The 51,459-nt window shown below is 69.4% G+C and carries 45 protein-coding genes and 1 pseudogene (1 of these 46 cut by a window edge); 25 read left to right on the top strand and 21 right to left on the bottom strand.

All coding sequences use genetic code 11. The annotated features are described in order from the left end of the window. Positions 1-705: pseudogene (locus tag ACFQ4G_RS13855) on the bottom strand (DNA translocase FtsK); the annotation flags it as partial. A 288-nt stretch (positions 706-993) separates the two neighbouring features. Here ACFQ4G_RS13855 and ACFQ4G_RS13850 point away from each other — a divergent pair. The 3 genes from ACFQ4G_RS13850 to ACFQ4G_RS13840 all read left to right on the top strand — a co-directional run bounded on the left by ACFQ4G_RS13850 (position 994) and on the right by ACFQ4G_RS13840 (position 3,898). Further along, positions 994-3,051, top strand: a complete 2,058-nt coding sequence (locus tag ACFQ4G_RS13850; RefSeq protein ID WP_238207470.1) for an NAD(+) synthase — start codon at positions 994-996, stop codon at positions 3,049-3,051. A 66-nt stretch (positions 3,052-3,117) separates the two neighbouring features. Next, positions 3,118-3,345, top strand: a complete 228-nt coding sequence (locus ACFQ4G_RS13845; RefSeq protein ID WP_238207468.1) for a hypothetical protein — start codon at positions 3,118-3,120, stop codon at positions 3,343-3,345. Between the two features lie 142 nt (positions 3,346-3,487). Beyond that, entirely contained in the window at positions 3,488-3,898 is a 411-nt protein-coding gene (locus ACFQ4G_RS13840; RefSeq protein WP_238207466.1) for a PilZ domain-containing protein, read from the top strand. Positions 3,899-3,903: 5 nt separating this feature from the next. Here ACFQ4G_RS13840 and ACFQ4G_RS13835 read toward each other — a convergent pair whose 3' ends face one another. Continuing rightward, entirely contained in the window at positions 3,904-4,350 is a 447-nt protein-coding gene (locus ACFQ4G_RS13835) for an HIT family protein (RefSeq protein WP_238207464.1), read from the bottom strand. Between the two features lie 111 nt (positions 4,351-4,461). Between ACFQ4G_RS13835 and ACFQ4G_RS13830 the strand changes: the two genes are divergently transcribed. After that, positions 4,462-5,409 (top strand): cation diffusion facilitator family transporter, encoded by a 948-nt coding sequence (locus ACFQ4G_RS13830; RefSeq protein WP_238207462.1) that lies wholly within the window; start codon positions 4,462-4,464, stop codon positions 5,407-5,409. A 2-nt stretch (positions 5,410-5,411) separates the two neighbouring features. On the opposite strand, the gene ACFQ4G_RS13825 is transcribed toward ACFQ4G_RS13830, so the two are convergent. From ACFQ4G_RS13825 to ACFQ4G_RS13815, 3 genes are read right to left on the bottom strand one after another with little or no spacing between them, the layout of a single operon-like run. Beyond that, on the bottom strand, positions 5,412-5,915 hold the full coding sequence (locus ACFQ4G_RS13825; RefSeq protein ID WP_238207460.1) for a glutathione peroxidase: 504 nt from the start codon (positions 5,913-5,915) through the stop codon (positions 5,412-5,414). Next, positions 5,912-7,072 carry a M20 aminoacylase family protein gene (locus ACFQ4G_RS13820; RefSeq protein WP_238207458.1) on the bottom strand — a complete coding sequence of 387 codons (1,161 nt, stop codon included), beginning with the start codon at positions 7,070-7,072 and terminating at the stop codon, positions 5,912-5,914. The genes ACFQ4G_RS13825 and ACFQ4G_RS13820 overlap by 4 nt, the downstream gene beginning before the upstream one ends. Then, the gene (locus ACFQ4G_RS13815) at positions 7,069-8,340 is read right to left on the bottom strand and encodes a GNAT family N-acetyltransferase (RefSeq protein WP_238207457.1); all 1,272 of its coding nucleotides are present in this window, start codon (positions 8,338-8,340) and stop codon (positions 7,069-7,071) included. Before ACFQ4G_RS13815 ends, ACFQ4G_RS13820 begins: the two co-directional genes overlap by 4 nt. Before the next feature lie 155 nt (positions 8,341-8,495). On the opposite strand from ACFQ4G_RS13815, the gene ACFQ4G_RS13810 reads away from it, so the two are divergent. Next, the gene (locus ACFQ4G_RS13810; protein ID WP_238207454.1) at positions 8,496-8,903 is read left to right on the top strand and encodes a hypothetical protein; all 408 of its coding nucleotides are present in this window, start codon (positions 8,496-8,498) and stop codon (positions 8,901-8,903) included. A 90-nt stretch (positions 8,904-8,993) separates the two neighbouring features. Here ACFQ4G_RS13810 and ACFQ4G_RS13805 read toward each other — a convergent pair whose 3' ends face one another. Together ACFQ4G_RS13805 and ACFQ4G_RS13800 are read right to left on the bottom strand one after the other, a co-directional pair. Then, positions 8,994-9,752, bottom strand: coding sequence for a glycerophosphodiester phosphodiesterase family protein (locus ACFQ4G_RS13805; protein ID WP_238207452.1), 759 nt, complete (start codon positions 9,750-9,752; stop codon positions 8,994-8,996). Continuing rightward, on the bottom strand, positions 9,749-10,222 hold the full coding sequence (locus ACFQ4G_RS13800) for a RidA family protein (protein ID WP_238207450.1): 474 nt from the start codon (positions 10,220-10,222) through the stop codon (positions 9,749-9,751). The genes ACFQ4G_RS13805 and ACFQ4G_RS13800 overlap by 4 nt, the downstream gene beginning before the upstream one ends. 338 nt (positions 10,223-10,560) lie before the next feature. On the opposite strand from ACFQ4G_RS13800, the gene ACFQ4G_RS13795 reads away from it, so the two are divergent. The 3 genes from ACFQ4G_RS13795 to ACFQ4G_RS13785 all read left to right on the top strand — a co-directional run bounded on the left by ACFQ4G_RS13795 (position 10,561) and on the right by ACFQ4G_RS13785 (position 14,157). Then, positions 10,561-11,754, top strand: coding sequence for an aspartate aminotransferase family protein (locus tag ACFQ4G_RS13795; RefSeq protein ID WP_238207448.1), 1,194 nt, complete (start codon positions 10,561-10,563; stop codon positions 11,752-11,754). A gap of 59 nt (positions 11,755-11,813) precedes the next feature. After that, the gene (gene argF / locus ACFQ4G_RS13790) at positions 11,814-12,758 is read left to right on the top strand and encodes an ornithine carbamoyltransferase (RefSeq protein WP_238207446.1); all 945 of its coding nucleotides are present in this window, start codon (positions 11,814-11,816) and stop codon (positions 12,756-12,758) included. 400 nt (positions 12,759-13,158) lie between these two features. Then, positions 13,159-14,157, top strand: a complete 999-nt coding sequence (locus tag ACFQ4G_RS13785; protein ID WP_238207444.1) for an Hsp33 family molecular chaperone — start codon at positions 13,159-13,161, stop codon at positions 14,155-14,157. A 52-nt stretch (positions 14,158-14,209) separates the two neighbouring features. Here ACFQ4G_RS13785 and ACFQ4G_RS13780 read toward each other — a convergent pair whose 3' ends face one another. Next, complete coding sequence (locus ACFQ4G_RS13780) at positions 14,210-15,340, bottom strand: 2'-deoxycytidine 5'-triphosphate deaminase (protein ID WP_379040417.1); 1,131 nt, start codon at positions 15,338-15,340, stop codon at positions 14,210-14,212. A gap of 101 nt (positions 15,341-15,441) precedes the next feature. Next, entirely contained in the window at positions 15,442-15,858 is a 417-nt protein-coding gene (locus tag ACFQ4G_RS13775) for a hypothetical protein (RefSeq protein ID WP_238207442.1), read from the bottom strand. A 131-nt stretch (positions 15,859-15,989) separates the two neighbouring features. Here ACFQ4G_RS13775 and apaG point away from each other — a divergent pair, with 131 nt between their 5' ends. From apaG to speG, 3 genes are read left to right on the top strand one after another with little or no spacing between them, the layout of a single operon-like run. Further along, positions 15,990-16,382, top strand: a complete 393-nt coding sequence (apaG, locus tag ACFQ4G_RS13770) for a Co2+/Mg2+ efflux protein ApaG (RefSeq protein ID WP_018044100.1) — start codon at positions 15,990-15,992, stop codon at positions 16,380-16,382. 4 nt (positions 16,383-16,386) lie between these two features. Beyond that, entirely contained in the window at positions 16,387-17,559 is a 1,173-nt protein-coding gene (gene argE / locus ACFQ4G_RS13765; protein ID WP_238207440.1) for an acetylornithine deacetylase, read from the top strand. Further along, a complete protein-coding gene (gene speG / locus ACFQ4G_RS13760; RefSeq protein ID WP_238207438.1) occupies positions 17,556-18,140 on the top strand; it encodes a spermidine N1-acetyltransferase in 585 nt (194 codons plus the stop codon). Before argE ends, speG begins: the two co-directional genes overlap by 4 nt. 60 nt (positions 18,141-18,200) lie before the next feature. Here the strand turns inward: speG and ACFQ4G_RS13755 are convergent, their stop codons facing one another. The 8 genes from ACFQ4G_RS13755 to ACFQ4G_RS13720 form a co-directional block, all read right to left on the bottom strand. Next, positions 18,201-18,524, bottom strand: a complete 324-nt coding sequence (locus ACFQ4G_RS13755; protein ID WP_238207436.1) for a type II toxin-antitoxin system PemK/MazF family toxin — start codon at positions 18,522-18,524, stop codon at positions 18,201-18,203. Beyond that, the gene (locus ACFQ4G_RS13750) at positions 18,521-18,745 is read right to left on the bottom strand and encodes an antitoxin MazE family protein (protein ID WP_238207434.1); all 225 of its coding nucleotides are present in this window, start codon (positions 18,743-18,745) and stop codon (positions 18,521-18,523) included. The genes ACFQ4G_RS13755 and ACFQ4G_RS13750 overlap by 4 nt, the downstream gene beginning before the upstream one ends. A gap of 94 nt (positions 18,746-18,839) precedes the next feature. Then, the gene (pgl, locus tag ACFQ4G_RS13745) at positions 18,840-19,571 is read right to left on the bottom strand and encodes a 6-phosphogluconolactonase (protein WP_238207432.1); all 732 of its coding nucleotides are present in this window, start codon (positions 19,569-19,571) and stop codon (positions 18,840-18,842) included. Positions 19,572-19,585: 14 nt separating this feature from the next. Further along, a complete protein-coding gene (gene gnd, locus ACFQ4G_RS13740; RefSeq protein WP_238207430.1) occupies positions 19,586-20,560 on the bottom strand; it encodes a phosphogluconate dehydrogenase (NAD(+)-dependent, decarboxylating) in 975 nt (324 codons plus the stop codon). 237 nt (positions 20,561-20,797) lie between these two features. Next, entirely contained in the window at positions 20,798-23,650 is a 2,853-nt protein-coding gene (locus ACFQ4G_RS13735; protein ID WP_238207427.1) for a bifunctional transaldolase/phosoglucose isomerase, read from the bottom strand. Between the two features lie 232 nt (positions 23,651-23,882). Continuing rightward, positions 23,883-25,958, bottom strand: coding sequence for a transketolase (gene tkt, locus ACFQ4G_RS13730; protein ID WP_238207425.1), 2,076 nt, complete (start codon positions 25,956-25,958; stop codon positions 23,883-23,885). Positions 25,959-25,994: 36 nt separating this feature from the next. Then, positions 25,995-27,881, bottom strand: coding sequence for a glycoside hydrolase family 15 protein (locus ACFQ4G_RS13725; RefSeq protein ID WP_238207423.1), 1,887 nt, complete (start codon positions 27,879-27,881; stop codon positions 25,995-25,997). Positions 27,882-28,054: 173 nt separating this feature from the next. Next, positions 28,055-28,687 (bottom strand): hypothetical protein, encoded by a 633-nt coding sequence (locus tag ACFQ4G_RS13720; protein ID WP_238207421.1) that lies wholly within the window; start codon positions 28,685-28,687, stop codon positions 28,055-28,057. 350 nt (positions 28,688-29,037) lie between these two features. Between ACFQ4G_RS13720 and ACFQ4G_RS13715 the strand changes: the two genes are divergently transcribed. From ACFQ4G_RS13715 to ACFQ4G_RS13665, 11 genes are all read left to right on the top strand, one after another. Further along, positions 29,038-29,625: an ANTAR domain-containing response regulator gene (locus tag ACFQ4G_RS13715; protein ID WP_019904333.1), complete on the top strand. Its 588-nt coding sequence runs from the start codon at positions 29,038-29,040 to the stop codon at positions 29,623-29,625. Beyond that, a complete protein-coding gene (locus tag ACFQ4G_RS13710) occupies positions 29,622-30,638 on the top strand; it encodes a CmpA/NrtA family ABC transporter substrate-binding protein (RefSeq protein WP_238207419.1) in 1,017 nt (338 codons plus the stop codon). Before ACFQ4G_RS13715 ends, ACFQ4G_RS13710 begins: the two co-directional genes overlap by 4 nt. A 318-nt stretch (positions 30,639-30,956) precedes the next feature. Then, positions 30,957-32,246: a CmpA/NrtA family ABC transporter substrate-binding protein gene (locus ACFQ4G_RS13705; protein ID WP_238207417.1), complete on the top strand. Its 1,290-nt coding sequence runs from the start codon at positions 30,957-30,959 to the stop codon at positions 32,244-32,246. After that, entirely contained in the window at positions 32,246-33,130 is an 885-nt protein-coding gene (gene ntrB, locus ACFQ4G_RS13700) for a nitrate ABC transporter permease (RefSeq protein ID WP_238207415.1), read from the top strand. The genes ACFQ4G_RS13705 and ntrB overlap by 1 nt, the downstream gene beginning before the upstream one ends. Before the next feature lie 91 nt (positions 33,131-33,221). Continuing rightward, positions 33,222-34,016, top strand: a complete 795-nt coding sequence (locus ACFQ4G_RS13695; RefSeq protein ID WP_238207413.1) for an ABC transporter ATP-binding protein — start codon at positions 33,222-33,224, stop codon at positions 34,014-34,016. A gap of 16 nt (positions 34,017-34,032) precedes the next feature. Continuing rightward, the gene (locus ACFQ4G_RS13690) at positions 34,033-35,256 is read left to right on the top strand and encodes an NAD(P)/FAD-dependent oxidoreductase (protein ID WP_238207411.1); all 1,224 of its coding nucleotides are present in this window, start codon (positions 34,033-34,035) and stop codon (positions 35,254-35,256) included. Between the two features lie 11 nt (positions 35,257-35,267). Continuing rightward, positions 35,268-37,055 carry a NirA family protein gene (locus ACFQ4G_RS13685; RefSeq protein ID WP_238207409.1) on the top strand — a complete coding sequence of 596 codons (1,788 nt, stop codon included), beginning with the start codon at positions 35,268-35,270 and terminating at the stop codon, positions 37,053-37,055. Further along, complete coding sequence (locus tag ACFQ4G_RS13680) at positions 37,052-38,656, top strand: sulfite reductase subunit alpha (RefSeq protein WP_238207407.1); 1,605 nt, start codon at positions 37,052-37,054, stop codon at positions 38,654-38,656. Before ACFQ4G_RS13685 ends, ACFQ4G_RS13680 begins: the two co-directional genes overlap by 4 nt. Before the next feature lie 235 nt (positions 38,657-38,891). After that, entirely contained in the window at positions 38,892-41,570 is a 2,679-nt protein-coding gene (locus ACFQ4G_RS13675) for a nitrate reductase (RefSeq protein WP_238207406.1), read from the top strand. A 15-nt stretch (positions 41,571-41,585) separates the two neighbouring features. Further along, positions 41,586-43,076: a siroheme synthase CysG gene (cysG, locus tag ACFQ4G_RS13670; RefSeq protein WP_238207404.1), complete on the top strand. Its 1,491-nt coding sequence runs from the start codon at positions 41,586-41,588 to the stop codon at positions 43,074-43,076. A gap of 96 nt (positions 43,077-43,172) precedes the next feature. Next, on the top strand, positions 43,173-43,751 hold the full coding sequence (locus ACFQ4G_RS13665) for an SCO family protein (RefSeq protein ID WP_238207402.1): 579 nt from the start codon (positions 43,173-43,175) through the stop codon (positions 43,749-43,751). A gap of 4 nt (positions 43,752-43,755) precedes the next feature. Here the strand turns inward: ACFQ4G_RS13665 and ACFQ4G_RS13660 are convergent, their stop codons facing one another. Further along, entirely contained in the window at positions 43,756-45,624 is a 1,869-nt protein-coding gene (locus ACFQ4G_RS13660; RefSeq protein ID WP_238207400.1) for a glycosyltransferase family 2 protein, read from the bottom strand. A gap of 150 nt (positions 45,625-45,774) precedes the next feature. On the opposite strand from ACFQ4G_RS13660, the gene ACFQ4G_RS13655 reads away from it, so the two are divergent. Continuing rightward, positions 45,775-46,593, top strand: a complete 819-nt coding sequence (locus tag ACFQ4G_RS13655; RefSeq protein ID WP_238207505.1) for a transporter substrate-binding domain-containing protein — start codon at positions 45,775-45,777, stop codon at positions 46,591-46,593. 33 nt (positions 46,594-46,626) lie between these two features. Here the strand turns inward: ACFQ4G_RS13655 and ACFQ4G_RS13650 are convergent, their stop codons facing one another. The 3 genes from ACFQ4G_RS13650 to ACFQ4G_RS13640 all read right to left on the bottom strand — a co-directional run bounded on the left by ACFQ4G_RS13650 (position 46,627) and on the right by ACFQ4G_RS13640 (position 49,985). Further along, positions 46,627-47,697 (bottom strand): NAD(P)H-dependent flavin oxidoreductase, encoded by a 1,071-nt coding sequence (locus ACFQ4G_RS13650; protein WP_238207398.1) that lies wholly within the window; start codon positions 47,695-47,697, stop codon positions 46,627-46,629. Between the two features lie 61 nt (positions 47,698-47,758). Continuing rightward, the gene (locus ACFQ4G_RS13645; RefSeq protein ID WP_238207397.1) at positions 47,759-48,922 is read right to left on the bottom strand and encodes an MFS transporter; all 1,164 of its coding nucleotides are present in this window, start codon (positions 48,920-48,922) and stop codon (positions 47,759-47,761) included. Positions 48,923-49,076: 154 nt separating this feature from the next. Then, positions 49,077-49,985 (bottom strand): LysR family transcriptional regulator, encoded by a 909-nt coding sequence (locus ACFQ4G_RS13640; RefSeq protein ID WP_238207396.1) that lies wholly within the window; start codon positions 49,983-49,985, stop codon positions 49,077-49,079. 139 nt (positions 49,986-50,124) lie between these two features. Between ACFQ4G_RS13640 and ACFQ4G_RS13635 the strand changes: the two genes are divergently transcribed. Both ACFQ4G_RS13635 and ACFQ4G_RS13630 read left to right on the top strand, forming a co-directional pair. Then, complete coding sequence (locus tag ACFQ4G_RS13635) at positions 50,125-50,739, top strand: glutathione S-transferase family protein (RefSeq protein ID WP_238207395.1); 615 nt, start codon at positions 50,125-50,127, stop codon at positions 50,737-50,739. A 27-nt stretch (positions 50,740-50,766) separates the two neighbouring features. Beyond that, positions 50,767-51,459 carry the 5' portion of a pyridoxamine 5'-phosphate oxidase family protein gene (locus tag ACFQ4G_RS13630; protein ID WP_238207394.1) on the top strand. The gene runs 270 nt beyond the window's last position, so only the first 693 of its 963 coding nucleotides appear in the window; it begins with the start codon at positions 50,767-50,769; the stop codon falls past the right edge of the window.

Raw genomic sequence — 51,459 nt, 5'->3', positions numbered from 1 at the left:
GGGCGGGATCGCGGCGAGAAGCGCGGCTTCCGCCGCCTCCGCGGCGGCACGCTCGGCCTCTTCGGCGGCGAGGCCGGCGAGTTCGGCGGCGCGGCGTGCCTCTTCCTGCGCCTGCAGCGCGGCACGGACCTGCTCTTCCTGGGCCAGCCGTTCGGCGTCGAGCGCCCGCTGACGACGCTCCTGCAGCACCGGATCGGGCGTGCGGGTATAGCGGACCGCCGGCGCGGCCGGCTCGGCGGCGACCGGGTAGGCCACACCCTCGTAGCCTTCCGGCGTGATCGAGGCAGGGCGCCGCGGCGAGCGGATCAGCACGCGCGGGCTCGATGCGTCATGGTCGATCCGGCTCTCGCCGGCCATGTCCAGGGCCGCGATGCCGGAGGAACGGGAGAGATCGGGCGTGGCCCGGTCGTCGAAGACGTGGTCCGGCCAGCCCTGAGGCTCGGCCCATTCGGCGCGCTCGGACCAGGGAGGCGGGGCACCGGCATCGTGCACCATGTCGCGCGGCGCCTTCAGCCAGGATTGCGCGGGACGCGGCGAGACCAGGCTCGGGCGCTGCGGCGGTCCGGCGAGACGCCGGGTCAGGCTTGCACGCAGGCTGATCAGCCTGTGCGCGAGGGCGCCCAAGGTCAGGCCGGGGCGGTCGCCGCCGCGGCCGGGCCTGGAGGGATCACGGTGGGAATAGGGAGGCCGTCCCGATGCGCGCATGATGCTCTGGATTGACTCGATAAGGTACTGGCCCGCGTCCCCGACGGGAGCGGTTCTTCCCCAAGCTAGGGCCAACGTCGTTAACAGACGCTTGCCCCGGCGCGTCGAAACGTCGGATGTCCGGCAGTGGAGGAGGCCACCTGCCCCTGGAGCCTCGGAGCGCGACAGGTTAGGTTAGGGAACCCGATGAAGGGCTTCCGATCACACGGGTTTCCACCGTGGAGCCTCGACGGTCCGTCGCCCCGCGATGCATCGCCCGCCCGACCCTTGCGAGAGGCACCCCGCCCCTTGGCCGAAACCGAACGAGCCGACGCCTTCAAGTCCCTGTATCGCCACGGCTTTGCCCGCGTGGCGGCCTGTGCCGGGCGAAGCCATCCGGCCGACCCCGAGAGAAACGCCGACGAGATCCTGAACCTCGCCGGTGCGTGCCATCGCGCCGGAGCGGCGCTGGCGGTGTTCCCGGAACTCTGCGTCTCGTCCTACGCCATCGAGGACCTGTTCCTGCAGGTCACCCTCCTCGACGCCGTGGAGGCGGCGATCCTCCGCATCGTCGCGGCGTCGGCCGACCTGACGCCCGTCCTCGTCGTCGGCGCGCCGCTGCGCTGGCGTCACCGGATCTACAATTGCGCGCTCGCGATCCACCGGGGCCGGCTGCTCGGAGTGGTGCCCAAGAGCTATCTGCCGAACTACCGGGAATTCTACGAGAAGCGCCATTTCGCCTCCGGCGCCGGCCTCCTCGGCGAGGCCGTCACCGTGGCGGGGATCGAAGCGCCGTTCGGCACCGACCTGCTGTTCGCGGCGGAAGACCTGCCCGGCTTCACCCTCGGCATCGAGATCTGCGAGGACCTCTGGGTCCCCGCCTCCCCCGGCGCCGATGCGGCGCTCGCCGGTGCCACGATCCTCGCCAACCTCTCGGGCAGCCCGATCACCGTTGGCCGCGCCGAGTCCAGGGCGATGCTCACGCGCGCGGCGTCGATGCGCTGCGCCTGCGCCTATGTCTACGCCGCCGCGGGTCTGGGCGAATCCACCACCGACCTGTCCTGGGACGGGCAGACCAGCATCGACGAGAACGGCGTGCGCCTCGCCGAGGGCGAGCGCTTCGCCGCCGGGCCGGTGACGACCTTGGCCGATATCGATCTCGATCTCCTGGCGCAGGAGCGGCGGCAGGCGGGAAGCTTCGACGACGCTGCGCGCGGGCGCGGCCTCTCCTACCGCACAATCCGCTTCCGCCTCGATCCGCCATCGGGCGATCTCGGACTGATGCGGACAGTGGAGCGCTTCCCGTTCGTCCCGGCCGACGTCGCCCGCCTCGCCCAGGATTGCTACGAGGCCTACAACATCCAGGTGGCGGGCCTCGCCCAGCGCCTGTCGGCCACCGGCACGAAAAAGGCCGTCATCGGCATCTCGGGCGGCCTCGATTCCACCCATGCGCTCATCGTCGTCGCCAGGGCCTTCGACCGGCTCGGCCTGCCGCGCTCGGACATCCTCGCCTACACGCTGCCGGGATTCGCCACATCGGACGCCACCAAGGCCAATGCCCACGCGCTGATGGCGGCGCTCGGCAGCACGTCCGGGGAGATCGACATCCGGCCGGCGGCGCGGCAGATGCTCGCCGATATGGGCCACCCGTTCGGGCGCGGCGAGCCCGTCTACGACGTCACTTTCGAGAACGTGCAGGCCGGCCTGCGGACCGACTACCTGTTCCGGCTGGCCAACCAGAATGGCGCCATCGTCATCGGCACCGGCGACCTCTCGGAACTGGCGCTCGGCTGGTGCACCTACGGCGTCGGCGACCAGATGAGCCATTACGGCGTCAATTCCGGGGTCCCCAAGACCCTGATCCAGCACCTGATCCGCTGGGTCATCGCCAGCGGCCAGATCGGGCATGAAGCCGACGCGACCCTGCGGGCGATCCTCGCCACGGAGATCTCGCCGGAACTCGTCCCGGCGGAGGAGGGTGGGTCGCCCCAGAGCACGGAGGCCAAGATCGGCCCCTACGCGCTGCAGGATTTCAACCTGTACTACACGCTGCGCCACGGCTTCGCGCCCTCGAAGATCGCTTTCCTCGCGATGCATGCCTGGGGCGACGCGGAACGCGGCGCATGGCCGCCGGATTTTCCCCCGGCGAAGCGCCGGGCCTATGCTCTGCCGGAGATCCGCTCCTGGCTCGCCGTGTTCCTGCAGCGCTTCTTCGGCTTCAGCCAGTTCAAGCGCTCGGCGATGCCCAACGGGCCGAAGGTCGTCGCCGGCGGCGCCCTCTCCCCGCGCGGCGACTGGCGCGCGCCGTCCGACGGCAACGCCCGGATCTGGCTCGACGAGCTCACGCGAAACGTCCCCGAAAACTGAGCGACACAGTCCCGTCCGATTATGCCGCTATCCGATGAGTCGGGGTGGCCAGTCGGAGACCGACCGATGCAAAGCTACAACGTGTTCTGCCTGAAGACCGTCAGCGGCCTGTGCTGCGCGGTGCCCGAGAGCCGTGCGGTTCCGAGCTTCCTCAGCGGCCGGAACTGGGCGTTCTCCGGACGACTCGGCGACGAGGCCGAGGCGCCGGCCGATTTCGACGAACGGGCCGCGACCACGGCCGTGCGGTTCAACGGCTTCTATCTCTTCGAGACGATGGATCGGCGCTTCAACTAGAGGATGCGGCCGGCAGCGACGATCGGGGCGGGCCGTCCGATCGAGATAGAGGCACCTTCCGCTCGCCGTGGCGATCATTCCTTAAGGGACGCCATGCGAGGATGCACATGGTCGCACGAAGCGGAGCCGGAGACCGACCCTCATGTCGGAAAATCGTAGGGAAGCGCGGCAGAGGACCTTCCTCAAGGGCCGCATCATCTTCAATAACGGCGCAGCGAGCATGGATTGCCTCGTGCGGGACATGTCGTCGACCGGTGCGCGCCTCGCTCTCACGGAAACCGCGACCCTTCCGGACGTGTTCGACCTGTTCATTCCGCAGAAGGAGCGAACCTACAAGGCGAGCCTCCGCTGGCGCCGCAGCGACGGCATCGGCATCGCCTTCGTGGACGAGGCGGCGGCTTCGCCTGCGCCGGCCGCCGCGCCATCCGCTCCCGTCGCGGCAGCGCAGGACCAATCGGCGGCGATGCTCGCCCTGGTGCGGCGTATCGGGGAACTCGAAGCCGAGAACGCAGCCCTGCGCCGGCTGATCGCGGCGGTTCCTGCGGTCGCCTGACCGCCTCAGGCCGCGGCGAGGGCGGCCCGGATCTGGGCCGCATGCACGCCGAGGAGGTCGCTGTCGGCCATCCCGCCCGTATGCCGCGACAGCGCCACATCGTCGAAGCGCGGCACGATATGGACATGGAGGTGGAACACCGTCTGTCCGCCCGCCGGCTCGTTGTACTGGAAGATCGTCAGGCCGTCGGCGGCGAAGGCCGTCTTCACCGCGCGGGCGACGCGCTGCACGGTGCGGATCGTCGCGGCCAGGGATGCGGGATCGGCATCGAGCAGGCCGCGGGCCGGCGCCTTGGGGATCACCAGGGTATGGCCGGGGCCCTGGGGCATCACGTCCATGAAGGCCAGGGTGTGCTCGTCCTCGTAGACCTTCTGAGCGGGAATCTCGCCCCGCAGGATCTTGGCGAAGACATTCTGCGGATCGTACTGCGCAGCTTCGACGTTTGAGGACATGGATGCCGGCTCCATCGCGGATTTCGTCTGCTGGTGTCGGCCGGACCTTGCACAGACTGACCCCCGGCGTCCACGGCGCGCGGCGGGACCTATCGGGAGCGACCCGCCGGCATGGCGCATGAGAGCAACGGCGCGATCTACACCGCCGCGGGAGCCAACCTCGCCATCGCTGCGGCGAAGTTCGTCGGCGCCTTCTTCACCGGGTCGTCGGCGATGCTGGCGGAAGGCGTGCATTCCCTGGTGGACACGGCCAACCAGATCCTCCTCCTCGTCGGCCTGTCGCGGGCGAAGAAGCCGGCCGATGCGCGGTTCCCCTTCGGCTACGGCCGAGAGGTGTATTTCTACGCCTTCATCGTCGCGCTGTTCATCTTCCTCGGCGGCGGCGCCTTCGCGGTCTACGAGGGCATCCACAAGATCCACTATCCGGAAGCCTCCGCCGACGCGGTGATCTTCGGCCGCACCATTCCGGGCTTCTGGGTCAATCTCGGCATCCTCGGCTTCGCCGTCCTGGCCGAGGGCTATTCCTGCGCCGTCGCCCTCAAGGCGTTCTGGGCCGAGAAGGGCGACCGCGAAGCCATCACGGCGATCCGGCGCAGCAAGGACCCGGCCCTGTTCACGGTGCTCGTCGAGGACGTCGCAGCCCTCCTCGGGCTGATGGTGGCCCTGGCCGGCGTGATCCTCGCCGAATGGCTGCAGATGCCCGCCCTCGACGGCTGGGCCTCCATCGGCATCGGCACGATCCTGATCGGGATGGCGATCTTCCTGATGATCGAGACCCACGGCCTCCTCGTCGGGGAAGCGGCGGCCCCGGAGACCGTGGCGGAGATCGAGCGGATCGTGCGAAGCGAGCCGGGCATCCGGCACGTGAACGCGGTGCTGACCCAGCATCTCGGGCCTTCCGACATCCTCGTGAACATCAGCCTCGACATGGAGGACAGCCTGAATGCCGGCGAGGTCGAGGCCATCGTCGGCCGCCTCGACACCCGGCTGAAGGCGCAGAACCCGGCGGTGAAGCGGGTGTTCATCGAGATCCAGGCGAAGGAACTCGTGACCGCGTGAGGTCAGCCCGCCGTCGACTCCTTCGCGGCGAGGGCGGAGGCGATGTCGGCCTCCAGGCCCGCGGGCTTGATGATGGGCGAGTAGCGGCGGATGGCCCGGCCGCTCCGGCCGATCAGGAACTTGGTGAAGTTCCACTTGATCCGGGACGTGCCGAACAGCCCCGGCTTCTCCCGCTTCAGATGGACGAAGACCGGATCGGCCTGCTCGCCGTTCACATCGACCTTGGCGAGGACCGGGAAGGTGACGTCGTAGGTCAGGCTGCAGAACCGGGCGATCTCGGCGGCATCCCCCGGCTCCTGCCGGCCGAACTGGTTGCAGGGAAAGCCCAGCACGACGAATCCCTCGTCCCGGTGCCGCCGCCAGAGCCGCTCCAGATCCTCGTATTGCCGCGTGAAGCCGCATTTCGAGGCGGTGTTGACCACGAGCACGACCCTGCCGCGATGCTGAGCCAACGGGTGGGGCGTCCCGTCGGCGGCTCTTGGAGCGAGGTCGTAGAGGCTGGTCATGCGGCGGTGCGCTTCTCCACCAGCCGTGCGAGGTAGGAGCTGCCCAGCGGGATGATGCTGTCGTCGAAATCGAAGGCGGCGTTGTGCAGGCCCGGCCCCGGCGTCGCGCCGATCCAGGCATAGGCACCCGGCACCGCCATCAGCATGTCGGCGAAATCCTCGCTGCCCATGCGCGGCACGGTGTCGTCGTCGACGCCGTCCGCACCGAAGATCTCGCGCGCGATCTCGGCCGCCGCGGCAGCGTGCTCGGCGCTGTTCTCGAGGACGGAGAACACGTCGCGGATGTCCACATGGACCTCGACGCCATGGGCGGCGGCGACGCCCCCGGCCACCTCGCGGATGCGGGCGGAGACGAGCTTTCGCACCTCCGCGTCGAAGGTCCGCACGGTGCCGGCGAGATGCGCGCCCTCCGGGATGACGTTGTAGGCGGCGCCCGCATGGATCTGGGTGATCGAGACGACGGCGCTCTTCAGCGGGTCGACGTTGCGCGAGACGATCGACTGCATCGCCTGGACCAGGGCGGCGGCGGCCACGATGGAATCGAGGCCGCGATGCGGCTCGGCCCCGTGCGCGCCGCGCCCGGTGATGCGGATGTCGAAGAAATCCGCCGCCGCCATCATCGGGCCGGGGCGGATCTTGAGCTTGCCGTGCGGGCCGTTCGGGGCGTTGTGGAGCCCGTAGATCTCGTCGCAGGGGAAGCGCTCGAACAAACCGTCGGCGAGCATGGCGCGAGCACCGCCGAGACCCTCCTCCGCCGGCTGGAACACGAACAGGGCGGTGCCGTCGAAGTCGCGGGTCTCGGCGAGGTAGCGCGCCGCACCGAGCAGCATGGTGGTGTGGCCGTCATGGCCGCAGGCGTGCATCTTGCCCGGAATGGTGGAGCGGTGGGGGAGGTTGGTCTCCTCCTCGATCGGCAGGGCGTCGAGTTCGGCGCGCAGGCCGATGCGGCGGCCCTTGGCCGAGCGCCCTTCGAGCACGCCGACCACCCCCGTCCCGCCGAGCCCGCGATGGACCTCGATGCCGTAGCGTTCCAGCTGCTCGGCCACGAGGTTCGAGGTCCGCACCTCCTCGAAACCGATCTCGGGATGGGCGTGGATGTCCCGGCGGATCGCCGTGAGGTCGTCGGCGAAGGCCTTGATACGGTCGATCGGGCTCATGAACGTTCCTTGTCCTCGGGGGCTCGCTCGGGCGTCTCGGGATCGGCGATCGGACCGTCCCGGCGAAACGGGGTCATCTCGCCGAGGACCGAGGCTGCCTCGATCACGTGGTCGCGCTCGCGGCGCAGATAGTCGGCGATGGCCCGGCGCAGGCCGGGATCGGCGATGTCGTGGGCGGAATGCATCAGCACCGGAGCGTAGCCGCGGGCGAGCTTGTGCTCCCCCTGCGCCCCCGCCTCGACCCGCTTGAGACCATGCCGAATCGCGAAATCGATGGCCTGATAGTAGCAGACCTCAAAATGCAGGAACGGGTGGTCCTCGGTGCAACCCCAGTTGCGGCCGTAGAGCGCCACGTCGCCGATGAGGTTGATGGCGCCGGCGACGTAGCGGCCCTCGCGCTTGGCCATGATCAGCAGGACGCGCTCGGGCATGCGCTCGCCGATGAGGCCGAAGAACGCGCGGTTGAGATAGGGCCGGCCCCATTTGCGCGCGCCGGTATCGGCATAGAACTCGTAGAACGCGTCCCAATGCGCCGGCGTCAGGTCGGCGCCGGTGACGTGCTCGATGGTGATGCCGTTGGCCAGGGCGTCGCGGCGCTCGCGCCGGATCGCCTTGCGCTTGCGCGAGGAGAGCGCCCCGAGGAAATCCTCGAACCCGGCATAGCCCGCGTTGGCCCAGTGGAATTGCTGGTCGACCCGCTGGAGTAGCCCGAGTTCGCCGGCCTGCTCCCATTCGCGCTCCTGCATGAAGGTCACGTGGATCGAGGAGGCCTTCGTCTCCGATCGCAGGGCGCGCAGGCCCGCGATCAGCGCGGAGGCGGCTTCGGCCACGTCCTGCCCCGGCGCGATGAGGAAGCGCGGGCCGGTGACGGGCGTGAACGGCACGCTGACCTGGAGCTTGGGGTAGTAGCTGCCCCCGGCCCGCTCGTAGGCATCGGCCCAGCCATGGTCGAACACGTATTCGCCCTGGCTGTGCGATTTGAGGTAGCACGGCGCCACGCCGACGAGGCGCCCCTCCCGCTCCACCGCCACGTGCAGGGGCAGCCACCCGGTCCTGCGCGAGACGCAGCCGGATTCCTCGAGTGCCGAGAGGAAGGCGTGGGAGACGAAGGGATTGTGGGTCTCGTCCCCGGCCGAGAGGGTCTCCGCCGAGGTGGCGCAGGCATCCCACTGGTCCGCCGGGATCTGAGCGAGGCCGGTGACCGCGCGAACCTGCAGGGTCGCGGCGGAATCCAGCTCAGGCTCGGCTACCGGTCCGGTCTTTTCCATGCCCGCAATCTAGCCCTGTCGGCCGAGGGGACAAGCGCGGGATGTCCGTGTCGCGGTCGCAGGCAACTCTCGAGGCGATCCCGGAGGCCACCCTGCTTGCGGCCCGAATGGCCCTGGGCCAAGAATGACGGCAACGATTCCCGAGGAGGGAAGAGATGGGACCGACGATCCTCGATGTCCGACCCGGCAGCGAACGGCGGACGCTGCCGGATGATTTCGCCCACGATGTGCTGATCGAGATGGCCAATCTCGACGAGCAGGACACCAACGTCGCCGGCACGATCTTCGTTTCGACGGCCCTCGGTTCGCACGGCCCACGGGTGAAGTGGTATCCGGACCGCGCCGGCCGCGACCTGCCCTGTCTGATCGTGTCCATCGGTGCCGATCCGAAGGTGCGCGACGATTTCCTGCCCAGGGGCGCTTCCCGCTCGGCGAGACCGCGGGTGATCGAATGGGTGAGGCTCAACCACGTCGCCCTGCTCCGGTTCTGGACCGATGGCGCATCCTGGAACCGCCGCGAAGTCACGGCCTTCCTCGACGGGCTCGTGCCCGTGCCGGCCTGATCGACGTCGTCGGCACCGATGGGCATGGAACCCACTTTGCCGTCCTCTGTCGTCAACGGAACTGAGTCCAATCCCCGATCAGACCGATCCTCACGGCCTGAATCCCTCGAACACCATCTGGTCGGCATGCTCGTCCGCGCGGCGGCGCTGGTCCGGATTGCGCACGGTCCAGGTCATCACCGGCATGCGGCCGAGATGCCGGCAGAGGAAGGTCGCGGCGCAGGGCAGGTCGTCCACGCGCCAGGACAGGAAGTCGGGGCGGCTCGCGCCCAGATGCAGCAGGTCCGAGAGCGAGCGCCGCAGGCCCTCCGACATCAGCGCATAGGCCGGATCGTCCTGGGCGGTCTCGCCGACGATCCCGCGCGGGACGTCAGGCGCCAGAGCGGCGAAAGCCTGGATCAGCTCGGGATCGAACGACTTCACCGCCACCGGTCCATCGTAGAGCCGGACGATCTCGGCCACGCGCTCGGTCAGGCGCAGGTCGCCGGTGAAGCGCGACTTGATCTCGATCACGAGCGGCACCCGGCCGGCGATGGCGGCGAGGGTGTCGGACAGGGTGGGGATCGTCTCCGGCGAACCGGCTACGGTGAGGGATCGGAGCGCATCCGCCCGCGTCTCGGCGACGAGGGCGACGGCGCCGGTGAGGCGCCCCAGGGCCTCGTCGTGGAAGACCATCGCCTCGCCGTCGGCGCTGCGTTGGACGTCGCACTCGATGGCGTAGCCCCCGGCGATGGCGGCCCGCGCCGCCGCCAGGGTATTTTCGGGGATGCCGGCCGCGCGGTCGTGCAATCCCCGATGGGCGATCGGCCGCGCGGTGAGCCAGGCGGGGGCGTTCGAGACCACCCTCATTTCACCTCGAACATCGCCTCGACCTCGACGGCGGCGTCGAGGGGCAGTTCGGCGACGCCGACGGTGGAGCGCGCATGCCGGCCGCGATCCCCGAGGATCTCGACCATGAGATCCGAGGCGCCGTTCATGATGCCGGCGAGACCCGCGAAGGTCGGCACCGCATTGATGAAGCCGCCGAGCCGCAGGCATTGCACGACGCCGCGGTCGAGATCGCCCACCGCCGCCTGCACCTGGGCCAGCACGTTGAGGGCGCAGAGCCGGGCCGCGGCGACGCCCTGCTCGGGCGAGACCTCGGCGCCGAGCTTGCCCGTGTGGGAATCGGCGAGCTTGCCGTCCGCGCCGAAGCAGATCTGGCCGGAGATGATCACCAGGTTGCCCGTGCGGATGAACGGCACGTAGTTCGCCACGGGGGCGGCCGCCTTTGGCAGGACCAGACCGAGGGCATCCAGGCGTTCCTTGACCGTGCTCATCCGACGTCGTCCTCCTGGCTGTCCGGGCCGCCGCCGGGGCGGCGACGGGTCGCGATCGGCGCTCCCCCCGGATATCGCGGCGGGGTTGAGCATGATCGAGGCGCGTCGCGCAAGCCACGCGCGCCCGACGAGGCCGCCGGCGTGCGACGCGGCCCGACAGGCCCGGCGCGACAGCCTAATTGCCAGGCATGTCGGTCCTGTGAACATCCCACATCATTGACATAACGGGCCAATTCTCTAGTAATCGCAGCCGTGCCGCCCGGTTTCGAGGCGGCACTTTCATTTGGTGCGGGTGCGCTCCTCGAGGCGCCCGCCGTGACGAACGGGAAGTCGGGATCGTGACATCCGCCCTTCTGCCGACCTACGCCCGGGCTCCGATCGCCTTCGAGCGCGGAGAGGGTGCCTGGCTCGTGGCGCGCGACGGCCGGCGATATCTCGATTTCGGAGCGGGAATCGCGGTCAACGCCCTCGGCCACGCCCACCCTCATCTCGTCGAGGCGCTGACCAGCCAGGCGCAGAAGCTGTGGCACACCTCGAACCTGTTCGAGATTCCCGAAGGCGAGCGGCTCGGCCAGCGGCTCGTCGACGCGACCTTCGCGGACGTGGCCTTCTTCGCCAATTCCGGCGCCGAGGCCAACGAGGCCGCCATCAAGATGGCGCGCAAGTACCATGCGGCCGGCGGCCATCCCGAGCGGTTCCGCATCGTCACCTTCGAGGGCGCCTTCCACGGCCGGACGCTGGCGACCATCGCGGCGGGCGGCCAGCAGAAATACATCGACGGCTTCGGCCCGAAGGTCGACGGGTTCGATCAGGTGCCCTTCGGCGACCGCGAGGCCTTGCTGGCGGCGATCGGCCCGGAGACCGCCGCCCTGATGATCGAGCCGATCCAGGGGGAGGGCGGCATCCGCACGGTGCCGCCGGAGATGCTGCGCGACCTGCGGGCGCTGTGCGACGAGCACGGCCTCCTCCTCGTCATGGACGAGGTGCAGACCGGCGTCGGCCGCACCGGCCGGCTGTTCGCCCATGAATGGTCCGGGGTGACCCCCGACATCATGAGCGCGGCCAAGGGTATCGGCGGCGGGTTCCCGCTGGGCGTCTGCCTCGCCACGGCGGAGGCCGCGCGCGGCATGACCGCCGGCAGCCACGGCACCACCTTCGGCGGCAACCCCCTCGCCATGGCGGTGGGCAACGCCGTGCTCGACGTGGTGCTCGCCGACGGCTTCCTCGACCATGTGCTGCGGATGGGCCTGCTGCTCAAGCAGCAGCTCGCCTCGGTCATGGACCGCCATCCCGGAATCATCTCCGAGATTCGCGGAACCGCGCTGATCCTCGGCCTCAAGCTCGACGTGCTCAACACCACCTTCACGGCGGCCGCGCGCGACGAACACCTGCTGGTGATTCCCGCCGGCGACAACGTGGTCCGTCTCTTGCCGCCGCTGATCATCACCGAGTCGGACGTGGCCGAGGCGGTGAAGCGTATCGATGCCACGGCCGGGCGGCTCGAAGCACAGATGCGCGGCGCCGCAGAGTAACCGACGGGCTCCTCCATCACGCCCGAAATGCCCAGACGCACGATACGAAGAACGGATCCATGACACCCCACACCAACGGGACCGCGAGCGGGGCCCGCCACTTCCTCGACCTCAAGGATTTCTCGGCCGAGGACCTGCGTGCCGTACTGGACTCGGCCGCTGCGATGAAGGCGCGCCGCCGCAAGGGCGAGATCGCGGCCGAGCGTCCGCTGGCCGGCAAGATGCTGGCGATGGTGTTCGACCGGCCCTCCACCCGCACCCGGGTCTCGTTCGACGTCGCCATGCGCGAGCTCGGCGGCGAGACGCTGATGCTCACCGGCAGCGAGATGCAGCTCGGCCGCGGCGAGACCGTGGGCGACACCGCGCGCGTGCTGTCGCGCTACATCGACGCAATCATGATCCGCATCCTCGATCACGACCTGATGCTGGAGCTCGCGCAGTATGCCGAGGTGCCGGTGATCAACGCACTCACCAAGGTCTCGCATCCCTGCCAGATCATGGCCGACGTGATGACGTTCGAGGAGCATCGCGGGCCGATCGGGGGGCGTACCGTCGCCTGGTCGGGCGACGCCAACAACGTGCTGGCCTCCTGGGTGCACGCCGCCGCGCGCTTCGACTTCACCCTCAACATCGCCGCCCCCCTCGAGCTCTCGGCCCCGGCCGCCCTGCTCGACTGGGCCAGAGGCGAGGGCGCGCGCGTCAACGTCACCACCGACCCGTTCGAGGCGGTGGACGGGGCGGATGCCGTGGTCACCGATTGCTGGGTCTCCATGGGCGACGAGGACGAGCATTACCGACACAACCTGCTCTCGCCGTATCAGGTGAACGCCAAGCTGATGGCGGCGGCGAAGGACGAGGCGATCTTCATGCATTGCCTGCCCGCCCATCGCGGCGAGGAAGTCACGGCCGAGATCATGGACGGCCCGCGCTCGGTGGTCTTCGACGAGGCCGAGAACCGCCTCCATGCGCAGAAGGGGATCTTGGCGTGGTGCCTGGGGGCGTGAGGCCCCGTGCGGGCGCGCTCGCCCCTATCGACGGACGACGGTCCGTGACGAGAATTCCCGAAGACGCCAGTGGCGGATGTGGTGTTCGCGCGGGGCTGAAGGCCGTGTGAAACGGCGGCCTCATCCCTATATCCGGTCCTGGATGCACGGTCGGCGGTCGAGTGCCATACTCGACGATGCGGACGGTCGCGATCCTCACAGCGTTGCTCATTCCCCGCGCGACCTCCTCCTGAGGTGCCGCGAAGCGGCCTCGAAGGAGGCTTCCAGTGCTCGTTGCGCGAACTGGAGGCCTCCTTCGAGGCCTTCGCTTTGCTACGGCGCCTCAGGATGAGGTCGAGATCGAGAATCGAGCCATTCCGTTCGGTCCGCGAATCGGATGGACAAGAGACAGGGAGAGGCCATGACCTCCGGACACGAAATTTCCCCCTCCGTCATCGACGGCGCCGACGACGTCGCCCTGCCGTTCTCGGTGGAGGCCCTCGACGTGCGCGGGCGCGTGGTGCGGCTCGGCCCCAGCGTCGACACCATCCTGCGTCGCCACGGCTATCCCGATCCGGTGGCGCGGCTCCTCGGCGAGGCGGCGGCGCTCACCGTCCTGCTGGGCTCGTCCCTGAAGTTCGAGGGGCGGTTCCAGCTGCAGACCAAGACCGACGGCCCGGTGGAGATGATCGTGGTGGATTTCGAGGCGCCCGACCGCCTGCGCGCCACCGCTCGGTTCGATGCGGCGCGGGTCGAGGCCCTCGGCGGGGCCCCGCTGAAGGGCGCGGATCTGCTGGGGCAGGGCCATCTCGCCATGACGATCGACCAGGGCAGCGAGTTCAGCCGCTACCAGGGCGTGGTGGCTCTGGAAGGGCAGAGCCTGGAGGAGGCGGCCCACCAGTATTTCCGCCAGTCTGAGCAAATCCCGACCCAGGTCCGCCTCGCGGTGGCCGAGCAGTTCGCGAATGGCGAGACGGGCTACCGCGCTGGCGGCCTGCTGGTTCAGTTCCTGCCGCAATCCATCGACCGCGCCCGCCTCGCCGACCTGCCCCCGGGCGACATCCCCGAGGGCCACGCCCATTTCGATGCGGGGGCGGCACCGGAAGACGATGCCTGGGTCGAGGCGCGCAGCCTCGTCAATACGGTCGAGGATCACGAGCTGGTCGACCCGGAGGTCTCCTCCGAGCGGCTGCTCTACCGCCTCTTCCACGAGCGCGGCGTGCGGGTGTTCGAGGCGCAGGCCGTCCACGAGCGTTGCCGCTGCTCGCAGGACCGCGTGCTGGGCATGATCCGATCGTTCTCGCCGCAGGAGCGCCGGGACATGATCGCCGAGGACGGCCGCATCGGCATCACCTGCGAGTTCTGCTCGCGGCGCTACGATATCGATCCGGCCGAGGCGGAGATCGATCCGGCGGAGTAGGGCGCCTTCCGCCTCGGGCGAAGTGCTGGACTTCAGGCGAAGTGCTTGGACCTCAGGCGAAGTGCTTGGACAGTTTCAGCCCTTGAGCCTGATAGTTCGATCCGGCATCGGCGCCGTAGAGGGCGGCGGGGCGCTCCGCCATGCGCTCGTAGACGAGGCGGCCGACGATCTGGCCGTCCTCCAGCAGGAACGGCACGTCGCGCGAGCGCACTTCGAGCACCGCCCGCGCACCGGCGCCTCCCGCCGCGGCAAAGCCGAAGCCGGGGTCGAAGAAGCCGGCGTAGTGGACCCGGAACTCGCCCACCAGCGGGTCGAACGGCACCATCTCGGCGGCGAAATCGGGCGGGACCTGCACCGCTTCCTTGGAGGCCAGGATGTAGAACTGGCCGGGATCGAGGATCAGCGCGCCCGAGCCGTCGGCGGGGAGCGGTTCCCAGAAATCCGCGATCCGGTGCCGGCCCGGCGCATCGACATCGACGAGGCCGGTATGGCGCTTGGCGCGGTAGCCGATCAGCCCTTCGAACCCGGCGAGATCCACCGACACGGCGATGCCGCCCTGGAAGGACGGGTTGGCCGAAGCGACCAGAGGCGTTGCCGCATGGAGCGATGCGAGTTCGGCGTCCGACAGGCGCGGCTCGCCGCGACGGAACCGGATCTGCGACAGGCGCGAGCCGGTGCGGACGCGGACCGGGAAGGTGCGCGGCGAGATCTCGGCATAGAGCCGGCCCCGGTAGCCGGCCTCGACCTGATCGAAGGCCGAGCCCCGGTCGGTGATGACGCGGGTGAACACGTCGATGCGGCCGGTGGAGCTCTTTGGGTTGGCGCTCGCCGCCACATCCGCCGGCAGGGCCAGGGTCTCCTGCAATTCGGCGATGTAAACGCAGCCGGTCTCCAGGACCGCGTCCCTGGTCAGGTCGATCTCGTGCAGGGCGAAGGCCTCGATACAGGCCGAGACGGTGCGGGCACCGGGGAGAAAGCTGGTGCGCACGCGGAAGGCGCGCGCCCCCAGGCGCAGGTCGAGGCTCGCCGGCTGAACCTGATCGGCCGCGAAGGGGGATTCGGGCAGGATGGCGCCGGCCGCATGCAGGGCTTCGATGCCCGCAGCCGACAGGATGCCGCCGGCCATGATTCCTGCGGAAGGTGGCGGGCTCGGTGGCGCCGTGTCCTGCTTGGTATCCGGCATGGTCTCGCGTCGCCCGCTCCGCACTCGGCCGCCTTCCCCGGCTGGGGATCAGGAAGACCGCATGGTCTGGCGCACCATCCTACGGATCGCTGAAGGCGCCGTTAAGCCTCCTCCTGCCGGGCGACCCGCAGCACGATCCAGGCGACGACGAGGCGGGCGATGGCACCCATGGCGATCAGCCCTGCGAGCGCGCTGGCCACGGGAGGAAACCAGGCGGGCCGGAGGAGGAGGGCCACGGCGAACAGCACGGCGCCGAAACCCGCCGCCGGGCCGAAGGCCAGCACGACCGAAGGCAGCCCGGCGATCCGGGGCGCGGGACCGCGCCGGGCGAGGAGGGCGCCAGCGAGACGCGCGAGCCCGTCGAGCACGAGCGCGCCGCCGAGTGCCAGGGCGGCCCAGCCGTTCCGCTCCGGTGCATTCCAGGCGAAGGCGCCCGCCAGGATCGCGATGGCGAGGCTCGCGAGGACGGCCCGGCCGGGGAACGGAGCGGGCCGATGCGAGACGGTCTCCTCGACCACGGGGCACGACCTTCCCATTGCGCGGGCAACCCCCGCATTCGGCGCGATTGACGAGATTTTGCCCGGGACGTACCACGGCGAAAAGGCTATGTCGCTTCGGGTGGGCGACGGCACGGGAGGCTTTGAAGGCGATGTACAAGGCCCAGACGCGCGGCATCAGCGTGACCGTCCAGCCCCGCTTCGTCGAGGAGGAATCCTCGCCCGACGAGAGCCGCTACTTCTTCGCCTACACGGTCGAGATCGTGAACAACGGCTCCGAGCAGGTGCAGCTTCGTTCGCGCCACTGGCGCATCGTCGACGGCCGCGGCGAGACCCAGGAGGTGCGCGGCGCCGGCGTCGTCGGCAAGCAGCCGGTGCTCGGCCCCGGCGAGTCGTTCAGCTATACCAGCGGCTGCCCGCTCACCACGCCCGACGGCCTGATGGCCGGCAGCTACACCATGTCGACCACCGCCGGCGAGAGCTTCGAGGCCGAGATCCCCGCCTTCTCCCTCGACTCGCCGCACGTCCGCCGCAGCGTCCACTAAGCCGATGTCGCGCGGCGGAGAACGGCTGACCGCGCTCGACCTGCTGGCGCGCCTCGTCGCCTTCGACACGGAGAGTTCGCGCTCCAATCTCGCGCTGATCGACAGCGTCTGCGCCTATCTCGACGGCTGGGGCGTCTCCTACATCCGCATCCCCAACGCGGAGGGCGACAAGGCGGCGATCTTCGCCACGATCGGCCCGATGGCGGATGGCGGCGTCGTCCTCTCCGGCCATACCGACGTTGTGCCGGTGACGGGCCAAGCCTGGACCGGCGACCCCTTCACCCTGCGCATCGCGGATGGGCGCGCCTACGGGCGCGGCTCCGTCGACATGAAAGGCTTCTGCGCCCTGGCGCTGGCGGCGGTGCCGGACATGCTCGCCGCCGACCTCAAACGGCCGATCCACATCCTGCTCTCCTACGACGAGGAGACCACCTGTCTGGGCGTCGCCGACACCATCGCCCGGTTCGGGGCCGACCTTCCGCGACCCGGCGCGGTGATCGTCGGCGAGCCCACCGACCTCGAAGTCGCCGACGCGCATAAGAGCATCGTCACCTATTTTACCACCGTCCACGGCCACGAGGCGCATTCGGCCAAACCCATGCTCGGCGCCAACGCGGTGATGGCGGCGGCCGACCTCGTCTCCGAACTCAACCGCATCGCCGATGCGATGATCGAGCGGGGCGACGCCTCCGGGCGGTTCGACCCGCCCGCCACCACCGTGCATGTGGGCACGATCTCCGGCGGTACGGCGCGCAACATCCTGCCCAAGATCTGCACCTTCCACTGGGAGTTCCGCGGCCTGCCCGATCTCGACATGGCCGAGATCCCGGCTTTGTTCGCGGCCAAGGTCGAGACGGTGCTGACCGAGCGCCTCAACCGCTACGGCGATTACGGACGGATCGAGACGATCGAGGAGGTGGCGGTGCCGGGCCTCGCCCCCGAGCCGGGTTCCGAGGCCGAGCGCCTGACCCTGCGGGTGGCCGGGCGCAACCACACCATCTCGGTCCCCTATGCCACCGAGGCCGGGCGGTTCCAGGTCGCGGGCATTCCCACCGTGGTCTGCGGACCCGGCTCCATCGACCAGGCCCACCAGCCCGACGAGTACATCACCCTCGCGGCGCTGGAGGCCGGCGAGGCGTTCATGCGCCGTCTCATCGCGGAATGCGCGAACCCATGACAGCCTTCGTTCCCCGCACCATCGCCGCCGACGGTCCGGTGAAGCTCCGGCCGCTGGAGCGCGAAGACCTGATGTTCGTGCATCAGCTCAACAACAACGACAGCATCATGCGCTACTGGTTCGAGGAGGCCTACGAGTCCTTCGCCGAACTGGCGCAGCTCTACGAGCGCAACATCCACAACCAGACCGAACGGCGCTTCATCATCGCCAATGCCGAGGGCAAGCCGGCCGGACTCGTGGAGCTCGTGGAGATCAACCACCTCCACCGGCGCTGCGAATTCCAGATCGCGATCCACCCGGCGTTTCAGGGCCAGGGCTACGCCCCGCGCGCCACCCGCATCGCCATGGACTACGCCTTCAGCGTCCTCAACATCCACAAGCTCTACCTGCACGTGGACAAGGACAATGCCCGCGCCGTACGCATCTACGAACGCTGCGGCTTCGAGCCCGAGGGCATCCTGAAGGACGAATTCTTCGTCAACGGCAAGTACCGCGACGCGGTGCGCATGTGCCTGTTCCAGCCCGCCTACCTCGCACGGCGCGGCAGCGGCGATATCTCCGAGCCGGTGCTGAAGTCGTAGGCGCAGATCCCGAAAGGTCTCTCATCGGCCTCGTGCGATCGCCTCAGCGGCGATCCGCGCTCAGGCAATGGCGAAGAACACGGCCAGCGCCCGCGTTACCGCCAGCATCGTCTCGGCATCGAGATGCCCGATCCGTGCTCCGATCGTCTCACGCTTCACCGACATGGCCTTGTCCACCATGACCTGTGACCGCTTCTTCAAGCCATTGGCCTCGGTCGGCTCGATGGTCGTGCGGATCAGGGGGGCCTCGGCCAGCGTGCCGGATATCAGCAGCACCGTGACCGTGCCGGTCTCGACGAACGCGTCAGATTGGATGATGAGCGCTGGACGAGGTTTACCGAAATCGCCGGGCATGGCGATGGTGACGAGATCGCCCCGCTTCATGCCTCGCGTTCAGGGAGCATATCGAGGAGCGCCGCCTCCATGAAGGCATCCAGTTCCCGATCGGCCGCATCCGTCGCCGCCACGACCCGAGCCTGTCGCCCGCATTCTTCGGCAAAGCCCGCCCTTCGGGTATCGGGCACCCAAATCTGGATGGGCCGCAGGCCGGCCGCCCGGAGCGCATCACGACGCTTGCTGACGCGTTGGCCGACAGATGCCGACATGACGAGACCTTTCCCAAAGCGTTACATGTAACGTAGGCTCCGCATGCGACGATGCCAAGGGGCCAGGACAGTGACGGACCGCCGATCCTCGGTCTCAGCCGAGATCCGCCGCCGCGCGGTCGAGCAGCCACGTCAGGGTGCCGACACTCGAGATGTGGCGCGCGGGCAGGTCCTCGCCCTCCGCGAGTCGGGTGAGAGGCTCGCGCTTGCCCGCCCCCGTCACCAGCACGAGGAGCTGACGCGCCGAGGCGAGCGCCGGGAAGGTGAGGGTGACGCGCGGCACGAATGGCGTGAGCCCGGCCTCGGGCACGGCGACGACCCAGGCCTCGCGCTCGTCCACGGCCGGCTTTCCGGGGAATAGCGAGGCGGTGTGCCCGTCCTCGCCGAGGCCGAGGAGGACGAGGTCGAAGAGCGGGCGGGCGGGATCGAGGTCGTCGGCGCCGTAGAAGCCGCGCAGGGTCTCGGCATAGGCGGAGGCCGCCGATTCCGGCGTCCCGTCGGTGGGAATGCCATGCAGATGGCCCTCGGGGATCGGCGCGTCGCCGAACGCCGTCCGGGCCATGTGCACGTTGCTCGCCTCATCCGTCCAGGGCACGAACCGATCGTCGCCGAAGAACCAGTGCAGGCGCTCCCAGGGGAGGGCGCCGACGTAATCCGGCCCGGCCAGCAGCGCGTAGAGCCGCTTCGGGGTCGAGCCGCCCGACAGGCAGATTGCGATGCGCTCCTGCCGGCTCTCGGCGCAGAGCGCGACCAGCCGGTCGGCCGCGGCGCGGGCGACGCTGTCCGCGTCGGGGAAGATCTCGGCGTTGTTGGGCAGCGGGATCATGGCGCGTCTCCCGGCTATTTCGGCTCGACGTGCCCGCCGAACCCCTTGCGCATGGCCGAGAGCAGCTTGTCCGCGTAGGAGGCATCCTCCCGCGAGCGAAAGCGGGCGTAGAGGGCGGCCGAGAGGACGTTGGCCGGCACGGATTCCTCGATGGCCGCATTGAGCGTCCAGCGCCCCTCTCCGGAATCGGCGACGAAGCCGGAGAAGTCGGTGAGGTTCTCGTCGCCCGCCAGCGCTCCCGCCGTGAGGTCGAGGAGCCAGGACGAGACCACGCTGCCCCGCCGCCAGACCTCGGCGATGTCGCCGATATTGAGGTCGAAGCGCTGCCCCTCGGGCAGGTCCTTCGAATTGGCGTGTTTCAGGATGTCGAACCCCTCGGCATAGGCCTGCATCAGGCCGTACTCGATGCCGTTATGGACCATCTTGACGAAATGGCCCGCGCCGCTCGGCCCGGCATGGATATAGCCTTCCTCGGCGCGCGCATCGCGACCGTCGCGGCCCGGCGTCCTGGGGATCGTGCCGATGCCCGGCGCCAGGGTCTTGAAGATCGGGTCGAGGCGGTCGAGGGCGTCGGTGTCGCCGCCGATCATCATGCAATAGCCGCGCTCCAGACCCCAGACGCCGCCGGACGTGCCGACATCGACGTAATGGATGCCCTTCGGCTTCAGTTCGGCAGCGCGCCGGATGTCGTCCTTGTAGAAGGAATTGCCGCCGTCGATGATGACGTCGTCGGAGGCCATCAGGTCGCCGAGCTTCGCCACCGTCGCCTCGGTGATCGCCCCCGCCGGCAGCATCACCCAGGCCGCACGCGGCACGTCGAGCTTGGAGACGAACTCTTCGAGGCTCGCCGCCCCCACCGCGCCCTCGGCGACGAGGGAGGCCACGGCGTCCGGGTTCTGGTCGAACACCACCGCCGTATGGCCGTCCCGCAGGAGCCGGCGGACGATGTTGCCGCCCATCCGTCCGAGGCCGATCATGCCGAGTTGCATTGGGGATCTCCCTTAAGGGGGGCGCCATCGGCGAGGAGGCTCGCCACGCACGCCAAACCAAGTGTCCGACCAATCCACCTCATCCTGAGGCGCCGTAGCGCAGCGGAGGCCTCGAAGGAGCCCTCCATTTCGCGCCGAGATCCCTGGAGCCCTCCTTCGAGGCCCGCCGAGGGCGGGCACCTCAGGATGAGGTGGCGGAATGGGATGATCCGGCTATGCCGGATCATCCCGCCCTTCTCACCCTAAAGCCGCCTTGATCGCAGCGGCGATGCGCTTCAGCCCCGCTTCCACGTCGCCGCCCTTGATGTGGACGCGCAGGGCCCGGCGGCCGCGCTCGGCCAGGACCGCGAAGTCGCCGCGCGCCTGGGCCGCCACCACCGTGCCGAAACCGAGAGCACGACCGGGGATCGCGAGATCCTCCGACGGATCGGCGGTGATCTGCAGGAACACGCCCGTATCCGGCCCGCCCTTGTAGGCCTGCCCCGTGGAATGGAGGAAGCGCGGTCCGAATTCGAGGCAGGTCGCGACCTTGCGCTTGTCGCGAAGAGCGATGCGCGCCTCCTGCAGGATGGCGTGATGCGCCTCGTTGCGGGCGACGTAGGCCAGCAACGCCGCGTAGTCGCCGTCCTTGATCCGCCCGAGATGGGCCTTGAGCGCCGCCTCGAACCCCTCGGCGGTCCGCGGCAACGCCTCGGCATTGGCCGCGTCGGCGTAGAGGGCGATGGTCTCGTCTTCGACGAGCGGCGTCTCGGAGGGCAGCGCGCCGCTCTTCTCGGCGGCGTCGAACAGCTTCTTCGTCTCGATCTTGCTCGCTTCCACGTCGGGCTGGTCGAACGGATTGATCCCGAGCAGCGCGCCGGCCACCGCGGTGGCCATCTCGAAGCGGAAGAATTCCTGCGGCAGCTGTTCTTCGTTGGCGAGGGTGATGTGGGCGACCGGATGCCCCTCGCGTTCGAGGTTGCGCACCGCCTCGTCCTGGCGGGCATCGGCCCGGCTGTCGAGGCGCAGGTAGACGAAGAACCGGTCCCGACCGTAGACCGCCGGCACGTCCACCGGCTCCCCGTCGATGGGGATGAGACCCTTGCCGTCCTTGCCGGTGGATTCGGCGATGAGTTGCTCGGCCCAGGCACCGAACGTGTCGATGCCGGGCGAGGCGATGAACGTCACCTTGTCGCGCCCGTCATGGAGGGCGGCGGCCGCCATGGCCGTGCCGAGCAGCACGCCGGGATTCTGGGCCGGCGGCACGGCCGGGCCGCAGGAGCGGACCATGGTCCGCGCCGTATCGAGGAATTGCTTCACGTCGATGCCGGAGGCCGCCGCCGGAACCAGACCGAAGGCGGAGAGCACCGAGTAACGCCCGCCGATCTGCTTCACGCCGTAGAAGATCTTGCGGAAATCGTCGGCCTTGGCCGCGGCCTCCATGGCCGAACCGGGATCGGTGACGGCGACGAAATGCGCGCCGGCCCGCTCGCCGACCACGGCCTTCATCCGGCCGAGGAAGTAGTCGCGGAACACGTTCGGCTCCAGGGTCGAGCCGGATTTGGAGGCGACGATGAACAGGGTCGTCTCGAGGTTCACCGCATTCTCGGTGGCGCGGACCTGATCGGGATCGGTGGAATCGAGGATGCGCAGCTTCGGGAAGCCCTCGCGGGTGCCGTAGGTCTCGGCCAGCACTTCCGGGCCGAGGCTCGACCCGCCCATGCCGAGCACGACCACGTCGGAGAACCCGGTCTGGCGGACATCCTCGGCGAAGGCCTGGTACTCGGAGACGTGGGCGAGTTCGTCCTCGACGATGCGGAGCCAGCCGAGCCATTGATCCTCGTCGGCATTCGACCAGACGGTCTTGTCATGCGCCCAGAGCCGGCGGATCGAACCCGAGGCACGCCAGGATTCCACGGCCTTCCTGGCTTCCGCACCGATGGCATCGCCGAGGATCAGGGTCTGGCCATCGAGCTTGGCACCGAGGAAGTCGGCGCGCTTGCCCGCCACCGCGCCGAGGAGCTTGTCGGCGGCATCGATGAAGAGCTGGACGCCCTCGTCCACCAGTTGCTCGGCGACCGCGGCGATGTCGATGCCGGCCTTGGCGAGGCGGGTCATCACGGCCTCGGCGTCGCCGAGATTCTCCTCGATGGCGGGCTTGACCGTGCCGTGGTCGCGGAACGCATCCATGGTGGCCGGCGGCATCGTGTTGACGGTGTCGCGGCCGATCAGTTCCTCGACATAGAGCACGTCGGAATAGGCCTTGTTCTTGGTCCCCGTGGAGGCCCAGAGCAGGCGCTGCGCCTTGGCGCCCTTCGCCGCGAGGGCCTGCCATGTCGGCTCGGCGAAGATGCGCTTGTAGCGCTGATAGGCGAGCTTGGCATTGGCGATGGCGACCTTGCCCTTGAGGGCTTCCAGCTCCGCCTTCTCGTCGGGATCGTTGGCCTCGGCGATCCTGGCGTCCAGCGCCTTGTCCACCGCCACGTCGATGCGGCTGATGAAGAAGCTCGCGACGCTGGCGACCTTGGAGACGTCGCCGCCCTTGGCGCCGAACTCCTCCAGCCCGGCGATGAAGGCGCGCGCCACCTCCTCGTAGGCATCCTGCCCGAACAGCAGGGTGACGTTGATGCTGATGCCGTCCGCGGTGAGCGCCCGGATCGCCGGGATGCCGGCCGGGGTGGCGGGCACCTTCACCATGAGGTTGTCGCGCTCCACCGTCCCGTGCAGGCGGCGGGCCTCGTCGAGGGTGTCCTCGGTGGAGAGGGCGAGGTAGGGCGAGACTTCGAGGCTGACATAGCCGTCGGCGCCGTCGCTCGCCTCGTAGACCGGACGCAGGACGTCGGCCGCGGCCTGGATGTCGGCGATGGCGCAGCCTTCGTAGAGATCGATGACCCGGGCATCGCCCTGATCCATCACCTCCTTGAGGGCGGCGTCGTACTCGCTCGAATCGCCGATCGCCTTCTCGAAGATCGACGGGTTCGAGGTCACGCCGCGCAGGCCGTCCTCATCCACCAGCGCCTTGAGGCGCCCGTCCGCGATGAAGCCGCGGGCGACGAAGTCGAGCCACACGGCCTGGCCCTGTTCCGGGAAGAGAGCCTTGAGCGGGTTCATGCGAAAACTCCTCGTCGTGGTCGTCGTGCCGCTCGGGAACGGGCGGCGTCATCTCACCAAGCCCAGACCTCATCCTGAGGTGCCCGCGTCAGCGGGCCTCGAAGGAAGCCTCCAGAAACCGGTGCGCGAACGGTGCGCCTCCTTCGAGGCCTCCTCTGCGCTCCGGCGCCTCGGGACGAGGTGGCGGATCGGTCGAACCGACCACCTCGTCCCTTCGGGGAACCCGCGGACCCTACTTCTTGTGCCGTGCGATCTGGTCGCGGGCGGCCTGCGCCACCTTGTCGGGGGTGAACCCGAACTTGGTCTGCAGGTCCTTGATCGGCGCCGAGGAGCCGAAGGTGTGCATGCCGATGATCGTGCCGGACGAGCCGGCATAGCGATCCCAGCCGATCACCGAGCCCTGCTCCACGGCGACGCGGGCCAGAACGTCCGGGATCAGGACGCTGTTGCGGTAGGCCTCGTCCTGCCGCTCGAACAGGTCCCAGGACGGCATCGAGACCACGCGGGCCTTCACGCCCTCCGCCGTGAGGGTCTCGTGGGCGGCGACGCAGAGCTGCACCTCGCTGCCGGTGCCGATGAGGATCACGTCGGGCGTGCCATCGCTGTCGGCGAGCACGTAGGCACCCTTGGCGGTGCCCGCCGCGCTTCCGAACCTGGTGCGGTCGAAGGTCGGCAGCGGCTGGCGGGAGAGGGCCAGCACCGCCGGCTGGTCCTTCAGGCCCATGATGACGCGGTAGGATTCCGCGACCTCGTTGGCATCGGCGGGGCGCAGGGTCACGAGGCCGGGTATGGCCCGCAGGGTGAGGAGCTGTTCCACCGGCTGGTGGGTCGGCCCGTCCTCGCCGACCCCGATGGAATCGTGGGTGAAGACGTGGAAGACCGGCAGCTCCATCAGCGCGGCGAGGCGGATGGGCGGGCGCATGTAGTCGGCGAAGACCAGGAAGGTGGCGCCGTAGGCCCTGAGGCCGACGAGGCCGAGGCCGTTGACGATGGAGCCCATGGCGTGTTCGCGCACGCCGAAATGGATGTTGCGGCCGCCCGGCTCGAAGGGCGAGAGCGTGCCGGCGCCCTCGAATTCGAGCTTGGTCTTGTTCGACGGCGCCAGGTCGGCCGACCCGCCGAGCATGTGCGGAACGTTCTTGGCAATGGCGTTGAGGACCTTGCCCGAGGATTCGCGGGTGGCCATGCCCTTGGCGTCGGCGGGGAAGACCGGGATGTCCTTGTCCCAGCCCTCGGGCAGCCGGCCAGCATGAAGGGCGTCGATCTCCTCGGCCAATGCCGGATCGGCTTCCTTGGCCTCGGCCATGAACCGTTCCCAATCGGCGAAGAGGGCGGCGCCGCGCTCGCCGATCCCGGCCTGGAAGTTCTCCTTGACCCCTTCGGGCACCAGGAACTGGGAATCCTCGGGCCAGCCATAGGCGCGCTTGGCGCCCTTCACTTCCTCTTCGCCGAGGGCGTCGGAATGGGCCTTCGAGGTGTTCTGCTTCTTGGGCGCGCCGAAGCCGATGATCGAGTTGACGACGATGAGCGTCGGGCGGTCGCTGGACTGGAGGAAGGTCTCCAGGGCGCCCGAAATCGCGTGGACGTCATTGGCGTCGGCGACCCGCAGCACCTGCCAGCCATAGCCGAGGAAGCGCGTCGCCACCTCTTCCGAGAAGGCGAGCTCGGTATGGCCTTCGATGGTGATGGTGTTGTTGTCGTAGATCCAGCACAGGTTCGACAGGCGCAGGTGCCCGGCGATGGACGCGGCCTCGGAGGCGACGCCCTCCATGAGGTCGCCGTCCGAGCAGATCGCGTAGACGTTGAAATCGAACAGCGGCAGGTCGGGCCGGTTCAGGGTCTCACCGAGGAAGCGGCCGCCCATGGCCATGCCGACGGAGTTCGCGACGCCCTGGCCGAGCGGGCCGGTGGTGGTCTCGACGCCGGTGGTGAAATGATATTCCGGGTGGCCCGGCGTCTTGCTGTCGAGCTGGCGGAAGTTCTTGATGTCCTCGATCGTGATCGCCGGCTCGTTGCCGCCGTCGGTCTGGGCGACGCCGGCCAGATGCAGCAACCCGTAGAGCAGCATCGAGGCATGGCCGGCCGAGAGCACGAAGCGGTCGCGGTTGGGCCAGTGCGGATGGGCCGGATCGTAGCGCAGGTAGCGGTTCCACAGGGTGTAGGCCACGGGCGCCAGGGCCATCGGCGCGCCGGCATGGCCGGAATTCGCCTTCTGCACCGCATCGATCGCCAGGGTGCGCAGGGTGTCGATCGAGAGCTTGTCGATCTCGCTCAGCTCGCCCTTCGGCTTGGTCTCGGCTCCGCTCATGGTCTCGTCTTTCTATTGTCTGAGAAGCGGCGGCGCTCAGCTGTGCTGCGCCGCCGCGTCCTGTAGGTCTGCGCCGCCCTGGCCATAAGAACTCGCCCGGCTGGGGGAGGTGGCCCGGGCGAGCGCGGATTTCTCGCTGCGCTCCCGCGCCGGTCCGTTGGCGCGGCTGTAATTCAGGATCGTGTTCACCAGCGTGACGTGGCTGAACGCCTGAGGGAAATTGCCGACCAGTCGCTTGGCTTCCACGTCGTATTCCTCGGCCACGAGTCCGAGATCGTTGCAGATCCCGATCAGGCGCTCGATCAGCTCGCGAGCCTCGTCGCACCGGCCGAGGCCGATCAGATTGTCGGCGTACCAGAAGCTGCACGGCAGGAAAGCCCCTTCGCCGCCGGGCAGACCATCGGTATTGTCATCCTCGGTGTCGTAGCGCAGCACGAATCCGTCGCGCGTCAGGTGCTTGCCGATGGCCTCCACCGTGCCGACGACGCGGGGATCGTCCTGGGGCAGGAAGCCCATATGGGCGATGAGGAGCAGGCTCGCGTCGAGGGTCTTGGCGCCGTAATACTGGACGAAGCTGTTCAGCTCCGTGTTGAAGCCCTTCTCGCAGACCTCCTCGTGGATGTGGTCGCGGATCGCACGCCAGCGATCGACCGGCGCCGGCGGCCCGTCGCCCATCTCGAAGGAGCGGATGGCGCGGTCGAAGGCGACCCAGGCCATGACCTTCGAATGGACGAAGTGGCGGCGCCCGCCGCGCACTTCCCAAATGCCCTCGTCGGGCTCGCTCCAGACCTTCTCCAGATGCTCCAGCAACGCGAGGCCGACGCGCCAGCCATCGGCATCGCCGAGCAGCCCGCGCTGGCGGGCCTGGTAGAGCGCGTCGAAGATCTCGCCGTAGACGTCGAGCTGGAACTGGTCGACCGCGGCGTTGCCGATGCGCACCGGCTTAGAACCCTCGTAGCCGGGCAGCCAGTCGAGCTCGATCTCGGGCAGCAACCGCTCCCCGGCGATGCCGTAGAGGATGTGGGCCTGTTCCGGGTTGCCGGCCACCGCGCGGACCAGCCAGTCGCGCCACGCCCGCGCCTCGTCGAGGAAGCCGCCATCCATCAGCGCGATGAGGGTGAAGGTGGAATCGCGCAGCCAGCAGAAGCGGTAGTCCCAGTTGCGCACCCCGCCGAGCTCTTCCGGCAGCGATGTGGTGGGCGCGGCCACGATCCCGCCGGTGGGCTGGTAGATCAGGGCCTTGAGCGTCAGCAGCGAGCGCTTGAGGATCGCGTCCCAGGGCGTGCCGGAGGCGCAGCGGCTCGACCAGTCGCGCCAATAGCGGTCGGTCTCGAACAGCACCTTGCGTGGCTGGATCGGCGGTGGGTCGTCCTCGTGGGAAGGGCCGTAGCTGAGGCTGAAGGCCATGCTCTCGCCCTCGGCCACGGTGAATTCCGAGACCGTGCTCTGGCCGATTCCCTCGAGGGGCGCGCGGGTGCGCAGCACCACCTTGTGAGGCCCGGAAATCGCGCGCAGGTCGCCGAGTTCGTTGTGCGAGACCCAGGGCACCGCGAGCCCGTAATCGAAGCGCACCGCCAGCACCATGCGCATGTCGACCGAGCCGGAGAGGCCTTCGACGATGCGCACCATGTGCGAACCGTCATTGGCCGGCATGTAGTCGATGACCTTCGCCTCGCCGCCCGACGTCACGTAGCACGTCTCGAGAACGAGGCTGCCTTCGCGGTAGCGGCGCGAGACCGTGGCGTCGGCCTCCGCCGGGGACAGTTTCCAGAACCCGTGATCCTCGGTGCCGAGCAGGGAGGCGAAACAGGCGGCGGAATCGAAGCGGGGCCAGCACAGCCAGTCGATACTGCCGTTCCGCCCGATGAGCGCAGCGGTGCGGCCATCGCCGACCAGCGCGTAATCCTCGATCCGTCCCGCCATTCGCATCCTCGCCGCGGGACCCCGCGGCATTGCCTTCGTCGCGCCCGTCTCGTCGACGAAGGCTCACCTAGTCCCCGAGGACGGGAGAATCCAGCGGCAAGGCTCGGAAAGACACCGCGAACAGGGCCTAATCCACGATGGCCGGGGCCGGTCGGGGATCGGACCCGAAGGGGTCAGGGCTGGAGCGGCAGGCGGTCGACGAGACCGGTGACGACATTGCCGAGGGCGACCACTCGCGCGCCGCCGAAGGAGACGACTTTCGCGCCCGCCACCGCACTCTGGACGCTGACGAAACTGCCGGCGCGGCTGATGGCGGAGATCGCCGGCGCGAAGGGGAGGGCGAGATCGGGAAGAAGGTTCTCCTCCGCCTCGGCCTGCGCCCTCAGCGGCTCGGGCGAGGAGGGCAGCGCCTTGGCGGCGACCACCGATGGCGGTCGCGTCGCGTCGGTCTTGACCGAATCGGCCTTCGCCATGTCGGAGCGCGCGGCATCCCGACGACGCAGGTTCGGCTTGGCGGCGACGCGGGTCGTGGCCTTGCGCGGCGCGGCCTCGGCGCTCACGACGAAGTGGTCGCGCAGCGGAAACTGATCGCGGAAGGCGAGGGCGGCGGGGACGAAGGCGGCGACCGTCTCCGTCGCCTCGGCCTGGACCGGCCGGCTCTCCATCTCGACCATCCGGGTCTCGACGAAAGTCGCGGGCGCCGGCGCGGACGGCGCCTGGCACAGGAACGAGGCGGCGGACACGATCACGGCGACGGCGAGCGTCGGCAGCAGCGGAAGCGCCATGCCGGACCCGGCCTCGGACACGAAAGCGTCCTCGACGGGCTGCGATATGCGGCACTCCACCATCCGAACACCTCGCCTCTCGCCCCGAAGCGTCCATAAGCGACCCGGTTTGCGGCGGAAGCTGGGCCATTTCCTTTCTCGATCGTATCGACGGGCGCCGCGCCTTTTCCGCGCCTGCGGTTTTGGCTAAGCAGGTTTCGCAAAAGCGGCCACCGGTCCTGCGTCCCGGAACCTGCGACACGTCGAAGGCCCGAGCGGGGTGAAGCGTCGGCGTGCCGATGCGAAGCCGCTCAGGTCCGGGTTGGGTACGCCTCTTGCCCTTACCGGCGCGTGGCACCCGTGCCGTCCGAACCGCCGCCCATCGGGCCCCGATGACAGAACCCTCCTTCACCGTCGCCGTCATCGATCCGAGCCGGGCCCGCGCCGCGATCCTCGAAGAGGGGCTGCGCGCCGCCGGGATCGCGCATGTGGTGATCATCCCCGACACCGCGGACCTGCCCGCGCAGGTCGCCGCCCTCAACCCCGACGTGGTGGTGATCCATCTGGAGAGCCCGAGCCGGGACATCCTCGAACAGATGTCGGGCCTGTCCCGCCATGTGGAGCGGCCGGTGGCGATGTTCGTCGATCGCTCCGACGTGCCGATGATGCAGGCGGCGGTGGATGCCGGGATCTCGGCCTACGTGGTGGACGGGCTCCATCCCCAGCGCATCCGGTCCATCCTCGACATCGCGATCCTGCGCTTCCAGGCCTTCGCCCGGCTCCAGAGGGAGCTCGTCGAGGCGCGCGGCGAACTGGCCGACCGCAAGATCGTCGAGCGCGCCAAGGGCATCCTCATGGCCGCCCGCTCCATGAGCGAGGAGGACGCCTACAAGCTGATGCGGCGCAAGGCCATGAACGAGAAGCGCAAGATCGCCGACATCGCCCGGGCGATCGTGACCACGGCGGACCTGTTCGGATGAGGCTCGCGCTCGGATACGTCCCGCTCGTGGACGCCGCCGGCCTCGTCGCGGCGGCGGAACTCGGCTTCGCCAGGGCGGAGGGCCTGACCCTCGACCTCGTGCGCGAGCCGTCCTGGGCGACCCTGCGCGACAAGCTGGCCCTTGGCCATCTCGACGGCGCCCATATCCTGGCGCCCCTGGCCATCGCCAGCGCGCTCGGGCTCAGCGGACCGCAGACCCGGCTTTGCGTGCCGATGGCGCTGAACCTCAACGGCAACGCGATCACCGTGTCCCGCCCCCTGTGGGAGGCTATGGAGGCCGCGGACGACGAGGTGGACACCGTGGCCGCCGCCTTCGCGCGCATCGCCATGCGGCGGGAGCGGGAGGGACGGCCCCTGACGCTGGGTACGGTGCATCCGTTCTCCAGCCACACCTATCAGCTCAGGATCTTCGCCGAGCGCGGCGGCCTCGATTTCGATGCCGCGATACGCCTCGTGGTGATCCCGCCGCCGCAGATCGCCGAGGCCCTGCGGCGCGAGTTGATCGACGGGTTCTGCGTCGGCAGCCCCTGGAACAGCGTCGCCGTGGCCGAGGGTTACGGCCGCATCGCCGTCCTCTGCAGCGAACTCGTGCCGGATTGCCCGGAAAAGGTTCTCGCCCTGCCCGAATCCGAGGCGGAGCAGTGCGGCCCCCTGGTGCGCGCCCTCGACCGGGCCGGGCGCTGGTGCGCCGATCCCGGCAATACCGAGGAACTCGCCGCCCTTCTGGCGCGCGAAGCCTATCTCGGCGTGCCCGCGCCGATCCTCGAACGGGCGCTCCGGGGGGACGTGATCGTCGATCCCGACGGCAGCCACCGGCGGGACCCGCATTTCGTCAGGTTCGGAGAACCGGCGCACCGGCCGGACTCGGATCAGGCGGATTGGTGCATCGACCAGGCGGGCCGGGCCGGGCAGCTGACCGTCTTGGACGATATCCGCGCCGCCGCCCGCGCGGTCTACCGCCCGGACCTGTTCGATGCTGCCCTGAACGGCTGATCGAGGCCGGACGCCGCTTTTGTCGGCAGGGCGAGCCTTTCGATTGTGCATTGCACGCTTTGTCGCGGGGTGCGGACGCGACCGCCCGTAACGCACCGACCAGGTCCGATTCCTGGAGCGGTTACAGGCTGGACGTCGTTTGGCACGGAACCTGCTGAGACCTTTCCGCTCGTCAACGGCGATGAGCACGAATGTCGGCAGAGCCGCTGACCCGAGTACCCGTTGGCGCGCATTCGCGGCTGCCTCCGGCTGCACTTGGGCGGCGGTTTTTTCGTGTTTCCGGTCGGCTGTTTCACGCTTCGAAGGATCGAGTCCTCCATGATCGATGGGTTTCAGAACAACCGGCGCAATCTTCTGAAGGGCGCGGCCGCGACCCTGTCGCTGGCCGCTCTGGCGCGCACCGCACTGCCCGGCGGCGCCTTCGCACAGGGTGCCGGTCCGGAGGTGAAGGGCGCCAAGCTCGGCTTCATCGCCCTCACCGATGCGAGCCCGCTCTTCGTCGCCAAGGAGAAGGGGTTCTTCGCCAAGCACGGCATGCCCGACGTCGAGGTGCTGAAGCAGGCCTCCTGGGGCACCACCCGCGACAACCTCGTGCTCGGCTCCGAGGGCAACGGCATCGACGGCGCGCATATCCTGACGCCGATGCCCTACCTGATCTCAGCGGGCCGCGTGACCCAGAACAACGTGCCCGTGCCGATGCACATCCTGGCGCGCCTCAACACCAACGGCCAGTGCGTCTCGGTGGCCAAGGAATATCTCGACGCCAAGGTCGCCCTCGATTCCAAGGTGTTCAAGACGGCGATCGAGAAGAAGAAGGCCGCCGGCAAGTCGGTGAAGGCGGCCATGACCTTCCCGGGCGGCACTCACGACCTCTGGATCCGCTACTGGCTCGCCGCCGGCGGCATCGACCCCGACAAGGACATCGAGACCATCGTCGTGCCGCCGCCCCAGATGGTGGCGAACATGAAGGTCGGCACGATGGATTGCTTCTGCGTCGGCGAGCCGTGGAACGCGCAGCTCGTGCAGCAGGGCCTCGGCTACACCGCGCTCACCACCGGCGAACTGTGGAAGGACCACCCGGAGAAGGCCTTCGCCATGCGCGCCTCCTTCACCGAGAAATACCCGAACGCCACCAAGGCCCTGCTGATGGCGGTGCTGGAAGCGCAAGCATGGTGCGACAAGCCCGAGAACAAGGACGAGGTCGCCGCCATCGCCGCCAAGCGCCAGTGGATGAACGTCCCCGTCGGCGACGTCGCCGGCCGCATCAAGGGCTCGATCGATTACGGCGACGGCCGCGTGGTCGAGAACAGCCCGTTCGTGATGAAGTTCTGGAACGACAACGCGTCCTACCCCTACCAGAGCCACGACCTCTGGTTCCTCACCGAGGACATCCGCTGGGGCAAGTTCGACGCCCAGACCGACACCAAGGCGCTCATCGCCAAGGTGAACCGCGAGGACCTGTGGCGCGATGCGGCCAAGGCGCTCGGCGTCACCGCGATCCCGACCTCCACGTCGCGCGGAAAGGAGACCTTCTTCGACGGCAAGGTCTTCGATCCCGCCGATCCAGCCGCCTACCTGTCCAGCCTCGGCATCAAGAGGATCGCGTGATGGCCAACACCTCCACCATCGCGGCCCCGGCCCCGGCCGGCGTCAAGGCGAGTGCCAAGCCGGCCGTAGCGAAGGCCCCGCGCAAGCCCCTCGTGACCCTGGCGACCTTCCGCCGGATCGCCACCAACCTGATCCCGCCGGTCGTGGTCCTGATCGCCTTCCTGGTGATCTGGGAATTGCTGTGCTCGCGGCCCACTGCCGGCCTGCCGCCGCCCTCGCGCGTCGTCACCGAGGCGTGGGACATCATCGCCCATCCGTTCTACGACAACGGCGGCACCGACAAGGGGCTGTTCTGGCACATCTCGGCCAGCATCCAGCGCGTCGCCTTCGGCTTCGCCCTGGCCACGGTCGTCGGCATCCTGGTCGGCACCCTGATCGGCCAGTCGGACTGGGCCATGCGCGGCCTCGACCCGATCTTCCAGGTCCTGCGCACGATCCCGCCGCTGGCCTGGCTGCCGCTCTCCCTCGCGGCGTTCCGGGACGGGCAGCCCTCGGCGATCTTCGTGATCTTCATCACCTCGATCTGGCCGATCATCATCAACACGGCGGTGGGCATCCGCAACATCCCGCAGGATTACCGCAACGTGGCGGCGGTGCTGCGGCTGAACCCGATCGAGTTCTTCGTGAAGATCATGCTGCCCTCGGCGGCCCCCTACATCTTCACGGGGCTGCGCATCGGCGTCGGCCTGTCCTGGCTCGCCATCGTGGCGGCGGAGATGCTCATCGGCGGCGTCGGCATCGGCTTCTTCATCTGGGACGCCTGGAACTCGTCGCACATCTCCGAGATCATCGTCGCCCTCGTCTATGTCGGGGTGATCGGGTTCTTCCTCGACCGGTTCGTGGCCTTCATCGGCACCCTCGTCACCCGCGGCGCCACCGCCTGATCCGACCCTCCCGGCGTGGGGGGCGCTCCCCCGCGCCGGGACCTCGACCGCCTCTCGCACAGAGACCCGAGACCCAAGGGACACGAGACCCATGAGCTATCTCAGCATCGAGAATGTCGGCATCAGCTTCACCCGCGGCGGGCGCACCAACGAAGTGCTGCGCGATGTCAGCGTGAAGATCGACAAGGGCGAGTTCGTCTCGCTGATCGGCCATTCCGGCTGCGGCAAGTCGACGGTGCTCAACATCGTCGCCGGCCTGCTGAAGGCCTCCACCGGCGGCGTCCTCCTCGAGGAGAAGGAGGTCAACAGCCCCGGCCCCGACCGCGCGGTGGTGTTCCAGAACCATTCCCTGCTGCCCTGGCTCACCGTGCGCGAGAACGTGGCGCTCGCCGTGGAGAAGGTGCTCAAGGGCAAGAAGACCCGGGCCGAACGCTCCGAGTGGATCGACCACAACCTCGCCCTCGTGAACATGACACACGCCGCCGACCGGCGTCCGAACGAGATCTCGGGCGGCATGAAGCAGCGTGTCGGCATCGCCCGCGCGCTGGCGATGGAGCCCAAGGTGCTGCTCCTCGACGAGCCGTTCGGCGCCCTCGACGCGCTCACCCGCGCCCATCTCCAGGATTCGCTGATGGAGATCCACGCGCGGCTGAAGAACGCCGTCATCATGATCACCCACGACGTCGACGAGGCGGTGCTGCTGTCCGACCGCATCGTGATGATGACCAACGGCCCCTCGGCCACGGTCGGCGAGATCCTGAAGGTCGAGCTCGAGCGTCCCCGCCGCCGCCTCGAACTGGTGGAAGACGCGACCTACACCCATGCCCGCGCCGCGGTGCTGGAATTCCTCTATGCCCGCCACGCCAAACCCGCCATGGCGGCGTGAGGATCGGACGTCCGTCATGAAGGAACGTCTGGTGGTCATCGGCAACGGCATGGCGTCGTTGCGTTTCCTGGAGCGGCTGACCGAACGCGCGCCCGGCCTCTACGACGTCACCGTCGTGGGCGCCGAGCCGCAGGCGGCCTATAACCGCGTCCTGCTCTCGTCGTTGCTCGGCGGCGAGGTGGACGAGGCGGCCTGCGCGTTCCGGGGCCTCGACTGGTACGAGGAACACGGCATCCGTCTCATCACCGGCGCCCCGGTGACGCAGATCGACCGCGAGAACGCCCTCGTCATCGTCGGCGAGACCCATGTCCTGCCCTTCGACAGGCTCGTCCTGGCGGTGGGCTCGCTGCCGATCCGGCTGCCGAAGCCCGGCATGGATCTGCCCGGCATCATCACCTTCCGCGATCTCGCCGACGTCGCCGCCATCCGCAAGGCGGCGATCACGGGGGCGAGGGCCATCGTCATCGGCGGCGGCCTGCTCGGGCTGGAAGCCGCCGTCGGCCTCGCCCGGCTCGGGGTCGACACCACCCTGCTCCACGTCATGGACCGGCTGATGGAGCGCCAGCTCGACCACCACGCCGCCGGCCTGGTGAAGCGGGCCATGGAATCGCGCGGCGTCAAGGTACTGCTCAAGGCCGATACCGCCCATGTGGAGGGCGACGGCCGGGTCGAGCGCCTCGTCCTGTCGGACGGCACCGTGCTGCCGGCCGACCTCGTGGTGATGTCGGTGGGGGTACGGCCCAATGCCGTCCTCGCCCAGGGCGCCGGGCTCGATGTCGGACGCGGCATCAAGGTCGACGACCGGATGACGAGTTCCGATCCCCGCATCTTCGCGCTCGGCGAATGCGCCGAGCATCGCGGCATGGTCTACGGCCTCGTGGAACCCGCCTACGATCAGGCCGAGGTGCTGAGCCGCCATCTCATCGGCGAGGAGGCCGCCTATCTCGGCACCTCGCTGGCCACCAGCCTCAAGGTGTCGGGTCTCCCCGTCTTCTCCGCCGGTGCCATCGAGGCGCCGGAGGATGCCGAGACGGTGGTGATGTCGGATCCCGGCCTCGGTCTCTACCGCAAGCTGATCATCGGCGACGGCAAGCTCCTCGGCGCGGTCTTCGTCGGCGACATCTCCGAGCAGGGCTGGTGCAAGACGCTGATCCGCACCGGCGAGCCCATCGCTGGGCATCGCGACGACCTCATGTTCGGGCGCGGCAGCGCACCCGATTCCCAATCCCTGGCAGCATGATGGAGGCTTCCATGGCTGACGACTTCAACGCCGAGCAGAAGCGCTATCTCGAAGGCTTCGCCTCGGGCATCGCCGCCGCCCGGCTGACCGGCGGCCTCGCGCTGGGGCAGGGCGCCGCCGCCCCCTCCGAACCCACCGGGCCGGACGCGATCCACATCAAGGCGCAGGACGCCACGGTGAAGGCCGGCGGCAAGCTCTGCGACCAGGAGAAGTGGAAGCGGGCGGAGAACCCGTTCGAGGGCCACAACCGCCTGATCGCCGAGGCCGCCACCGGCAAGGCGCCGAAGCCCGAGGACAATTTCCGCTGGCGCTATCACGGCCTGTTCTGGCTCGCCCCGGCCAGCGGCGATTTCATGTGCCGCCTGCGCATCCCCAACGGCATCCTGCAGCATTGGCAATTCGCCGGGATCGCCGATCTGGCGGATGCCCATGGCGGCGGCTACAGCCACGTCACCACCCGCGCCAACCTGCAGGTCCGCGAGATCACGGCGGAGCATGGCCAGCCCTTCCTCGACGGGCTGATCGACCTCGGGCTCACCGCGCGGGGCTCGGGCGCCGACAACATCCGCAACGTCACCGGCTCGCCGGTGGCCGGAATCGACGCCCAGGAACTGCTCGACACACGGCCGCTGGCGAAATCCTGGCACAATTGGATCATCAACGACCGCTCGCTCTACGGCCTGCCGCGCAAGTTCAACGTCGCCTTCGACGGCGGCGGCGTCATGCCGGTGCTGGAGGAGACCAACGATATCGGGTTCCAGGCGGTGAAGGTTCTCGACGGGGCCGCCGTCGCGCCCGGCATCTGGATGCGCCTCGTGCTCGGCGGCATTTCCGGCCACCGCGATCTCGCCCGCGATACCGGCGTGGTCCTGAAGCCGGAGGCCTGCAACAAGGTCGCCGACGCGATCCTGCGGGTCTTCATCAAGAACGGCGACCGCACCAACCGCAACAAGAGCCGGATGAAGTACGTCCTCGATGCCTGGGGCTTCGACAAGTACCTCGCCGCCGTAGAGGACGAGCTCGGCTACAAGCTCGACCGGGTCGATCCCGCCCATCTCGCCCCGCGCGGGCCCATGGACCGCTTCTCCCATGTGGGCGTTCACAGCCAGGTCCAGCCCGGCCTGAACTGGATCGGCGTGATCCTGCCCGTCGGCAAGATGACCTCGGACCAGATGCGGGAACTGGCCAGGATCTCGTCCGAATGCGGCGACGGCGCCATCCGCATGACGGTCTGGCAGAACTTCCTGTTCTCCGGCGTGCCGGACGCCAAGGTGATGGAGGTGGAGGAGCGCGTCGCCGCCCTCGGTCTGACCACCCAGGCCTCCAGCATCCGCGCCGGCCTCGTGGCCTGCACCGGCAACAAGGGCTGCAAGTTCGCCGCCTCCGACACCAAGGGTCATGCCCTCATCATCGCCGACTACATCGAGGCCAACCTCACCGAGCTCGACGTTCCGGTGAACGTCCACGTCACCGGCTGCCACCATAGCTGCGCCCAGCACTATATCGGCGATATCGGCCTCATCGGTGCCAAGGTCGTCGTCTCGGAGGAGGGCGACACCGTCGAGGGTTACGACATCGTCGTCGGCGGCGGCTTCGGCGACAGCCCGAAGATCGGCACCGAGATCTGGAAGGCCGTGAAGGCCGAGGATTGCCCCTCCCGCATCGAGGCGCTGCTGCGCAGCTACCTCGCCCGCCGCGAGAGCCAGGCCGAGAGCTTCCAGGCCTTCACCGCCCGCACCGGCCCCGAGACCCTCCGCAGCCTCGCCGAAGATCAACCCGTCCTGAAGGCCGCAGCATGAGCGAGCACGTCAGCCCCCCGCTCGTTCTCATCCCCGAGAACGCCCCGTTCAATCCGGACCAGCGCTCGTGGCTGTCCGGATACTTCGCCGCCCTGCTCGGCCCCGCCGTGGAAGGTGCGACGGCCCTCGCGCCCGGTGATGTCGGCACCGGGCCTAAGCTCGCCGACAACGACGACGCACCCTGGCACGACCCGTCGATGCCACTCCCCGACCGCATGGAGATGGCCAAGGACCGGCCCGAGCCGCAGAAGCTCATGGCCGCCATGGCCCAGCAGGATTGCGGCCAGTGCGGCTACAATTGCGCGGATTATGCCAACGCGCTGTTCCTCAAGAAGGAAGAGCGCCTGAACCTGTGCCAGCCGGGGGGCAAGGATACCCTCCGCATGCTCAAGAAGCTGGATGAGGAGTTCGGCGCAAGTGGCGGTGGCGCCGCGAAAAAGGCCGATGCGGGGGAGGGCGAGGTCAGGGAAGCGGCGCCGCTCGGACCGCTCGGCTATTGCCGGGAGAACCCGGTGGAGGCCGTGTTCCTGTCCCGCCGCCGCCTCAACGAGCCGGGCGGCGAGAAGGAGACCTGGCACATCGAGATCGACCTCACCGACACGCCGATCGAGTACGTGGTCGGCGATTCCCTCGGCCTGTTCCCCTCGAACCCGCCGGCCCTGGTGGATGCGGTGATCGCCGAACTCGGTGCCCGGCCGGAGCGCATCATCGGCGGCCAGACCCTTCGCAACCGCCTCCTCAAGGACTACGCCCTCGGCGGCGCGCCGGACGGGCTCTACCAGCTCCTCTCGCTCCTCACCTCCGGCGAGGCGCGCAAGAAGGCGCAGGCGCTGTCGGCCGGCGAGGACCCGGATGGCGACGCCGCCTATCTCGACGTGCTCGGCGCCCTGCACAAGTTCCCCGGCGCGCGCCCCGATGCCGAGGTGTTCCTCGAATCCCTCGACGAGCTGCAGCCGCGTCTCTACTCGATCTCGTCCTCGCCGAAAGCCGATCCGGGCCGGGTCTCGCTCACCGTCGACGCCGTGCGCTACAACCACCGCTCGCGCCTTCGTCTCGGCGTCGCCTCGACCCATCTCGGCGAGCGCCTCACCGAGACCACGCGGGTCAAGGTCTACCTGCAGAAGGCGCATGGATTCGCCCTGCCGGAGGACCTGTCGAAGGATGTGATCATGTGCGGGCCGGGCACCGGCATCGCCCCGTTCCGCGCCTTCCTGCGCGAGCGCGTCGCGACGGCGGCTCCGGGCCGCAACTGGCTGTTCTACGGCCACCAGCGCCAGGCCAGCGACTTCTTCTACAAGGACGAGCTGACCAGGCTGAAGGACGACAAGGTGCTCACCCGCCTGTCCCTCGCCTGGTCGCGCGACGGCACCGAGAAGACCTACGTCCAGGACCGCATGCGCGAGAGCGGCGCGGAACTCTGGAACTGGCTCGAGGGCGGCGCCCATTTCTACGTCTGCGGCGATGCCAAGCGCATGGCCAAGGACGTGGAGCGCGCCATCATCGACGTCGCCGCGAGCCATGGCGGCAAGAGCCCGGAGGAGGCGGTGGCCTATTTCGGCGCGCTGAAGAAGGCCGGACGGTATCAGGCCGACGTGTATTGAGCGGGTAACGCCCGCCTCAACGCGTCCCTGCCACACCCTCATCCTGAGGTGCCCGCGTCAGCGGGCCTCGAAGGAGCCGTCCAGGGATCGCAGCTCGAACTGGAGCCCTCCTTCGAGGCCTTCGCTGCGCTTCGGCACCTCAGGATGAGGTGGTGGGGTCGAAACGCCTTTTGCACGTGCCCGGCCCGACTTTTGCTGCCACCCCGATGACACCACATCCGCCGAGGATCTCGCCATGAACGCGCACGTCCAGGCACCGGCCGCCGCGGTGAAGACCACCTGCCCGTATTGCGGCGTCGGCTGCGGCGTCCTCGCCACCCCCGACGGGCAGGGCGGTGCGGGGATCGCCGGCGATACCGAGCACCCCGCCAATTTCGGCCGCCTCTGCTCGAAGGGTTCGGCGCTCGGCGAGACCCTGTCCCTCGACGGCCGCCTGCTGCACCCCTCCGTCGACGGCGTGCGGGCGAGCTGGGAATCGGCTTTGGGCGCCGTGGCCGGCGGCCTGCGCAAGGTCGCCGAGCAGCACGGCCCGGATGCGATCGCGTTCTACCTCTCCGGCCAGCTCCTCACCGAGGATTACTACGTCGCCAACAAGCTCGCGAAGGGCTTCCTCGGCACCCCGCACGTGGACACCAACTCGCGCCTCTGCATGTCGAGCGCCGTGGCGGCGCACCGGCGCGCCTTCGGCTCCGACACGGTGCCCGGCTGCTACGAGGATCTCGACGAGGCCGACGTGATCGTGCTGGTGGGCTCCAACACCGCCTGGTGCCACCCGATCCTGTTCCGCCGCATGGTCGATGCCCGCGCCAAGCGCGGCACCAGGCTCGTGGTGATCGACCCGCGCAAGACACAGACCGGGGAGGAGGCCGACCTCTTCCTCGGCCTGAAGCCCGGAACCGACACCGCCCTGTTCTCCGGTCTCCTCGTCCATCTGGCGAGCACGGGCGCGCTCGACTACCGCTTCGTCCTCGACCACACGACGGGGCTCGACGGCGCCCTGGAGCGGGCTCGCTCCATCGCCCCCGACATCGCGGCGACGGCCGCAGCGACCGGCCTCGGCGAGGCGGAGATCGGCCAGTTCTTCGCCCTGTTCGCCAAGACGAAGCGCGTCGTCACCGCCTTCTCGCAGGGGGTGAACCAGTCGGCGCAAGGCACCGACAAGGGCAACGCGATCATCAACTGCCACCTCGCCACCGGCCGTATCGGCCAGCCCGGCGCGGGGCCGTTCTCCCTCACCGGCCAGCCCAACGCCATGGGCGGGCGCGAGGTCGGGGGCTTGGCCAACATGCTGGCCGCCCACATGCACTTCGCCCCCGAGGAGGTCGACCGGGTCCGCCGCTTCTGGAGCGCGCCGCGCATCATCACCGGCGAGGGAATGAAGGCGGTCGCCCTGTTCGAGGCCGTGGAGCGCGGCAAGATCAAGGCCCTCTGGGTCATGGGCACCAACCCCGTCGTGTCGATGCCCCGCGCCGATGCGATCCGCGAGGCGATCAAGGGGCTCGATCTCTACGTGGTCTCGGAGGCCGTGGCCGACAGCGACACCGCCATGGCGACGGGCCGGAAGACCGTCCTCCTGCCGGCCCAGGCCTGGGGCGAGAAGGACGGCACCGTCACCAATTCGGAACGGCGCATCTCGCGCCAGCGCAGCTTTCTCAAGAGCCCCGGCGAGGCGCGGGCCGATTGGGCGATCATCAGCGACGTGGCCAAGCGGCTCGGCCACGGCGAGGCCTTCGCCTATCCCAACGCGGCGGCGATCTTCCGCGAGCACGCGTCGCTCTCGGCCTTCGAGAACAACGGCACCCGCGATTTCGACATCGGCGCGGTGAGCGACATCTCGGATGCAGCCTATGCCGGCACGAAGCCGCTGCAATGGCCGCTGACGAAGCGCGGGGCCAAGGACGGCAGGCAGCGCCTGTTCGCCGACGGGCAGTTCTTCACCTTCGACAAGCGCGCCCGCTTCGTCGCGGTCCAGCCGCCGGTCCTGGCTCAGCCGGTGAGCGAGGGCTTCCCCTTCGTGCTCAACACGGGCCGGGTACGCGACCACTGGCACACGATGACCCGCACCGGAAAGAGCCAGCGCCTCTCCGCCCATCGCGACGTGCCCTTCGTCGAGATCCACCCCGACGACGCGGCGGCGATGGGCCTCGTCCATGGCGGCCTCGCCACCGTCTCCACCGCCCACGGGGCGGCGGTTCTGGAGGTGATGGTGGGGCAGGGGATGCGCCGGGGCGACCTCTTCGCCGCCTTCCACTGGAGCGCGGCCACCGCCTCCGAGGGCCGCGTCGGCGCGCTCGCCCGCGGCATCCCCGACCCGGTCTCCGGCCAGCCCGAGCTGAAGGCGACGCCGGCCGCCATCGCGCCGGCCCCCTATCGCAGCCGCGGCTTCCTCCTCACCCGTACGCCGACATCGCTGCCCGCCGGCTGGTGGTGGGCGCGCGCCACGATCCAGGGCGGCTCCGGCCTGCACTTCGCCACGCAGGAGAGCTCGCGCGAGGTCGCGCTGATGCTGCGGGGAATGTTCCAGGGCCTCGAGATCGCCGAATACGCCGACCATGCCCGGGGCCGCTACCGCTTCGCCGCCTATGAGGAGGGCCGCCTCGTCGCCTGCCTCGCCCTGGCACCGAGTGAGGCCAAACCCGGCTGGGAATCCGAGAAGGCCTATTTCGCCGCCCCCGAACTGGAGCCCTCCGCCCGGCGCGCCCTGCTCTCCGGCCGGGCCGAGACGGCCTCCGCCGGGCCGACCGTCTGCGCCTGCCACGGTGTCGGGCTCGACGTCATCACGGCCACGATCGCCGCCGGCGCCCACAGCGTCGAGGCGGTGGGTGCCGCCTGCAAGGCCGGCACGAATTGCGGCTCGTGCATCCCAGAGATCCGCAAGCTGCTGCCGCAGGCGCTTGCGCGCGACGCCGCATAGGCTCATTTTCCGAGCATGAATACGCCCCGCCAGCCCCGTGAAACCCGGCCCGCCGGCATCGCCAGTCAACGCGGCGAGGCCGCCGGCCTCGAACCCCTGGCCGTGCTGCCGGTCTTCGTGCCGCTGCAGGGCAAGCGCGCGGTGCTGGCCGGCTCCAATGGCGGCGCGCCATGGAAGGTGAAGCTCCTCGCCGCGGCCGGGGCCGATGTCGACGTCTACGCCCCCGAACCCAGCGAGGAATTGCGCGCCGTTCCGGGCGAGATCGTCGCCGGCAGCGTCACCCTGCACGAGCGCCAGTGGCAGCCATCCGACCTCGACGGCGCCACCTTCTGCATCGGCGCCATGGAGGACGAGGCCGACTGCATCGCCTTCGTCGCCGCGGCGCGGAAGACCGGCGCCATCGTCAACGCGGTCGACCGGCCGCATCTCTGCGACGTGAAATTCGGCGCCATCGTCAACCGTTCGCCGATGGTGGTGGGCATCTCGACGGAGGGTGCCGCTCCCGTCTTCGGCCAGACCGTGCGCGCCCGGATCGAGGGCATGCTGCCGCGCGGCTTCAAGGCCTGGATCGGTGCCGCCCGCGACTGGCGCGAGGAGGTGACCGGCCGCTTCCACGCTTTCTCCGACCGCCGCGCCTTCTGGGAGCGGTTCACCGACCGCGCCTTCGCCGAGCCCGACCGGGCTCCGACAGAGACCGATCTCGCCGAACTCCTCGGCCAGACCGAAGCCGCGCCGAAGGGCGGAGCGGTGACCCTGGTGGGCGCCGGGCCGGGCGATGCCGAACTTCTCACGCTCAAAGCCCTGCGGGCCCTGCGCAATGCCGACGTGATCCTCTACGACGACCTCGTGGCGCCCGAGATCCTCGATTATGCCCGCCGCGAGGCGCGGACCATGCTGGTGGGCAAGACCGGACACGGCCCGTCCTGCCGCCAGGACGACATCAACGCGCTGATGGTGCAGCTCGCCAAATCCGGCAAGCAGGTGGTGCGTCTCAAATCCGGCGACCCCCTCGTCTTCGGCCGGGCGGGCGAGGAGATCGACGCCTGTCATCTCGCCGGGATCCCGGTGAGCGTGGTGCCGGGCATCTCGGCGGCGCAGGGGGCGGCGGCCTCGCTCGGCGTCTCGCTCACCAATCGCGATGCGGCGCGACGCCTGCAATTCGTCACCGGCCACGACCGCCGCGGCAGCCTGCCGGAGGATTTGAACTGGGGCGCGCTCGCCGATCCGAGCGTCACCACCGTCGTCTACATGCCGAAGAAGACCCTGCGGGTTCTCCTGGAGCGCGCCATCGCCGAAGGCCTCGCCCCGGCCACCACCGCGCTCCTCGTCTTCAACGCCACGCGCCGCAACCAGGCGGTGGTCGCGGGCACGGCCGCCGATCTGGCGGACGGGGTCGAGGCCTCGGGATTCGAGGGGCCGGCGCTGCTGATGGTGGGGGAGGCGTTGCGGCGCCATGGTGCCGCGGGTTTCGGTGAGACCGCCGAGCCGGACAGGCTCGTCATCTGACGGCGTGCACCCGGTGGCGACGCTCTGTCGGGTTGCCCTGGTCTCCCGCCCATGCTCTTCCAGCCGCCTCATCCGGAACGAGCCTGAAGGCTTCCCATGCGTCGCGCCCTTCCCCTCATCCTCTTCGCCATCGGCCTCGTGGCGCTCGGTGTCGCGGCAACGGTGCTGCTCGTGCCGCAGGCCGGGCAGGTGGCGACCAGCAGCGTCGGCGGTCCCTTCACCCTGACGAACCAGGACGGCAAGCGCGTCACCGAGCGGGATTACGCGGGTGCGGCCCATCTCGTGTTCTTCGGCTTCACCCATTGCCCCGACATCTGCCCGACGACGCTGCAGCAGATCGGCGACGTGCTCCAGGCTCTCGGGCCGAAGGGCCGTGACATGAAGGCGCTGTTCATTGCCGTCGATCCGGAGCGCGACACGCCGGAGGCACTGAAGACCTATCTCGCGAGCTTCGATCCGCGCATCGTCGGCCTCACCGGCACGCCGGAAGAGGTGGCCGCCGCGGTGAAGGCCTATCGTGCCTATGTCCGCAAGGTGCCGACCAAGGGCGACGACTACACGATGGAGCACACGTCGCTCGTCTACATCATGGACGCGAAGAACCGCTTCGTCAGCGCCCTCAACCTGACCAAGCCGGCGGACCAGACCGCGGCGGAACTCGCCAGGGCGATGTGACGCCTCACGGTGGCGCGTGAGGCTTCAGCGCGCCGCTGCGCGAGGTGCGGGACAGGCCGTGCTCGGTCTTGTTCCAGCGGTCGGGCGCGAGGATCAGTTCGACGACGCTGCGCCAGGCCGCGAGGCTGACGAGCAGGAAATAGACCGGCAGCAGCGGCACGAAGGGGACGAGGTCGTGCCAGCCCCGGCGCCGGCAGCCGATATAGGCGGGCAGCAGCATCGCCACGAAGCCGGAGACGAGCACCGTGATCGCGGTGCCGGTTGGCAGGTTCGACCAGAAATCGCTTCCCGCCTCGATCCGGCTCGGCCACAGCGAGACCACCGCCGGCAGCATCAGGAACGGGTAGGCCAGGGCCGAGGCCACCGTGCCGGGGACGAGGGCCAGGGCGCATAGGCTCGCGAGGGGGCCGAGTTCGCGGAAGGTGACCAGCGGGTTGCGGCCATGGGTCAGGCTGGTCTGGAGGAAGCCCTTCATCCAGCGGGTGCGCTGGCTGAGCCAGGGCTTGCAATGGGCCGGCGCCTCCTCGATCGTGCTGCTCGGCAGGTCGCCGACATCGTAGCCGGCCCGCGCCAGCCGCAGGCCGAGATCGGCATCCTCGGTGACGTTCCAGGCATCCCAGCCATGGACCGCGCGCAGGATATGCGTCCGGAAATGGGTGGACGTGCCCCCCAGCGGCGTCGGCAGGCGCCATGCGGAGAGCGCCGGGCCGAGCACGTCGAACAGCGCCGTGTATTCGAGGGCGAAGCACCGGGTCAGCCAGGAATCGCGGGCATTGTCGATGACGAGGCGTCCCTGCAGGCAGGCGGTGCGCGGGGAGGCGCGGGCGAAGGCCTCGGCCGCCGCCCGCAACTGGCCGGGATCCGGCACGTCCTCGGCATCGTAGACCACGAGGCAGCTTCCCCGCGCCAGCGGCAGCGCCGCATTGAGAGCGCGCGGCTTGGTCTTGGGAAGGCCCCGCGGCACCACGATGACCTCCACATGCGCCGGCAGGGCGAGGCGGGAGAGCGCTTCCGCCGTCGCGGTATCGTCGGCCTCGGTGAGGAGCTTGATGTCGAGCTTCGCCACCGGATAATCGAACCGCGTCAGCGCCCCGAGGAGACGCGGGACCACCGCCGCCTCCCGGTAGAGGGCGACCAACACCGTGTAGACCGGCAGGTCGCGATCCGTCAGCCCTTCCCCGGGCGGGTGGTCCGGTACGATGCCGCTGGTCGGCCCGATGGCGGCCACGCGAAAGGTCAGCAGGGCGAGGAAGCCGACCTGCACCACGATCCAGGCCACCGTGACGAGGAGCGCCGGGAGGCAGGCGAGGACGACGAGGAGCGCCCCGAAGATCAGGCTCGCGAGGGCGATCAGGGGCGCCACCGGGGCGGCGTTGTAGGCCCAGTCCGGCCGTCGCCTGAAGAGCTCGCCCGAGGCATGAGCCGCGATCGCTTCCGGGCGTTGAGCGAAGAGCGCGCGGCGCAGGGCCGTCGGCGTGGTGATCGCCGGCATCAGTCCGGTGGGGCTGCGTCCCTCCAGCAGCTCGACGACGGCGCGCCCCCGCGGCGCGTAGACGAAGGCCGTGCCCATCCCCGCCGCGAGAGGGGCGACGCCGGCGATCAGGCTGTCGGGAAAGCGGGCGCCCGCCCCGAGGGGCAGGCGATCGGTGAGGAAACGCGCCCCGAGGGTGAGCGCGAGGGCGCGATAGAACGTCTCCTCCTCCATCAGCCCGGCCTGGATCAGGGCCGTTGCGGCATCGGTGCCGCTCGCCCGCGCCAGGGCGGCGGCCCTCGCCAGCAATGTCGGAGGGACGGCATGGCCCAGCAGGAACGCGACTTCGAGCGGCAGTGCCACCGTTTCGCCGCGCAGGCTCCTGAAACCGAGGATCGACACCGGAACCGGCTCCCCGAGGCCCGGGAACGTGGTAGGGGGAGAACCGTGAGCCAGCCGATTCCCGCGCACAACCAGTGCGACATCAACACAACCCTTGCGTCAAGCCGTGCCGTCTGGTGCGCGGGCGCTTTGCTGGTGACGGCGCTGCTCATGGCGCCGCTCCCGGCCCTGTCCGCAGAGACGCAGGAGCCTGCGTCTCCCGGCGTGACGATCCCGAATTTCTGGAACCCGCGCAGCCGTCTCGAGCGGATCGAGCCGCCCCAGACCGCGCGCGCCATCCGCTTCCTCACCGACGACGAGTTCCCGCCCCTGCATTTCGCCGGGCCCGACGGGACGCCGACCGGCTTCGTGGTGGAGCTCGTCCGCGCGGTCTGCGAGCGCCTGTCGATGAGCTGCACCATCCAGGCCCGGCGATTCGATACGCTGCTCGACGCCCTGGCGGACCGGCAGGGCGACGTGGTCGCGGCCGCGATCCCGCTGACGCCGACCCTGCGCAGCCGCTTCCTCGCCACCCGGCCTTACTTCCGCTGGCCCGCGCGCTTCGCCTCGCGCACCGACAAGGGCTTTCCGGCTCCGTCGGCCGAGGCGCTCGCGGGAAAGTCCGTGGGCGTCGTCGGCGGCAGCGCCCACGCGGCCTACCTCAAGGCCTTCTTCCCCAAGGCCGAGGGCCGCGACTTCACCGACCTCGCCACGGCGGAAGGCGCGCTCCGGCGCGGCGACGTCGACTATGTCTTCGCCGACGGCCTCAACCTCGCCCTGTGGATCGGCGGCATCGATTCCTCGAATTGCTGCGCGCTGGTGGGCGGCGATTACCTGGAGAACCGCTATTTCGGCGAGGGCATCGGCCTCGTGACCCGGCGCGAGGACACCGCCCTGTCCCGCGCCCTGGACGACGCCCTCCAGCGGGTCTGGGACGAGGGGAAATATGCCGAACTGTACCTGCGGTTCTTCCCCGTGAGCCCGTTCTGACCGTCGGGTGCCTGCCGGAAGCCTGGATCGGCCTCATTCCCGGTTCCGCAGGATCGAGCGTGCCCCTTCCGCGAGTCGCAGCGTGAGGTCCGCCGCCGCCATCTCCCGTGCCAGGGCGGCGGCCTGACCCGACCAGAGCGGTGAGAAATCGCCCGAGCCTTCCGCCTCCGCCCTCTGGCGCAGGGGCTGGAGCGCCGGAGCGGCCATGGGAAAGGCCGGCGCCTCGGGGCTCACCGGGCCGAGTTCGCGCATGGCGCGGTTCAGGAGTCCGCGCGCGGGGCGGCCGGTGAACACGTTGGTGAGCGCGGTGTCCTCGTCGCGTGCCGACCGCAGGGCCGCGAGATGGGCGGGGGCTGCACCGGCCTCCGGGCAGAGCAGGTAGGCAGTCCCGATCTGGGCCGCCGAGGCGCCGAGCGCGAGGGCGGCGGCGACGCCGCGCGCATCGGCGATCCCGCCCGCCGCGATCACCGGGACGCGGACCGCATCGACCACCTGCGGCACCAGAGAGAAGGTGCCGACCTGGGATTCGAGCGCCTCGGTAAGGAACATGCCCCGATGGCCTCCGGCATCGGCTCCTTGCGCGATGATCGCGTCCACGCCGCGCGTCTCGAGCCAGCGCGCCTCCCGCATCGTGGTGGCCGAGGAGAAGACGAGGCAGCCCGCCGCCCTCACGCGGGACAGCAGGGTGTCGTCCGGCAGACCGAAATGGAAGCTGACCACGTTCGGGCGCAGATCCTCCACCACCGCGCACATCGCCTCGTCGAAGGGCGCGCGGTTGGCCATGGCGATCGGCGCCGCCGGATCGAGATCGAATTCCCGGTAGAACGGCGCCAGCCTCTCCCGCCACGCGGCCTCGCGGACGGGATCGGCGGCAGCCGGAACATGGCAGAAGAAGTTGAGGGTGAAGGGGCGGTCCGTCACCTCGCGGATGCTGGAGACCTCGTCGCGCACCTGCTCCGCATTCAGGGCCGCGCAGGCGAGGGAGCCGAGACCGCCGGCGGCGGAGACGGCGGCCGCGAGCCTGCCCCTGGCTCCGACCATCGGCGCCTGGACGATCGGATGCTCCAACCCGACGAGATCGAGGAAGCGTCTGTCGGACCACATGATGCGCATTCCTTCCGGCCGAAGACGCCTTGTCTACACGATCCGTCCGCGAAGGGAGCGGTCAGGTCCGCAACCACGTGGCACTTCCCGCGACGCCGACGAGCAGGGCCGCCACCGCGAGGAAGGCGACGGACAGACTGGTGACGTGGGCGAGAAAGCCGATGGCGGCGGGGCCGACGAGGATTCCGGCATAACCGAGCGTCGTCACCGCCGGAATGGCGAGGCGCGCCGGCATGACCTCCTGGCGCGCGGCCGCCGTGAACAGCACGGGCACGATGTTGGCGCAGCCCGCACCGACCAGGGCATAGCCGAGGAGGCCGGCGGCCGGGGACGGAACGCCGATGACGAGGAGGAGACCGGCGGCGGCGAGGAGGCCGCCGAGGGCGACGATGCGGGTGCGGCCGATCCGGGAGACGATCGCGTCGCCGGTCAGCCGGCCCACGGTCATGGTCAGGGCGAAGGCGGCGTAGCCGAGGCCGGCCTGGAAAGCGGCGAAGCCGCGTTCCTGGATGAGGAAGACCGCGCTCCAATCCAGCGCCGATCCCTCGGTGAGGAAGACGACGAAGCAGAGCAGGCCGATGAGCAGCACCGATCCGCGCGGGATCGCGAAGGGCGGTCCGGCATCGCCGCCCCTCTCGCCGCCCTCGGCGGGCAGGATGCCGGGGAGCGCCGCCAGAAGCGCGACGGCGATGCAGGCGACGACCACGAGGGTGGCGCCGATCGGCGAGAGCCCGACGCTCAGCATCCCGCTGAAACCGGCCGCACCGACGATGCAGCCGAGGCTGTAGAGGCCGTGAAAGCCGGACATGAGCGGATGCCCCGCACGGCGCTCGACCATGACGGCCTGGAGATTCATCAGGCAATCGAGGACGCCCATGCCGGCGCCGAACAGCATGAGCGCGACGGCCAAGGGCAGGGGCTGCGACACGAGGGCGAGAAGCGGCAGCGTCAGACAGATCAGGGCCACCGCGGCGATCAGCATCGGCCGGACACCGAAACGCAGGGCCAGCGCCCCGGCCATGGGCATGCCGAGGAGGGAGCCGATCCCGAGGCACAGGAGCAGCAGGCCGAGGCTGCCGTCATCGAGCCCGGCCCGCGCCTTCACGAACGGCACCAACGGCGCCCAGGCCGCGATGCCGAAACCGACGATGAGGAAGAGCAGGCGGGTCGAGCGCCGCTCGGATCGCGCGACGGGTGAGGGCTCGGCGAAGACGGTCGCGGTCATGGGGCCTTTGGTGGGCTCGGCGAGCCTTGCGGGGCTCACGGATCTCGGAGGAATCCCGAAATCCGCGGGAGACGGATGCGCATTCTGCGGCCCGGACGCGGCAAACGTATGAAGTGCGCCGGAAGAAGCGCGGGCAGGCGTCGTTCATTGCCCTTCAGGAACGGTCGGGATTGACCATCGGGTCGGCCCGGAGCCGTTCCACGGCCAGGTCGATGAAGGCACGCACCTTCGCGGGCGCGCGCCTCCCCTCGGAACTGACGATGTGGACCGGCATCGGCGCCGCGTCCGGATCGTCCAGGATCAGCTTGAGCCGGCCTTCGGCGACGGACGGCGCGACTTGGTAGGACAGCAGGTTCACGATGCCCTGGCCGGCGAGGGCGGCCGCGAGGGCCGCGTCGATCGTATTGCAGATCAAGCGGGGACGAAGAGGGACGCCCATGCGTCCCTTGCCGCCCGGACGGCCTCCTCCCAGCAATCCCGCGCTCATCGAGCCGATGATGGCGTGATCCTGCAGATCCCGCATCATCCCGGGTGTTCCGTGCCGATCGAGATAGTCCGGCGTGGCGCAGAGGACTCGGCGCACGGTGCCGACCCGGATCGCGACGAGCCCGGAATCGGGAAGGGCGCCGATGCGGATTCCCACATCGGCGCCCTCGTCCATCATGTTGATCACCCGGTCGAGGAAGAGCGCGCGCACGCCGACGGCTGAATGAAGCGCGAGATAGTCCACGATGACGGGCAGCACGTAGAGCCGGCCGAACTGCACCGGCGCGGTCACCGTCAAGGTGCCGGTAGGCGTGGCGTAGGCGCCTGCGGCGACCGCTTCCGCCTCCTCGATCTCCGAGAGGATCCGCCGGCAATCCTCGAAATAGCGTCCGCCCGCTTCGGTGAGCTTCAGGGAGCGCGTGGTGCGCGTCAGCAGTCGTGTCCCGATCCGGCTCTCGAGGGACGCCACCGCGCGGGTGACGGCCGGCGGGCTCATATGGAGCTGGCGGGCGGCACCGGCGAAGCTGCCGCTCTCCGCGACCCGGACGAAGACCCGCATCGACTGCCACCGGTCCATTCCGCCATCTCCCAGACCTGCCGATCATTCCATTTCGCGAAACAGTCGATTGCAGGGAATGCCGGTTCACGCAATCTGCGGAACGGTCTCTGATGCGGAGGTGGCGGGCGCTCCCGTCCGATCATCGAGGAGGCCGATCATGAAGCTCTTTCACATGGCCCTGTCCGGGCATGCACACCGGGCCCGCCTGTTCCTGTCCCTGGTGGGCGCGGAATGCGAGATCGTCGAGGTCGACCTCGCGGGCGGCGCGCACAAGGCACCGGAATTTCTGAAGCTGAACCCGTTCGGTCAGGTGCCGGTGCTCGTCGACGGCGACGACGTGGTGCCGGATTCGAACGCCATCCTGATCTATCTGGCGAAGAAACTCGGGCGCACCGATTGGCTGCCCGAGGATGCTGCCGGCGCGGCACGGGTGCAGCGCTGGCTCTCCGTTGCGGCCGGGCCCATCGCCTTCGGACCGGCGGCGGCGCGCCTGATCACCCTGTTCGGTGCCTCCTTCGATGCCGCGGAGGTGTTGGCCAGGGCCCACCAGATCCTCGGTCGCATCGATGCCGCACTCGCCGGCCGGTCCTGGATCGCCGCCGACCGTCCGACCATCGCCGACGTCGCCCTCTACAGCTACATCGCCGCCGCGCCCGAAGGGAATGTCGACCTCGCGGCCTATGCCGACATCCGTGCCTGGCTCGGTCGCATGGAAGCGCTGCCTGGCTTCGTTCCCCTTCCGAGGTCGCCGGTCGGCCTGCACGCAATCTGAACCCACACCCGTCGCGGGAGGTCTCCCATGTCGCCGTTCGAACACCAGCCAGCCTCGCCGTGGCATCCGGGCGAGATCGCCATCCAGGACCATGCCGGAAGCGCCGGGCGGATGGCCGAGATCGGCCCCCGGGTGATCCGCGACCGGATGATCGACCAGCACCGCGATTTCTACGGGCATCTGCCCTTCGTGGTGCTTGGGGCGGTGGACCCGGCCGGAGACGTCTGGGCGACGCTGCGCACCGGAGCACCGGGCTTCCTCGATGCGCCGGACCCCTTCCATCTCCGGGTTCGCAGCATCGCCGAACCCGGAGACCCCGCCGAGGTGGGCCTCGCGAACGGCGCGTCCGTCGGTCTGCTCGGGATCGACCTCGCGACCCGGCGGCGCAATCGCCTGAACGGAACCGTTCGGCGCGGGGAGGGCGACGGTTTCGAGATCCGCGCCCGGCAGAGCTTCGGCAACTGCCCGCAATACATCCAGGTCAGACGCGTCGACATCGGACGGGACCCATCCCGATCCGAGACGAGTACCGCGGCGGCTCCGGAGATCGGGCATCGCCTCGACGACCGCGCCCGCGCGCTCGTCTCGGGCGCCGATACCTTCTTCGTCGCCACCTATGTCGATGGGCGGGACGGCGAGCGGCAGGATGACGAACGGCAGGTCGATGTCTCGCATCGCGGCGGCCCCGAGGGGTTCGTGCGGATCGGCGAGGACGGGGTG

Source organism: Methylobacterium marchantiae, assembly GCF_042679825.1.
Taxonomy (GTDB): Bacteria; Pseudomonadota; Alphaproteobacteria; order Rhizobiales; family Beijerinckiaceae; genus Methylobacterium; species Methylobacterium marchantiae.
Note: the sequence above shows the minus strand (reverse complement) of the source record. Positions and strands in the feature narration are given on the sequence as shown.

What these genes read in the sequence shown, in the direction of transcription:
- ACFQ4G_RS13845 (WP_238207468.1), top strand. Translation starts at nt 3,118, where the DNA reads ATGCAAAGCTACAACGTGTTCTGCCTGAAGACCGTCAGCGGCCTGTGC.
- ACFQ4G_RS13840 (WP_238207466.1), top strand. Translation starts at nt 3,488, where the DNA reads ATGTCGGAAAATCGTAGGGAAGCGCGGCAGAGGACCTTCCTCAAGGGC.
- ACFQ4G_RS13835 (WP_238207464.1), bottom strand. Translation starts at nt 4,350, where the DNA reads ATGTCCTCAAACGTCGAAGCTGCGCAGTACGATCCGCAGAATGTCTTC.
- ACFQ4G_RS13830 (WP_238207462.1), top strand. Translation starts at nt 4,462, where the DNA reads ATGGCGCATGAGAGCAACGGCGCGATCTACACCGCCGCGGGAGCCAAC.
- ACFQ4G_RS13825 (WP_238207460.1), bottom strand. Translation starts at nt 5,915, where the DNA reads ATGACCAGCCTCTACGACCTCGCTCCAAGAGCCGCCGACGGGACGCCC.
- ACFQ4G_RS13820 (WP_238207458.1), bottom strand. Translation starts at nt 7,072, where the DNA reads ATGAGCCCGATCGACCGTATCAAGGCCTTCGCCGACGACCTCACGGCG.
- ACFQ4G_RS13815 (WP_238207457.1), bottom strand. Translation starts at nt 8,340, where the DNA reads ATGGAAAAGACCGGACCGGTAGCCGAGCCTGAGCTGGATTCCGCCGCG.
- ACFQ4G_RS13810 (WP_238207454.1), top strand. Translation starts at nt 8,496, where the DNA reads ATGGGACCGACGATCCTCGATGTCCGACCCGGCAGCGAACGGCGGACG.
- ACFQ4G_RS13805 (WP_238207452.1), bottom strand. Translation starts at nt 9,752, where the DNA reads ATGAGGGTGGTCTCGAACGCCCCCGCCTGGCTCACCGCGCGGCCGATC.
- ACFQ4G_RS13800 (WP_238207450.1), bottom strand. Translation starts at nt 10,222, where the DNA reads ATGAGCACGGTCAAGGAACGCCTGGATGCCCTCGGTCTGGTCCTGCCA.
- argF (WP_238207446.1), top strand. Translation starts at nt 11,814, where the DNA reads ATGACACCCCACACCAACGGGACCGCGAGCGGGGCCCGCCACTTCCTC.
- ACFQ4G_RS13785 (WP_238207444.1), top strand. Translation starts at nt 13,159, where the DNA reads ATGACCTCCGGACACGAAATTTCCCCCTCCGTCATCGACGGCGCCGAC.
- ACFQ4G_RS13780 (WP_379040417.1), bottom strand. Translation starts at nt 15,340, where the DNA reads ATGCCGGATACCAAGCAGGACACGGCGCCACCGAGCCCGCCACCTTCC.
- apaG (WP_018044100.1), top strand. Translation starts at nt 15,990, where the DNA reads ATGTACAAGGCCCAGACGCGCGGCATCAGCGTGACCGTCCAGCCCCGC.
- argE (WP_238207440.1), top strand. Translation starts at nt 16,387, where the DNA reads ATGTCGCGCGGCGGAGAACGGCTGACCGCGCTCGACCTGCTGGCGCGC.
- speG (WP_238207438.1), top strand. Translation starts at nt 17,556, where the DNA reads ATGACAGCCTTCGTTCCCCGCACCATCGCCGCCGACGGTCCGGTGAAG.
- ACFQ4G_RS13755 (WP_238207436.1), bottom strand. Translation starts at nt 18,524, where the DNA reads ATGAAGCGGGGCGATCTCGTCACCATCGCCATGCCCGGCGATTTCGGT.
- ACFQ4G_RS13750 (WP_238207434.1), bottom strand. Translation starts at nt 18,745, where the DNA reads ATGTCGGCATCTGTCGGCCAACGCGTCAGCAAGCGTCGTGATGCGCTC.
- pgl (WP_238207432.1), bottom strand. Translation starts at nt 19,571, where the DNA reads ATGATCCCGCTGCCCAACAACGCCGAGATCTTCCCCGACGCGGACAGC.
- gnd (WP_238207430.1), bottom strand. Translation starts at nt 20,560, where the DNA reads ATGCAACTCGGCATGATCGGCCTCGGACGGATGGGCGGCAACATCGTC.
- ACFQ4G_RS13735 (WP_238207427.1), bottom strand. Translation starts at nt 23,650, where the DNA reads ATGAACCCGCTCAAGGCTCTCTTCCCGGAACAGGGCCAGGCCGTGTGG.
- tkt (WP_238207425.1), bottom strand. Translation starts at nt 25,958, where the DNA reads ATGAGCGGAGCCGAGACCAAGCCGAAGGGCGAGCTGAGCGAGATCGAC.
- ACFQ4G_RS13725 (WP_238207423.1), bottom strand. Translation starts at nt 27,881, where the DNA reads ATGGCGGGACGGATCGAGGATTACGCGCTGGTCGGCGATGGCCGCACC.
- ACFQ4G_RS13715 (WP_019904333.1), top strand. Translation starts at nt 29,038, where the DNA reads ATGACAGAACCCTCCTTCACCGTCGCCGTCATCGATCCGAGCCGGGCC.
- ACFQ4G_RS13710 (WP_238207419.1), top strand. Translation starts at nt 29,622, where the DNA reads ATGAGGCTCGCGCTCGGATACGTCCCGCTCGTGGACGCCGCCGGCCTC.
- ACFQ4G_RS13705 (WP_238207417.1), top strand. Translation starts at nt 30,957, where the DNA reads ATGATCGATGGGTTTCAGAACAACCGGCGCAATCTTCTGAAGGGCGCG.
- ntrB (WP_238207415.1), top strand. Translation starts at nt 32,246, where the DNA reads ATGGCCAACACCTCCACCATCGCGGCCCCGGCCCCGGCCGGCGTCAAG.
- ACFQ4G_RS13695 (WP_238207413.1), top strand. Translation starts at nt 33,222, where the DNA reads ATGAGCTATCTCAGCATCGAGAATGTCGGCATCAGCTTCACCCGCGGC.
- ACFQ4G_RS13690 (WP_238207411.1), top strand. Translation starts at nt 34,033, where the DNA reads ATGAAGGAACGTCTGGTGGTCATCGGCAACGGCATGGCGTCGTTGCGT.
- ACFQ4G_RS13685 (WP_238207409.1), top strand. Translation starts at nt 35,268, where the DNA reads ATGGCTGACGACTTCAACGCCGAGCAGAAGCGCTATCTCGAAGGCTTC.
- ACFQ4G_RS13680 (WP_238207407.1), top strand. Translation starts at nt 37,052, where the DNA reads ATGAGCGAGCACGTCAGCCCCCCGCTCGTTCTCATCCCCGAGAACGCC.
- ACFQ4G_RS13675 (WP_238207406.1), top strand. Translation starts at nt 38,892, where the DNA reads ATGAACGCGCACGTCCAGGCACCGGCCGCCGCGGTGAAGACCACCTGC.
- cysG (WP_238207404.1), top strand. Translation starts at nt 41,586, where the DNA reads ATGAATACGCCCCGCCAGCCCCGTGAAACCCGGCCCGCCGGCATCGCC.
- ACFQ4G_RS13665 (WP_238207402.1), top strand. Translation starts at nt 43,173, where the DNA reads ATGCGTCGCGCCCTTCCCCTCATCCTCTTCGCCATCGGCCTCGTGGCG.
- ACFQ4G_RS13655 (WP_238207505.1), top strand. Translation starts at nt 45,775, where the DNA reads ATGGCGCCGCTCCCGGCCCTGTCCGCAGAGACGCAGGAGCCTGCGTCT.
- ACFQ4G_RS13650 (WP_238207398.1), bottom strand. Translation starts at nt 47,697, where the DNA reads ATGTGGTCCGACAGACGCTTCCTCGATCTCGTCGGGTTGGAGCATCCG.
- ACFQ4G_RS13645 (WP_238207397.1), bottom strand. Translation starts at nt 48,922, where the DNA reads ATGACCGCGACCGTCTTCGCCGAGCCCTCACCCGTCGCGCGATCCGAG.
- ACFQ4G_RS13640 (WP_238207396.1), bottom strand. Translation starts at nt 49,985, where the DNA reads ATGGACCGGTGGCAGTCGATGCGGGTCTTCGTCCGGGTCGCGGAGAGC.
- ACFQ4G_RS13635 (WP_238207395.1), top strand. Translation starts at nt 50,125, where the DNA reads ATGAAGCTCTTTCACATGGCCCTGTCCGGGCATGCACACCGGGCCCGC.